This is a genomic window from Geomonas subterranea, from assembly GCF_019063845.1.
Taxonomy (GTDB): domain Bacteria; phylum Desulfobacterota; class Desulfuromonadia; order Geobacterales; family Geobacteraceae; genus Geomonas; species Geomonas subterranea.
On record NZ_CP077683.1, the window covers coordinates 4,762,501 to 4,810,000 of the forward strand.

Sequence of the window (47,500 nt, forward strand, 5' to 3'; positions counted from 1 at the left end):
GTAAATTCATAGCTCTATGTGGCGAACGAGGGGAACTGAAACATCTAAGTACCCTCAGGAAAAGAAAACAATAGTGATTCCGTCAGTAGCGGCGAGCGAAAGCGGAACAGCCCAAACCGGCACCATTTCGATGGTACCGGGGTTGTGGGGCCCCGACGTGGGATTGATGATTGGTAGGAGAACGGTCTGGAAAGGCCGGCCATAGTGGGTGATAGCCCCTTATCCGAAACCATGAGTCACCCTAGGGTGTCCCCGAGTACTGCGAGGCACGTGAAACCTCGTGGGAATCCGGGAGGACCATCTCCCAAGGCTAAATACTACTCTCTGACCGATAGTGAACCAGTACCGTGAGGGAAAGGTGAAAAGTACTCCAATGAGGAGGGTGAAATAGAACCTGAAACCGTATGCCTACAAGCAGTGGGAGCACTATGGAGCAATCCAGTGTGACCGCGTGCCTTTTGCATAATGAGTCAGCGAGTTACCCTTTGCAGCGAGGTTAAGTTCATGGAACGGAGCCGCAGCGAAAGCGAGTCTTAATAGGGCGAATTAGTTGCAGGGGGTAGACCCGAAACCGGGTGATCTATCCATGTCCAGGGTGAAAGGAAGGTAACACTTCGTGGAGGCCCGAACCCACTGGCGTTGAAAAGCCAGGGGATGAGGTGTGGATAGGAGTGAAAGGCTAATCAAACTCGGAGATAGCTGGTTCTCCCCGAAATATATTTAGGTATAGCCTCACAAAGTAAGTAGCGGGGGTAGAGCACTGGATGGGCTAGGGGCCTCACCAGGTTACCAAACCTAACCAAACTCCGAATACCGCTAACTGTTATTGTGGGAGTCAGACTGCGGGTGATAAGATCCGTAGTCAAAAGGGAAAGAGCCCAGACCGCCAGCTAAGGTCCCAAAATCTATGCTAAGTGGAAAACGATGTGGAAATGCCCAGACAACCAGGAGGTTGGCTTAGAAGCAGCCACCCTTTAAAGAAAGCGTAATAGCTCACTGGTCGAGTGGGTCTGCGCGGAAAATGTAACGGGGCTAAGCATAGTACCGAAGCTGCGGATTTGATCCTTAAGGATCAAGTGGTAGGGGAGCATTGTGTAAGCCTGCGAAGGTCGACCGTGAGGACGGCTGGAGGTATCACAAGAGATTATGCTGACATGAGTAGCGAAAAACAAGGTGAGAAACCTTGTCACCGAAAACCCAAGGTTTCCTACGTAAAGGTAATCTGCGTAGGGTTAGTCGGTCCCTAAGGCGAGGCCGAAAGGCGTAGTTGATGGGAAACGGGTTAATATTCCCGTACCACCTGTTGTTGCGATGGGGGACGGAGTAGGGTAGACGATCCTGGCGCTGGTTGTCCAGGTTTAAGGTCGTAGGCGGGAAGAGGAGGCAAATCCCTTCTTCCATTCAACGCTGAGAACTGATGACGAGGGGGTATCCCCGTAAAGTCGTTGATCCCATGCTTCCAAGAAAAGCCTCTAAGCTTCAGACAGCAGGTGACCGTACCGTAAACCGACTCAGGTGGGTGAGGATAAATGTCCTAAGGTGCTTGAGAGAACACTGGTTAAGGAACTCGGCAAAATGATACCGTAACTTCGGGAGAAGGTATGCCCTTTTTGGTGAAGGCGATTCGCTCGCACAGCTGAAGAGGGTCGCAGAGAAATGGCGGTAGCGACTGTTTACTAAAAACATAGGACTCTGCAAAGTCGCAAGACGACGTATAGGGTCTGACGCCTGCCCGGTGCCGGAAGGTTAAGGGGATTTGTTAGCCGCAAGGTGAAGCTTTGAACCGAAGCCCCGGTAAACGGCGGCCGTAACTATAACGGTCCTAAGGTAGCGAAATTCCTTGTCGGGTAAGTTCCGACCTGCACGAATGGCGTAACGATTTCCGCGCTGTCTCAACCAGTGGCTCAGCGAAATTGAATTCTCGGTGAAGATGCCGAGTACCCGCAGAAAGACGGAAAGACCCCGTGCACCTTTACTACAGTTTGACAGTGACATTCGAATAAGCTTGTGTAGGATAGGTGGGAGACTTTGAAGCTGGGACGCTAGTCTCGGTGGAGTCAACCTTGAAATACCACCCTGGTTTGTTTGGATGTCTAACCCAGGTCCGTCATCCGGATCGGGGACACTGTCTGATGGGTAGTTTGACTGGGGCGGTCGCCTCCCAAAGAGTAACGGAGGCGCGCGAAGGTTCCCTCAGGCTGATTGGAAACCAGCCGTAGAGTGTAAAGGCATAAGGGAGCTTGACTGCGAGACCAACAAGTCGAGCAGGTACGAAAGTAGGTCTTAGTGATCCGGCGGTTCTGTATGGAAGGGCCGTCGCTCAACGGATAAAAGGTACGCCGGGGATAACAGGCTGATCTCCCCCAAGAGTTCACATCGACGGGGAGGTTTGGCACCTCGATGTCGGCTCATCGCATCCTGGGGCTGAAGTAGGTCCCAAGGGTTTGGCTGTTCGCCAATTAAAGCGGTACGCGAGCTGGGTTTAAAACGTCGTGAGACAGTTTGGTCCCTATCTTCTGTGGGCGTAGGATACTTGAGAAGAGTTGACCTTAGTACGAGAGGACCGGGTTGAACGTACCTCTGGTGTTCCAGTTGTTCCGCCAGGAGCAGTCGCTGGGTAGCTATGTACGGAAAGGATAACCGCTGAAAGCATCTAAGCGGGAAGCCTCCTTCAAGATTAGGTATCCCTGGGAGCAATCCCCTAAAGGCCCGTTGTAGACCACAACGTTGATAGGCCGGGTGTGTAAGCGCAGTAATGCGTTCAGCTTACCGGTACTAATCGGCCGTGAGGCTTGACCATAAAAAATTCTTAGAGAGGGGGTGGTCCTCCACCCCCCGATCATAAACTGCCGATGCTGCAACCTACATTCATGATGATGCAATTGAAGAGAAATAGACTGTAGGGGTGAATAATCATTCGCCCTTACCACGAGTTTCTCTGTGGCTATGCCGAGAGGGTCACACCCGTTCCCATCCCGAACACGGAAGTTAAGCCTCTCAGGGCCGATGGTACTGCACTGGTAACGGTGTGGGAGAGTAGGTCGCCGCAGGGAATTTAATAGAGAAAGCCCCGCCAGGTTCGTCCAGGCGGGGCTTTTTCGCGTTTGCCGTTGGCCGGTCCCCGCTATCCCCCAACCTTACCCCCTTCAACCCATCCTTCACGCCTCCGCACTTGGAACCTTATTTCAGCATTGCGGGTTCCAACCATTATGTTGCAAAAGCCCACTCACTGGTTAGAATTGGCGAGTGCTAATCTATGGCTTTTATGGAGGTGCATCTTGAAACTATCGCCACTGGCCCCAAGCGCTGTAGCCCTGATATTGTCTGGTTGTGTCACCCAAGGTTTCGTAAGCAGGCAAGTCGATCCCATTGCATGCAGGGTCGATGTCCTGGAAAGAAAGAGTGCGTCATTCGATGATCGAGCGGTCTCTATTGAGAACCGGTTGGCGACATTGGAAAGTCAAGTCTCGCAGGCCCAGCTTGCCAACAAAGCGATGCTCGATGAGGCTACCGCGAAGGCCGCTGACAGTGCCCAAAGAGCCGAAGCATCTGCCACTTCTGCCGCACAGGCGGCTGAAAGAGCAGAAAAGATGTTCGAGCTAGGTCAGAAGAAATAACAATAACCAATCCCATGGCCTGCCACTTGCCCCTCGTACACTGCGTAGCAGTATCGGCGCTTGTCCTGCCAGCACTTCTCGTACCGACAGCACAGCCTGCTGTTGCCATGCCACCAGTCTACGCTGAAGGCTTCATTGGGGAAATGCGTCAGCACAAGGTTCGCCCACGGGAATCCCTCATCGAAATCGCCAGGACGTACGACCTTGGGTACATCGAAATACGTGACGCCAATCCGGGAGTTGACCCGGTCCTACCCACGCCAGGAACTGTTGTTACCATACCTTCGGCCTGGATTCCCCCGGCAGTTTTAGAGCGTCCTGCCATTGTGGTGAACTTGGCTGAGATGCGCTTGTACTTTTTCACTACCAAAGATGACTCCGGTGTCCTTTCCTTTCCGATAGGCATTGGCGATGTAGGTACCGACACTCCGGTCGGAAAGTTTGTTGTGGCGGAAAAACTCATTAACCCCAGTTGGCATGTTCCGGAGTCGATAAGACGACAGAACCCGCAACTTCCCCGAATTATTGCTCCTGGAGTCCGAAATCCTTTGGGGAGGCATGCGCTGCGCCTTTCACGCGCAGACATTCTCATCCATGGAACAAACCGTCCCTGGGGGATAGGCAGACGATCAAGCCACGGTTGCCTGCGCCTTTACACGCGCGACATGGCCATCCTTTTCGGACAAGCGAAGAAAGGCACGCAGGTCTGGATCGTCAGCGAGCCTGTTAAGGTGGGAGTCAAGGGCCGGAGGGTGTTTATTGAACTTCATTGCGGCGGGAGGGAAACGCCTGGTTTGGGAGAGATCCTGCATGCTTTGTCGGACCGGGGGCTACTGCAATGGATTGATTTGGGGAAACTGGTCCGTGCCTATTACGAAAACAAGGGGTATCCCATCGACATAAGCTGGGCTGACCGAATAGTGAGGGGGCTCGCCGAGCCCCCGGGAAGGTGGCTCGCTACTTCTTAGGTTTCAAGGGACTCTCTTTGTAGAAAATGCCGAGTACTGTCTGTTCATCCGCGGTGAGCTTTACCCCTTTGAGTTCCATGCTGTGTTGGATCTTCTGCATGTCCTTACCGGCCGCTATTGCACTTTCAATGCGCTGGGCGGTGTGACATGCAACGCATTTTTTGTCGATGACCATGTGTGCTTCCTTGAACACCCCTCCAGTGACACTGCCGAGGTTGGTCCCTGATTTGGGATAAGACAGGGTGGTTTCCTGCGCGGCATGCAGTGTGGTGAATGAAAGAGCGATTACGGCCACTGCCACGACGATTGTGTCTCTCATTGGTTCTCCTTTGACTCGTGGTGCGAATATGAGTTGTACATTAAGATATAACAGAAAATTATGCCATTGCTCTGACTCAAGACAAATTCAATGCCAGTACATCGAACGTCGCAGCAATTTTTAATATCCCCTAGTGCGACGGTCTTCAATGCTGGTTTGAGGGGACTGGAAAACCGCGTGGCGTTACAAGGGCGTTGGTGTATCACAATAAAGACGTGGTAAAATCTGTGTGTCCCAATGCATCTATGTGTGCGGCGAGGTAACTTAAGGAGATATAAGGATGTTAAAGCTAAAACGCATACTTTTGGTTGAGGACAACGCCAACGATGCTGAACTGACCCTGGAGGCACTGGCAGAGCATAATTTGGTCAATGGGGTCGATGTGGTCAGAGACGGAGCCGAAGCACTAGACTTCCTTTATCGGCGCGGAAAGTATGCTGGGGAAACGCCGCTGAACCTGGCAGTTATACTATTGGACTTGAAATTGCCTAAGGTTGACGGCCTGGAGGTGCTCAGCATCCTTAAAGGGGATGAGAGGCTGAAATCCATACCGGTGGTGGTACTGACCTCGTCGCGGGAGGAAAGGGACGTGGTGGAGAGCTACCGGCTGGGGGTCAATGCCTACGTCGTCAAGCCGGTGAATTTTTCCGAGTTCATCACGGCAGTCAAGGAACTGGGCGCTTTCTGGGCCATTATCAACGAACCCCCGCCGCTGTCTCAAAGGGGCTCTGAACAATGAAGCAACAGCGTCTGCGCATATTACACCTCGAAGATGATCCAATGGATGCAGAACTGGTTCTGCTGACGCTCACCTCCGAGGGGATCGATTGCGAGGTTCAGGTCGTGTCGAGGCGGGATGAGTTCAGCGCCGCTTTGGAACGCGGTGGCATGGACGTGATCCTGGCCGATTTCGCGCTTCCCGCTTTCGATGGCATGACGGCATTGGCGATGGTGCGCCAAAAGCTCCCCGATCTGCCTTTTGTCTTCGTTTCAGGGAAGCTGGGCGAAGAGGCGGCCATCGAGTCGCTGAAAAGCGGTGCCACCGATTACGTTTTGAAAAGCCGCCTGTCGCGGCTGGTTCCTGCGGTGCAGCGTGCGCTCACCGAGGCCCAGGACCGGGCCAAGCAGCGACAGACCGAGCGGGACCTGGAGGTCGCGCACGCCGAGATCGAGAAACGGGCGGAAGACTATCGCAACCTGTTCAACAGTATTCGTGATGTCATTGTGGTTGCCGATCACAACCGTACGATCCTGCACGTCAACCAGCCCGCGCTACATGACATCTTCGGCTACGATTCGCCTGAAGTCATCGGCAAGAGCAGCAGAGTCCTCTATGCCAAGGATACGGATTACGACAGCACCGGCAGGGAGGTGTTTGACGCAAAGACCTCGGTGAAGGGAAAGCTGGTGGAACTGCGTTTCCGCAGAAAAAGCGGCGAGGTTTTCATCGGTGAGCTGTACGCGATGAAACGCCTGGATCGCTTTGGCAACGTAACAGGCAACATCTCCATCTTCAGGGACATCAGCGAACGCAAGAAGGCGGAGGCGGACCTACGTGAGAGCGAACTGCGTCGGATGCAGCTGCAGCTTGAACTGGTATATGCAGCTGAGATACAGGCAAAACTCCTGCCACGCGTATATCCGCGCATCGCCGGCTTCGAGGTTGCCGCCCGCTGCCTCCCAGCGAAGCAGGTAGGGGGCGACTTCTACGATTGGCAGCAGGTGTCGCCTACGCTCTTCAATCTGACCCTTGGTGACGTGATGGGGAAGGGGATGGCCGCTGCCATGTTGATGGCTACAGTCAGGGCGGCGCTTCATGCGGTCACTCTCTACAATCCGCCGGCTCAAGCTGTGCACCTGGCCGAGAGGTCGCTGAACGAGGATCTGGAAAACTCTGAAAGCTTCGTGACCCTCTTTCATGCCCAACTGGACTCCATGGCCAGGACGGTTTCATTCGTGGACTGCGGTCATGGTTATATTTTCGTCAGGCGAGAAAATGGCCGCGTGGAAACCCTGAACCCGCGTGGGCTCCCCCTGGGGGTACAGGGGGACGAGGTGTACCAAGAAGGAAAGGTGCGGCTCGGGAAGGGCGATGTGATGGTTTTGTACAGCGACGGCCTGGTCGATGCGAAGCCGGAACTGGAGCTCACCCATGAGGCGTTGGCCAAGCAACTGGCAGGAAAGACGAGTGCACAGGAAATGGCTGATGCCCTGATTGCGCTGACCGGTAAACCCGATCCCCAACCCGACGACATCACCGTCCTGGTACTGCGCGCTCTGTGAGGCTTATAGAACCGACTGCTCATCGCTACTCGCCGATGATTTTCACCAGGACTCGCTTTCTGCGCATGCCGTCGAATTCCCCGTAGAAGATCTGCTCCCAAGGTCCTAGATCCAGCTTCCCCCCGGTCACCGCGACGACGACCTCGCGCCCCATGATGGTCCTCTTCAGGTGGGCGTCGCCGTTGTCCTCTCCATGGTTGTGGCGGTACCGGCTGTGCGGTTTCTCGGGTGCGAGTCCTTCGAGCCACTCTTCAAAGTCCTGGTGTAGCCCGGATTCGTCATCGTTTATGAAAACGCTGGCGGTGATGTGCATTGCGTTACACAACAAGAGCCCTTCCCGAATGCCGCTCTCTGCCAGGACGGCCGCGAGATCACGGGTGATGTTGACAAAGCCACGCCTACTCTTGATCTGGAACCACAGTTCCTTCCGGTGATGCTTCATCCTCTCTCCTTGCTGGTGTTGTCGGTTCACTAACACTCCTTGCGGCGTGACGCGGTGAGGAGGCGGCGAAGGCTGCATCAAGCAGGGCGGGGGCTGCCCCCCACCTGTTCCTGGAGTGCATGATGACTAGCAGCACCCTCCTGTCCTCACGCTCGGCCAGAGCAACGAGGCACTGACCCGCATTGGGGGTGGTGCCTGTCTTCACTCCGATGGCACCGGGATATCTCCCGATCAGCCTGTTTTTGTTTCTCAGATAAAAGCTGCGCCTGCCGTCGAGCGTCGAGATGCGCATGTCACGCCGTGCCACGATCTTGGCGAATTGCGGCAGTCGCATCGCCCTCTCGGCGAGCCGCGCCAGGTCGTGTGTATTGGAGTAGAGACCACTGCTGTCATGGCCGCAGGCATTGGCGAAATGGGTGTTTTCAAGCCCAAGAGCCCGGGCGCGCGCGTTCATCTGTACCACGAAATCGTGCTGATTGCCACAGGCGTGATCCGCGAGGGCGCGGCAAGCGTCATTGGCCGATGCGATCAGGGTCGCGGCCAGCAGGTCGCGCACCCGGAATTTCTCACCACGGTGCAGCCCGATTCTGCTGCCGGTTTCCCGCGCCGCCCCGCGGCTCACCACGACCACCTCGTCCAGGTCGCACCGTTCCATGACCACAAGCGCGGTCATCATCTTCGTCAGGCTGGCCGGCGCCCGGCGGATGCCTGCGTTTTGTTGGCGGAACACCTCACCGTTGATCTTGACCAGATAGGAGGTGGCCGGATGGTAGGAACGGGCGGCTACAGGTTGAGGAGCGGCTAAGCAGGAGATAGCTGCAGCGGTGCAAAGACAGGTTCTGAAATGTGAGAAATTTTTCATGCAGCATGTTATAGCATTGTTTCTCCCTCCCGCAATGTGGGCAGTGGTTATAGCGTCGACCTGTAACGGCGAATCTTGGATTTACAAACGGCCGTCCCATAAGGTATCTTGCTCACTTCGATTACCGCACCGTGAGGACCACATTGGCAACCAGAATACGAATACTCCCCGAGAATCTGACCAACAAGATCGCCGCTGGCGAAGTCGTGGAACGGCCGGCGTCCGTGGCCAAGGAATTGGTTGAGAACGCACTAGACGCAGGCTCGAAAGAGGTTGTGGTCGAGATCGAGTCCGGCGGGCGCAGGCTGATCAAGGTCACCGATTCCGGTTGTGGCATGTCACGTGAGGACGCGCTGTTGGCGCTCGAGCGCCACGCCACCAGCAAGATCGCCAGCGACGAGGACCTCTTCGCCCTCTCCACCCTCGGCTTTCGCGGGGAGGCCCTCCCTTCGGTGGCCTCCGTCTCCCGCCTGACCATCTCCACCCGCACCAGCGACAGTCTGGAGGGTACCGAGATCTATGTGGAGGGGGGGCGCATCAAGGAGGTCAGGGAGTGCGGCATGGCGGCCGGTACGGTGATCGCGGTCCGCAACCTCTTCTTCAACACCCCGGCGCGGCTCAAGTTCATGAAGAGCGCGGAGACCGAGGGGGGGCATGTGGGGGAGTTGCTGACCCGGTTGGCGATCTCCCGCCCGGACGTCCGCTTCACCTATAAAAACGACGGCAAGACCGTGTTTCGTGCGCTCGACGCCGACCTGAAAGAGCGGGTGGCGACCCTGCTGGGGCGGTCCATTGCCTCCTTCCTCTACCCGGTGTCCCATGAGGAGGCGGGGGGCGTGCGTGTGACGGGGTTGGTTGCGGCTCCAGAGTGCAGTCGTAGCGCCGCCAGTCACCTCTACACCTACATAAACGGCCGTTTCATCAAGGACAAGGTGGTGCAGCACGCCATCCTCCAGGCCTACCGCAATTTCCTCGAGCGCGGACGGTATCCCGTGGTTGCCGTGTTCATCGATATCGCCCCGGGCGAAGTCGACGTGAACGTGCATCCGACCAAGCACGAGGTGAGGTTCCGGGAACAGGGGAAGGTGCACGACGTCATCCAGTACGCCGTGGAAAGCGTGCTGAAGCAGACCCCCTGGCTGAAGCAGGCTGCTTTTGAGGCTACTTCCCGCCCGGCTCAGACGACCGTCGCAGTCAATGCCGCCCCCTTTATATTGCAGAGGCAGACGGAGTCTTCTCCCGTAGCGGCAGCGCCTGCTGAAGTCGAGCCAGCCGTCAACACCGCTGCTGCGCCCGCACATGACGGCGACTTCGCTACCCCCCCCGTGCAGCCTGCGGCACCCTCGGTCAGCGAGGCGAAGGTCGCCGAGATCCGGGAGCTGCTGGTCGGATATCAGCCCAAGCCCCAGCCCCCGCTGCGACCTCAGTATCACTTCGAGCCTCCGGTAAAGAAGGAGGAGGGGCTTGCCGGTAGCGCACGGAAGTTATCGCTGGATGAAGCGCCCCTCGCCCCGGACCCTGCCGCGGAAGGTGCCGGCTACTTCTCCTCGCTGGCGGTGATAGGCCAGTTCAACGCGTCCTATATCCTCTGCCAGCGGGGGACGGATCTGGTGTTGATCGACCAGCACGCGGCGCACGAGCGGGTCGCTTTTGAGAAACTAAAAGCCGAGTTTGCCGGTAAAGAGGTGGACAGCCAGGGCCTCCTCTTCGCCGAGACGCTGGAACTCTCGTTCAGGGAGTCGGCGGTTCTCAGGGAAAACCTTGAGGAACTGCGGCGGCTCGGTTTCTCCTTCGAGGAATTCGGCGGCAACACCTGGCTTTTGAACGGTGTTCCTCAGATTCTCTCCGGCACCGACTACATGCGCACCATCCGGGACATCTTGGAGGAACTCTCCAGCTTAAGCCGCAGCCGGACCTTCACCGACATCCAGGAGGATCTGCTGGCGCGAATCGCCTGCCACAGCGTGGTGCGCGGCCGGCGCACCCTGACCGCCCAGGAGATCTCGGCGCTGTTCAGGCAGATGGACGAGACGGATTTCTCCAGCAACTGTCCGCACGGCAGGCCGGTGATGCAAACCCTCACCCTCTCCGAAGTGGAGAAGATGTTCAAGCGGGTGTAGTGCCCGGTGCGGCGCCGATCCTGCCGCAGTGGTAGATGAGAACTCATGACGCAAAAAAAGACAAAGCTTCTGGTGATCGGCGGGCCCACCGGGTCCGGCAAGAGTGAGCTGGCCCTAAGGTTGGCAGAGGAGGTCGGTGCCGAGATCGTCAACGCGGACTCGATGCAGATCTATCGCGGCCTCGACATCGGCACCGCGAAACCCGCGCCGGAGGAAATGGCCCGGGTACCGCACCACCTGATCGACATCGTGGCGCCGGACCAGGACTTTACCGCTTCCGACTTCAGGCGGGAGGCCTCGGCCGCCATCGAGGACATCGACCGCCGCGGGAAAAAAGCTATCGTGGTCGGCGGCACAGGGCTGTACCTGCGCGCCCTGTTGGAGGGGCTACTCGACTCCCCGACCGGCGACCCGGAACTGCGCCGCCAGTTCGACGATGTCTCCGGAGAGGAACTGCTTCGACGTCTGGCCGAGGTCGATCCCGAGACCGCGGCCAGGCTGCACCCTAACGACCGTGTGCGCCTGGTGCGCGCCCTCGAAGTCTACACCCAGACCGGTCGCCCCATCTCTGCCTTCCGCGCCGCGCATGGCTTTTCGGGCGACCATTACCGTGCTCTGAAGCTTGCGATCACCGTGGAACGGACCGAGTTGTACCGGCGTATCGATGCCCGGGTGGAAAGGATGCTGGAAAAGGGGCTGGTGGAAGAGGTGCGCGAACTCCTGGCGCAGGGCTACAGCCGCGAGTTGAAGTCAATGCGCTCCATAGGGTACAAGGAAATGACCTCTTATCTGGCTGATGAAATGACGCTGGATGAGGCAGTTACGCTGATCAAGCGTGACAGCCGCCGTTATGCCAAGCGACAGATGACATGGTTCGGCAGGGAAAATGATATTTATTGGCTTGAATATCCCGCAGCATTTGCTAGTATCCTTGGTCATGTGATTGAATTTTTTGGGTAAAGGAGCGGAATCATGCCTAAAACGCCTTTTAACATCCAGGACCAGTACCTCAACCAGTCTCGCAAGGAGCGCGTAAAGGTCTTGGTGCAGCTCATGTCCGGTGAAAAACTGGAAGGGCATATCAAGTCGTTCGATAACTTCTCCGTACTCATGGAAGTGCACGGCGATATCCTCATCTATAAGCACGCGATCTGCAGCATCACTTCGGTGGATGGCGTCTTCCGACTGCACCAGTAGCATCACCAGTTGTGCAAAAAGCAGGCGTCCGGATTAGCTCTTGCGGTCCGGGCTGCCTTGCCGCCACAGTAACTCCTCCCAGCCGGCTCCAAAGGGCCGGCTTGTTTTTTTATCTGTTGCCAAATTCCTCCTTCTCCACCTATCATTAAACTCTGCGCGCCGCCGCTCTCACGCCAGTCGCCTCGCGGGTCACCGCGACGGCTGTTCCCGCAGCCGGAAAATCTCACCTCCGCTGCGGGGGCGCGCCCCAGGAGGGATTTCATGTCAGGACTGACTATCGATAAGGTGCTCCCCGGAAGCATAGCCGAGGAACTGGAACTCGCGCCGGGGGATCGGCTGCTGTCGGTGAACGGGCACCCGTTGCGGGACGTCATCGATTACAACTATTTTACCGCCGACGACGAACTGGAGCTGGAAGTCGAAAAGGGCGACGGAGAGCTCTGGGAACTCGAGGTGGAGCGCGAAGAGGGGGAGCCCCTGGGCATCTCCTTCCAGGCACCGGCACCGGCGCGCTGCGGCAACAACTGCGTCTTTTGTTTCGTGCATCAGCTGCCCCGAGGGCTGCGCGGGCCTCTTTACGTGAAAGACGAGGATTACCGCCTCTCTTTTCTCTACGGCAACTACGTGACCATGGCCAACATTGGCCGGGCTGAGCTGGACCGCATCAAGGAGCAGCGGCTCTCCCCGCTCTACATCTCGGTGCACGCCACCGACGCAGCGCTGCGCGAGAAGCTCTTGGGTAAAAGCGGCATCCTCCCCATCCTGGACGTCATCAGGGAATTAGCCGAGGCGCGCATCACCATGCACACCCAGGTCGTGCTCTGCCCGGGGTGGAATGACGGAGAAGCTTTCGCCAGGACTGTGCACGAACTGGCAGCGATGCACCCTTGGGTGGCGTCTCTGGCGGTAGTGCCGGTGGGGTTGACAGAGCACAGGCAGAACCTTCCGGCGCTGGCCCCGGTCACCAAGGAGTTCGCTGCCGACTTCATCGGCAAATGGTATCCGGAGTCCCTGCGGCTTGAAGAGCGCCTTGGCGAGCCTTTCCTTTTTCTGGCGGACGAATTCTACATCAAGGGGGACGTGCCGTTTCCCGCGCTGGACAACTACGGCGACCTGCCGCAGTTGGAGAACGGCGTGGGGATGATCCCGCTGTTTCTATCGGAGGCGGAACAGGTGCTCCAGGAGGCCGAGGCACTGAAGCCGGCGAAACTGACGGTGGTCACCGGCGAATCCCCCTACCGTTACCTCTCAGACTTTCTGGAGCGGCTCTCGGGGGCGACCGGGGTGGCCATGCAGCCGGTGGCGGTGCGCAACAGGCTTTTCGGTCCTACCATCACGGTTACCGGGCTGGTCTGCGGCGCCGATGTCGTGGCATCCCTACAGGGGATGGAGCTGGGGGACGTGGTGTTTGTGCCTGACGTGATGCTGAAGGAGGGGGAAGGGGTGTTCCTGGATGACCTGACCCTGGACGATGTAGAGCGGCAGCTTGGGGTGGAGATCCAGGTCGTCGAGTCGACTCCCTACGGGATCTACGACGCCTTGGTGCAGAGGCTGGGCTAAAGAGGGAAGGCAAAAGAAAAGAGCCGGAGAGGATGCCCCTCCGGCTCTTTTCTTTTATGGCTCTTTCTTTTAGCGGCTCATGGCGTCGATGACGTCGAAGTCGAAGACGCTCTCGGCCGTGGACTTGATGAGATCGATCTTCTCGGTGTCGTCCGCCGTGATCTTCGATACATGCTCGGTGAGGGTGATGAAGGTCTCCGCGGTGTTCTGCGACGTGCGCAGGTACGGGATGTTGCTGTCATCAAGGATCCGTTGGGTGATCGCCGAAACCGGGGCCGACCCAGGGATCACGATGCCCGCCAGCTTGCGCCGGTAGGCCGGGATGTTGTAGAGGGCGGACGCGGTGACGATCAGCTCGTCCCTGGAACTCGTGGTGATCAGCAGCGTGGAGTCCTGCAGGGTGTCGATGACGCGCTGCGATGAAGCGGCCCCCAACTGGATGTGGTTGATGATGCGGTTCTTGCCGTCCTGGTCTCCCTGCAGCGGCAGCTTCAAAAGCTTGGAGAGGTCGAGCAGGGTGGGGTTCGCCAGGGTGGGCGAGTAGTCGAAGGCGCCGGCCACATTCTGCTGGCGGCTCTCGAAGAACGTCCTCAGGTAGCCCAGTGTCTCCTCGCGCTTGTTGGCCAGAAGCTTGTTCACGAGGACCAGCTTCACCTCCGCACCCTGCTGCTGGAACAGGGAGAGGTTCAACTGCACCGAATCGATGACGCAGCCGATGCCGCCGCTTGCGACCATGATGACCGGGGCGTCGAGGGTGCGGGCGATCTGGGCGTTGTTGATGCCGACCACCGAGCCGACCCCGCCGTGGCCGGACCCCTCGATGATCAGGAAATCGTTCTTCGCTTCAAGCTCGCTACAGGCGTTCTTGATGGCCTCGAGAGGAGCTTCCGGAGCGATCTCCCCGGAGAGGTACCTTTTCGTGTACCCCTTCCCCACGACGACCGGCGACATGAGCTTGCGGTCCGCCTCCATGCCGTAAATGGATGCGATCAGTGCCGCGTCCATGTCCATTTCCACGCCGTCCAGCATGAAGACTTTTGGGCCGATCGGCTTTATGAAGCCCACGCGGGCGTATCTTTTCTTGGCCAGGTGGAGCAGCGACAGACTGATGGTGGTCTTGCCGCAGTGCTGTCCCGTGGCAGCTATGAAGATTTTCTTGCACATACCGTAACCTGAGTTTAGACATAACCTCTTAATACTCGGATTATACTGGTTTCAAAAAAATGGAGCAACATGGTATACGGTACGCAGTTCCCGGCGTAGTAGGACGGTTGGCGCGGCGGACTTTTTACTGGCACACAGGAGGCCGGCTGCAACACTCCCAGATCCCGTTATCCTCTTGACGCTTCCGCCATATTCTGCAATAATCCGCCGGTCCAAACGGCTGTTTGTTTACATCAAATCTTTCTAAGCTTCACCATCACCGACCATAGCGTAGAAAAGGAGCGTAAACGTGAAAAAGATCTGGGTTGTCCTGTCGTCTCTGCTCGTGCTTGCCTGTGCCGTCTCTGCCTTTGCCGGCGACGGTTCCTTCAAGAGGGTCAAAAGCCAGGGTGCTCTGACCATCGGTCTCGATGATGCCTTTCCCCCGATGGGCTACCGCAACGACAAGGGACAGTTGGTCGGTTTCGACATCGATGCAGCTGAAGAAGTCGGCAAGCGTCTCGGCATCAAGATCAACTGGCAGCCGACCGCATGGGACGGCGTCATCCACGCTCTCGACTCCAAGAAGTTCGACTGCATCTGGAACGGCATGACCATCACCGAAGAGCGCAAGAAGGAAGTCGCCTTCACCAAGCCGTACAAGATGGACGGCCAGGTCGCCGTGGTCCGTTTCGCCGACAAGAAGCACAAGAAGCTTGCCGACCTGAAAGGGGCCAAGGTAGGCGTTCAGAAGGGTTCCTCCGCCGTCGAGGCCGTCAAGAAGCTTCCGGCAGCTCCCGCCGAGGTGCGTGAATATGAGGACAACCCGAAGGCGCTGCTGGATCTCGAATCTGACCGCCTCGACACCGTCATTATCGACGACGCCACAGGCCGCGACTTCATCGCGAAGCGTCCCGGCAAGTTCCGCATCCTCCCGGGCAACATCACGAAGGAGCCGTTCGGCGTCGCCTTCCGCAAGGAGGACGTCGAGCTGCGCGAGGCCGTTCAGAAAACCCTCGACAAGATGGTCAAGGACGGCACCATGGCCAAGATCTCCAAGAAGTGGTTCGGCGAGGACATCACCAATCCGAAGAAGTGGAAATAGTTAACGCTTCTCCCTCCCCGTTCGCGGGGAGGGGGACTGCCACAGTTAAATCAGGTGTGCCGATGAAATTTTTTACCGGCAGGGTCGTCAAAAGATCGATCCTGCTTTTTTCATGCTTGCTGTTACTCGTCGCTTCAGTCTCCTTCGCCAAGGATTACGATCAGCTCTTCACCGATGCCAACGACGCCATGGCACAGGGGGATCTCCCCGCCGCGATCGCCCTGCTGAAGAAGGTCGAGTTCGAGAAGGGGGACGAAAGTGGCGCCTTCGTCAGGAGCAGGATGCAGATCGCGAGGCTGCAGTTTGCCCTGAAGGACATGGAGCAGGCGAGTTCCGCCGCGAAGGAAGTCCTTGCTGTCTACCCCGACAACAGCGAGGCGCTGAACTTCCTCGCATCGGTCAAGCAGGAACAGACGCCCCGCTACAAGGTCTTCATCGAGGACTGCCTCCGTTTCCTGCCGCAGTTGCTTAAAGGGGCGGTGATGACCATCACCCTGGTGGTCTGCATCATCCTGATCTCGCCGGTGGGAGGGCTTTTGATCGCGCTGGGGCGCATCAGCACCTTCAAGCCGGTCTCCGGTCTCTGCTGGTTCTTCATCTGGCTCTTCCGCGGAACCCCGCTTCTTCTGCAGCTCTTCTTCATCTACTACGGCCTCCCGTCCATGGGGATCACCTTCAAACCCTTCACCGCCGCCATCCTCGGCCTCGGGCTCAACTACTCCGCCTACCTGGGCGAGATCATCCGCGGCGGCATTCAGAGCATCGAGCACGGCCAGATGGAGGCGGCCAAAGCCATCGGCATGAGCTACTGGCAGGCGATGCGCCGGGTGATCATCCCGCAGACCTACAAGCGTCTCATGCCCCCCATCGGCAACGAGTTCATCGCGCTCATCAAGGACACGGCGCTTGTGTCCACCATCGCCATGGTCGAACTGATGCGCTCCGCTGACCAGATGTTCAACGCCTACTTCAACGTGACGGCGCTCATCCTGGCGGCGCTCATCTACCTGCTGTTCACCACCATCTTCACCTTCGTCTTCGAAAAGATCGAGGTCCGGGCCGGCATCTATGAAAACCGCTAACCAACCGTTGTTAAGCCTCAAGGGGATCACCAAGCACTTCGGATCGCTCACCGCCGTGAACGGCGTCGACCTCGACGTCTGCCCCGGCGAGATCGTGGTCATCATCGGCCCGTCGGGCTCGGGCAAGTCGACGCTTTTGCGCTCCATCAACTTCCTCGAGGAGATAGAGGAGGGGACCATCATCTTCGAGGGGAACGAAATCGGCTACGTGACCAGCAAGCATGGGAGGCGGCACCTCGACGTCCCGCACAAGATCTGCGCGCTGCGCTCCGAGATCGGGATGGTGTTCCAGCATTTCAACCTGTTCCCGCACATGACCGTCCTCGGCAACGTGATGGAAGGGCCGCTGACCGTGCAGAAGAAGAGCCCCGAGGAGGCGCGTGAGATCGCATTGGACATGCTGGCCAAAGTCGGTCTCTCCGACAAGCGCGACGTCTACCCCGCCACCCTTTCCGGGGGGCAGAAACAGCGGGTGGCCATCGCCCGGGCACTTGCCATGCGACCCAAGCTGATGCTCTTCGACGAGCCCACCTCAGCGCTCGACCCCGAGCTGATCGGGGAGGTATTCGACACCATCCGCGACCTCGGCAAGGAGGGGATGACCATGATCATCGTCACCCACCAGATGGGGTTCGCGAAGGAAATGGCGGACCGGGTGATCTTCATGGAAAAGGGCGCCTTCGTTGCGCAGGGGACCCCGGAGGACTTCTTCGCCAACCAGATGGAGCACGACCGCATCAAATCCTTCCTGAACCGCATCCTTTAACACATGCGGCGGCAGTCCTCTGCCGCCGTTGCCCGATTGATTCTGCCGCTTCGCCCTTCCGCGCCTGTCTGCCCGCCACACCCGTTCGACAACCCATCTCCCCGTGCTACAATGTTCCCTTGTCGCCTTGGTCTTTATTAGCCCATCGCGGCGGCTATTCACATGGGAAAAGGGGGAGAGCCATGATCAGAGCGGAAGAGGTCATCGGGACCATTCGGGCGGCACTCGAGCGGGAGCCGCGGGTGAATCTGCACGGCCATCCCGTCGAGCTGAGCTTTGCCGACGGCGTCGTCACCATCGCGGGCGAAGTCGGCGGGATTGCCGCGAAGAAACTTGCCCTCGGGATAGCAGCCAGGCCGTTGCCGGTCACCGGCCTCGTGGACCGGTTGCGCGTCGAGCCGTCTGAGCAGATGGAGGACGGCGCCATCCGTGACCATGTTTGCAACGCACTCGCCAGCGAGCCCGCTTTCATGCAGTACGCGGTGCAGGCCATCGTGAAGCAGGAGCTTGAAGAGGTGCGCGGAACCGCCCAGCGTGGGCTGGAGCGGGTCGTCGAGGTCGAGGTCAACGACGGCGTCGTCATCCTGAACGGCAGGGCGGAGAGCATCTCGCACAAACGGCTGGCGGGCGTCCTGGCCTGGTGGGTGCCGGGGAGCAAGGACGTGGTCAACGGCATCGAGGTGTGGTCCGACCCCGATGAGAACGACGATGAAATGGTGGACCTGATCAGGATCGTCCTGGAGAAGGATCCCCTGGTGAATGCGTCGCAGATCTCGATCCATAGCACCAATGGGTTGGTCACGCTGGAGGGTGCGGTACCGACGCCGGACAACAAACTGGCCGCCGAGTCGGACGCCTGGTATGTGCTGGGGGTGACCGAGGTGGTCAACAAGCTGGTGGTGACCGGGTGAAGGAGCGCCCGAGACACCCCTTCATCCCGCCGCCGCGGCAGGATACCGTGCGGCGGGAACTGACTGTGTTGCTGCGGGAGGAGAACCTGACGGTGAGGGAACTCTCGGGGTTGGTGGGAATTCCGGAAAAGGAGGTGCTGGAGCACCTCGAGCATCTAAGGACCGCGCTCCATGGCAGGCTGGACATGACCCCGCCCCGCTGCCTGGAGTGCGGTTTTTCATTTCAGAAGCGGGAGCGCCTGAAAAAGCCCGGGCGCTGCCCGGTCTGTCACAGCGGGCGCATCATCGACCCTTCCTTCACCATCGGCTGATCCTACACGTCCAGCACCACCGTCGCCCGCCACCCCTGCGCCACCCGTTCCACCCCGTAGCGCAGCATGGTCACGGCCTTCACGTCGGTGCCCACCTCGTGGCGGCCCGGATCGATCTCTTCTCCCGACAGCGTCGCCCGTATGGTGACGCCGACGTCGCCGGGGGAGATGGAGACGGCGCCGGGGAGCAGGATCAGCCGGCGGGCGTCCTTGTAGAAAATCAGCTCGTTCAGGAAGTCAAAGAGAAGCATCTCCTCGTTTTCCTGCTCCAGCGTAAGCTCAATCGACTGAACGTGGCGGACCTGCTCCAGGTTCTCGACCATGACATGCATGGTGGCCCGTGCCGCTTCCCGGAACAGCTCATCCAGGGTCGGCGCCCAGGCGTCGAACGCCACATCGGCATGGGCGATATCACCGCGGTACTGGTACGGCATGGCGATCCTCCCTCACCCCTTGATGTTCCCGATCGGCACCAGACGCGCCACCCGCTTGCTCAACCCGGCCAGCTCGGTCGCCTCCACCACCTCGTCGATGTTCTTGTAGGCGGCACCCGCCTCCTCTGCCAGCCCGCCGAAAGAGTCGGTGCGCACGTAGATCCCGCGCTGCTCCATCTCGCGCTGCAGCTTGTCGCCCCGGAATTTCTTTTTCGCCTCGTGGCGGCTCATGGTCCTGCCGCTGCCGTGCGCCGTGGTGTACCAGGCATCGGCGCCGGTCGCCATGCCGGCCAGCAGGTAGGAGCCGGTCTCCATGCTCCCACCGATGATCACGGGCTGTCCCGTCTTTTGGTAACACTCCGGAAGTCCCGGGAGCCCCGGGCCGAAGGCGCGGGTCGAACCTTTGCGGTGGACCAGCAGTTCCTTGCTGCTGCCGTTGACAAGGTGCTTTTCGAGCTTGGCGGTATTGTGGGCCACGTCGTACACCATGCGCAGGCCGAGATCGTCCGGCGAGGCGTGGAACACGTCGGAGAATACCTCGCGGATCCGGTGCAGGATGACCTGGCGGTTGGCAAAAGCCATGTTGACGGCGCACTTCATGGCGCTGAAATAGGCCTGCCCCTCGGGGGAATGGAAGGGGGCGCAGGCGAGCTCGCGGTCCACGATCTTGATGCCGTACTTGCGTTCCATGACCGAGAGGAAGAGCTTCAGGTAGTCCGTGGCCACCTGGTGGCCGAACCCCCTGCTGCCGCAGTGGAACATGATCACCACCTGGTTGGGAACCGTGGTGAGGCCGAATGAGCCGGCGAGTTCCGGGTCCATGATGTTTTGCGGCTGCACCACCTGGATCTCGCAGTAATGGTTGCCGCTCCCGAGCGTGCCCAACTGGTTGTACCCGCGTTCCACCGCCTTGTCGCTGATATGTGTGGCGTCCGCCCCCGGAAAGCACCCTCCTTCCTCGGTCATCTCCAGGTCTTGCTGGTTGGCGAAGCCGTTTTTGAGGCACCAGCGCGAGCCCTGCTGCACCACGGAACGGAAATCGTCCCCCTTCATCTTGATAAAGCCGTGGCACCCGACGCCGGTGGGGATGCGGGCGAAAAGCCGGTCGACGAGCTGGTGCAGTTTGGGCTGGACCTGCTCGGCGGTCAGGCTGGTGAGCACGAGCCGCATCCCGCAGTTGATGTCGAAGCCGATGCCCCCCGGGGAGATAACGCCGGAACGGGGATCCATGGCGGCTACCCCCCCGATGGGGAACCCGTATCCCCAGTGGCCGTCCGGCATGCAGTAGGCGTAGCGCTGGATACCGGGAAGCGTGGCGACGTTGCTCACCTGCTCGAAAACGCCGGCGTCCATTTCTTTGACGAGCTTCTCGCTGGCGACGATTCTGGCGGGAACCAGCATCCCTTCCTTGTAGCTTACCGGCAGTTCCCATATCGTGTCGCTGATCCGCTTCAGGGCAGCTGGTACGTTCATAGGACCTCCGTTTTTGGTCAGATGGCGCTGCACCCGGAGATGTTACCACAACCGGAGTTGCTTTGGCGGGGGATGGCCGTGCGGAGTCACGCCGGCCTCTGGACGATGGCTTTCTGTGCCGGCACCGGTGGTGTCGGGGGGGGGGCAGGCGGTGGTGGCCGTGTGGCAGGGCCGGCGTCAGACCGGGGTGTGCCTTACGCTGCAAGGGGCGGGTAGAACCGCATCCACCTCTTTCACCCAGTGCTCCGATCTGTCAAACCCGAGAATGCATCCGGTCGACAGCAGGTGATCCAGGAAATAGTCGTTGATCACGTCGTAGCTAAAGTCGTCGTAGCAAACCAGCACTCCCATTGTTGTCTCCTCGCGTTGCTGCCGTGAACTATGAAGATGCAACATCTATCGGATTTTTTGACGCGGGAATTAAATAAAGATTTACCTGCCACGCGGATCGCTGTTTCCGCAGGTCACCCTGATTCAGCGCGTACAGCACCGCACTGTCACAAACATGGGTTGGCAGCGGCTCAAGTAGTTGACAAGGGTACGGGGTCCCCTGTATGCTCCATGAGTGCTAAAGCGCGCGACAATTACGTTGAAGAGGTACTTAAATGGATAACGATCACAGGGAAGAGATGGAAACCGAAGAGGAGAGCTTTGCCGATCTGTTCGAGCGGAGCCAGAAGGATGCCGGCCGCCTGGAGCCGGGTGCCAAGGTCGAGGCGACGGTACTGCAGATCGCCAAGGACTGGATCTTTCTGGATACCGGCCGTAAAGGCGAAGGGGTCCTCGATATCAAGGAACTCCTTGACGCCGAGGGCAACGTGAGCGTCAAGGTCGGTGACAAGGTCGCCGCCTGGTTCGTCTCTTCGCGCAACAACGAGATGCGTTTCACCACCAATGTAGGGGGCGGCGGCAGCCACTCCGCCGGCAACGCGCAGCTCGAGGAGGCTTACGCCGCCGGTATCCCGGTTCAGGGCGTGGTCGAAAAGGAAGTGAAGGGTGGTTTCGAGGTGAAGGTCGCCGGTTCCCGCGCCTTCTGCCCGTTCTCCCAGATCGCCCTGAGAAGGGTTGAGGACACCGCGGCCCTGTTGGGCAAGCAGATGTCCTTCAAGATCACCGAGTACTCCGAGAGGGGGCGCAACATCGTTATCTCCCACCGGGCGCTGCTCGAGGAGGAACAGCAGCAGCAGAAGGACGCGCTGAAGGAAACCCTCAAGGTGGGCGACCGCGTGACCGGGACGGTGACGTCGCTGCGCGACTTCGGCGCCTTCGTGTCCATCGGCGCCGTCGAGGGGCTCCTGCCGGTTTCCGAGGTGGCCTGGGCGCGCGTGAATCACGTCAGCGAGGTCCTTTCCGCCGGTCAGGAAGTTGAGGTGGTGGTGAAGGCGATCGACTGGGAGAAGAACCGCATCTCCTTCTCCTTGAAGGATACCCTGGCAGATCCCTGGGAAGAGGCCGCGAGCGCCTTCCCTGAAGGGTCCTACCAGAACGGCAAGGTGGCAAGGCTCACCCCGTTTGGCGCCTTTGTGACCCTGGCCAGCGGCGTGGACGGCCTGATCCACATCTCCAAGCTGGGGGCTGGCAAGAGGATTCAGCATCCGAAGGAGGTCCTCTCCGAAGGGCAGGAGGTTGAGGTCAAGGTCGAGTCGGTGGACCGTGAGGCGAAGAAAATTTCCCTCGCACTCGCTTCGGTCAGCCGTGCAGCCGAGGAGCAGGCGCAGAGCATGGACGCGTACAAGAAGACCGTCTCCGAGGCTCCGAAAGGGATGGGCACACTCGGCGACCTGCTCAAGGCGAAGCTGAAGGGGTAGCCGTTGGAGGATCTTTTCCCCGACCCCGCCCAACTGCTGAAGCTGGCCCGCACCCGGATGCCCTATGGGAAATATGCGGGATCACTGCTGGTGGACCTGCCCGAGCCGTACCTGGTCTGGATGCGGCAGAAGGGTTTCCCCGAAGGTGAGCTGGGGGCCATGCTCGAGTGTATGTACGAAGTGAAGGCCAATGGCCTGGAGTACCTGTTCGATCCGCTGCGCCGCGGCTGAACGCTCTCCATCCAAAAAAAAAGCCCCTCTTGCCGTAAGGCAAGGGGGGCTTTCGATTTCCGGCCCGGCAGGGTCAGCGGCTCCACTCCACCCGGACCATGTGTTGGTCGTGGCTCCACTTGTAGTGCAACTCTCCGCGCTGCGACTTGTATAGCTCCCGCCCGATTTTCTGGGCCAGCTTGTCCTCGGTCGTAGTGACGACGATGCCGCCATTCTCCTCCTTGATCTCCATGATCCGTCCCAGTGGGTTTTTCTCCCTGTGCTTCGTCTCCTGCTGTCTCACCATGTTCAGGATCTCTTCCCTGTGTAGGGACAGGTACGGGCCCGAGAGGGTGACGACGCCGGCGGGGTCTTCGCCCACGATGCGCTGACAGGCAGGGCAGAGGATCTCGCCGCTTGACGCGCCAGACGGGCCGCTTTCGATCTGCCAGCGCTTGTTGCGGTAGACGATGCCGCACCCCTTGCAGACGGTTCCTTCCGAAAGCCCTCGCTTGGGCATGTAAGGCTCGAGGCTTCGGGCCGCCATTTGCCCTTTCTCTTCCATGGTTATTCTCGATCCGCGTGGCATGGCTACCTCCGTTCATTGGATTCGTAGGGATTAGCCCCGGCTAAGTATAGCACCGCAGGTCCGCCCTGCATGGAGGGGCTCGAGTCGAAGGTCGCAAGGATGCGGAACAGGAACATGGAGGAGGCAAGGGAGAATGGGGCGGAATGGATGAAAGGGGCGGAAGGGGAGGGTGGGGACGGCTTGAGAGGGAAGCTGTAAGGAAACCGGGCGCAGAGCAGATCGAGCAGATCGCCGCAGCGGCCGCCCAAGCCGACAAGGCATGTCGACGCCACGCCTGTCCTGCACGTGAAAAAGGCCCGAATGCTGACGCACCGGGCCTTTCCTGGAAAATGTAACTGGCGCTTAAATCATGAGATCCTTTACCCCTATCCGACGGTGGAAGCTTTTTCCAACGGACGTAGAGACATGCTCCGGCGGGACCATGTCACCCGTATCTCGCGGTTTCTTCCCCTTTTTGAAGCGGTTGTTACGCGCATGACGGATGAGATTATTATAGGCCAATCGGCTTGATCTCCTTAAGCGCCAGCTACTAGCTCCAGAGTGCCGTAAAGATTTATGTGAGACCACGCTCTTTTGTAAAGCATTTCCCCGGAAAACGCTTTAGGCAGTTCTATAGAAGTATCTGGACCTGCACACCACGTCTGAAACCTGGGAAATTTTAAGTGTGGAATAATCAGGGTACCTCACGCCACCTTTACCTGTACCCCAGAGCTGTTTTCAAAGAACAACTCTCTGCTACGATTTAAGTGTACGCCCGCGCCGCATAAGAGTCAACAGGTTGAATGGGCGATGTTTTAGTTGGCTGTATTGGAATCGTTTAAGAGTGTCGTGCGGGCGCTGCTACTGTGCTGACTGCCTTGGAAGTGGATATTTAGCGCTGCGGCGCCTGAGCTGATCCTTGTAGTGGGGAGGGGCCGTGGTAGCATTGAGGCTTTCGGAGGAGCCATGAACACAGATGGAGAATGGGAACTAGCCGCGAGGAAGGAGCGGATGCTGAACCAGCACCTTATGGGGCGGGGGATCCGGGACCTGGCGGTGTTGAGGGCGATGGGCGAGGTGCCCAGGGAATCCTTTCTCCCTGCCGGGATGGAGTTCCTGGCCTACGAGGACGGTCCGCTCCCGATCCAGGAAGGGCAGACCATCTCCCAGCCCTACATCGTCGCCTATATGATCGAGGCGCTTGAATTGCAGGGGACGGAAAAGGTGCTGGAGATCGGCACCGGCTCCGGGTACGCGGCAGCGGTCTTGAGCCTCTGCGCGGCAGAAATCTTCACGGTGGAGCGGATCCCGGCGCTGGCGCATCAGGCCACGGAGCGGTTGCGCGACCTGGGCTTCCGCAACGTTACGGTGCATCTTGGCGACGGCACCCTTGGGTGGCGGGAACACGCCCCGTACGATGCCATCGTGGTCACCGCCGGGGCGCCCGGCGTACCGGAAGAGCTTGAGCGGCAATTGGCGCCGGGAGGGAGACTGGTGATTCCGGTTGGGCCGACGCCGCATCTGCAGGACCTGGTGCGGGTGCGGCGTGACTGGCGCGGGGAGTTGCGTCGCGAGACCCTGTGCGCCGTCCGTTTTGTGCCGCTGATCGGCGCGCAGGGGTGGGAGGACTAGGAAAGGGCCAGGGTCTCGGCGGCCGGGACTTCGTTGAGCGTCGCGAGGAAGGTCTCGTCGCTTACAGCGCCGCAGCGCGTGGCAAGCCGCAGCAATTGATCCGGTAACGGCGCCGGGATATCGATCTCTTCCCCCGTTGCCGGGTGTACCAGGGTGGTCCGGAAAGAGTGCAGCGCGTGGCCGGTGAAGCCGGAGAGATTCCTGCCGCCGTAGCGTTTGTCACCCAGGATCGGATGCCCGATCATCCTGAAGTGCTGCCTGATCTGGTGCATCCGGCCGGTGAGCGGATAGACGGCCAGCAGCGATACGCCGCCCCCCTGGAAGATCCTCACGTAGCTGGTCTGCGATTCCTTGCCGTCGAGTGCGGCATCGATGGTTCCCTGCTTCTGCAGTTTCCCCTCCACCATGGCGAGGTAGAGCTTGCCGAGCCCTTCCTCCTGCACCATCTTCCCGAACATACCCGCTGCAACCGCGCTCTTGGCCAGGATGATGGCCCCCGAAGTTCCCTTGTCCAACCGGTTCACCGGACGCACCCTGCCGACGCCGTCGCGCTTTTTAAGAAGTGTCTCGGCCAGGTCGACCAGGGTGATCTCTTCGGGGTCCTCGGTGCGGTGCACGGCGAGGCCCGCAGGCTTGTTCAGGCAGATGATCCAGCTGTCCTCGAACAGGATGTCGAGCTCCGGGGTGAGCCGGGCGAGGAACGCCGCGGTCTTGGCGCTTTCCTTTAGCGTCACCTGGTCGGCGTAACGCAGCAGGTCCTCTGGTTCGGCGGGAGCGCCGTTCACCTTGATATGTCCCGAGTTGATCAGCTTTTTGAGGTAGGAGAACTGCGCGCTGGGTAGGAGGTTGCGCATGAAACTGTCCACGCGCCGCAGGTGGTCTTGTGCCGTTATCTGGTAGGTTAACATGGGTCGGAGTATACCTTCATGAGGAAGAAGGCGCAAGGGAATCCGCCGGCAAGTACCGGCCCCCTCCGGGAGAGGGTGACCGAAGGCCGGGTGAGGGATCTCGCAACGGCCATGAATGTCATTTCTTTGCGCTACCCTCACCCCTGCCCCTCTCCCAAAGGGCGAGGGGAATGACAAAAAAGGGCGCACCCGGTTAAGGTGCGCCCCTGGTACATGAGCGGGCGAATGCTTATTTGCCCCTACTTTTTCACGTTGTAGAAGACTTCGTGCCCCCTGAACAGCGCCACTTCGTCCAGCTCGTCCTCGATCCTCAGGAGCTGGTTGTACTTCGCGACGCGGTCGGTGCGGCAGAGCGAACCGGTCTTGATCTGGCCGGCGTTGACCGCCACGGCGAGGTCGGCGAGGGTTACGTCCTCGGTCTCGCCGGAGCGGTGCGAGATGACGCAGGTGTAACCCGCGCGCTTGGCCATCTCGATGGCGTCGAGGGTCTCGGTCAGGGTGCCGATCTGGTTCAGCTTGATCAGGATGGAGTTGGCGATCCCCTTCTTGATCCCTTCCTTGAGGATGGAGGGGTTGGTCACGAACAGGTCGTCGCCCACGATCTGGATACGCTTGCCCAGACGGTCGGTGAGCTTCTTCCAGCCATCCCAGTCGTTCTCGGCCATGCCGTCCTCGATGGAGATGATCGGGTACTTGTTGACCAGGTTCTCATAGAAGTCGACCATCTGGTCGGCGGTCTTCTTCGAATCGGCCTCGTTCTCCAGGGTGTAGACCCCGTTCTCGAACAGTTCGGAGGAAGCGACGTCGAGCGCGAGGAGCACTTCCTCGCCCGGCTTGTAGCCCGCCTTCACGATCGCCTCCATGATCACCTCGAGGGCCTCCTCGTTGGATTTCAGGTTCGGAGCGAAGCCACCCTCGTCGCCGACGGCGGTGTTGTACCCCTTGGCCTTGAGGACCGATTTCAGCGCGTGGAAGATCTCGGCGCCCATCCTGAGGGCCTCCTTGAAGCTCTTGGCGCCGGCCGGCATGATCATGAATTCCTGGATGTCGACGTTGTTGTCGGCGTGGGCGCCGCCGTTGATGATGTTCATCATGGGCAGCGGCAGCTCCTTCGCGTTGGAACCCCCGATGTACTGGTACAGCGGCAGGCCCACCTCGTCGGCCGCGGCCTTGGCCACGGCGAGGGAGACGCCGAGGATGGCGTTGGCGCCCAGGCGGCTCTTGAAGTCGGTGCCGTCGAGCTCCAGCATCTTCTTGTCGATGCCGACCTGGTCGGTGGCGTCCATGCCGGTGATCTCGTCGGCGATGATGTCGTTCACGTTGGCGACGGCCTTCTCGACGCCCTTGCCGAGATAGCGCCCCTTGTCGCCGTCACGCAGTTCCAGCGCCTCGCGCTCGCCGGTCGATGCGCCGGAGGGAACCGCGGCTCTACCCATAGCACCGGAATCCAGGAACACTTCGACCTCAAGTGTCGGATTCCCCCTGGAATCAAGTATTTCTCTGGCGTAAACGTCGGTTATCTGGCTCATCTCTACCCCCCTGGATTGAAATTTTAATTATGAACGGGCAGCACCGCCCGTCTTAATGGAGCCTTCGTTATATAACATATCTGCCCCCAAAGGGAAGCAGGTTTTGTAAATTTTTGCTAACATGGCGAAGCGACAGCGGTTCCCAACGTATTTGGTTTAGATTGACAGTAATGAAATAAACGGGATATATTGTCCCCTTGCTGCTATTCTCGCAGTCTCTGTCCTTACGACACGGGAACCATTGAAGATAATGCCCACCGAAAGCGGCGACAAACAGACAATTCAGAAGAGTTCGCTGATCAGGCTCTGCGACAGCTGGATGGAAGCGGTTGCGCAGGGGTTCACCTGCGACCGCCATGAGAAGCGCAGCCGCTTCATCATACTCTTCCTCACCGCGTTATTCCTCACCCTGCTCATCATCCCGAGCCCGCAGTTCCTCTCGGTGCACTACCGCGAGGGGGACATCGCCACCTCCGACATCCGCGCGTCGCAGGACTACCTGATCGAGGATCTGCTGCTGACCGAGAAGAAGCGGGCCGAGGCGGAGGGGGCGGCGCCGTTCGTCTACACCCTCGCCTCTAACGGCAACATCGAACTGGTGCGCCGCTTCGACGACGCGCTTGACGTGGTGGACGATGCCAGCCTGCACGGAGAGGCCAAGCGCAAGGCGATCGTCGCCGTCCTCGGGGTCGACATCTCCGCCCAGGAGTTCGCCGCCCTTACCCGCGTGAAACAGCAGCGGGCCTTCCTCTCCGACCTGGGGCGGCAGCTGGCCCCCCTGTACCGGCAGCGCATCGTCGCCGATCGCGGCCACTTCGCCGCGGACCTGCGCCACGGCATCGTGGTGGTGGACGAGGCCACCAGGCAGGACGTCGCCGCAGGTGACTACAGCGCCAGTATCGATCTCCCCACCGCCCGTCGCATCTTCTCGCGGACCAGCCTCACCCAGGGAGGGGCACCCCACGACCTGGAGCTCCTCAAGGGGGTGGCGCTGCGCATGATCACCCCCAACCTCTCGTTCGACCGTAACGGTACCGACGCGAAGAAGAGTGAAGCGCGCGCCGCGGTGCGCCCGGTGCTCTTCAAGATGAAGCGGGGCGAGATGATCGTCCGCGTGGGTGAGCGCGTCAGTTCCGAGCAGGCGATGAAACTGGAGAGGATGTTCACCGCCAGGAACAGCACCCCTGTCCTGACCGGCCTCGGGATCTTCGGCCTGATCCTTGTGCTCTGCTACGCCCCGTACCGGTTCGGCCGCAAGAACATCAGGAAGTTCAACCCGACCAACAAGGACATCCTGCTGCTGTCCCTCCTGACGGTGGCCAACTTCGCCGTACTAAAGCTGGTATCGACCGTCTCCACCGCCATGGGGGGGCTCTTCCCTTCCATCGATACGGCGAGTTACTTCTACCTCTTCCCGTTCGCGGCCTCCGCCATCATCGTGCGGATCATCCTGAACTCCGAGGTCGCCCTGGTCTACTGCGCCATCACGGCGCCGCTCACCGGGATCATGCTGAACAACTCGCTCCAGGTGGTGGTCTATGCCCTCTTGGGTGGCATCGTCGGCGCCCACGGCGTGCGCCAGTGCAAGGAGCGCGGCACCATTTACAGCGCGGGTTTCAAGGTGAGCGCGGTGAACATGGCGCTGGCCGTCTGCTTCCACGTCTACAACGACAGCCCGCTCTCCCTGCAGCCGCTCTACTGCATCATATTCGCCTTCCTGGGCGGCCTCATCAACGCGGTCTACGTTTCCGGCACCATCCCGCTCATCGAGGCGCTCTTCCAGTACACGACCGACGTCAAGCTCCTGGAGCTCGCCAACCTCAACTCGCCGCTTTTGCGCGAACTGATGATACGCGCTCCCGGCACCTACCATCACAGCGTCCTCGTGGGGAACATGGTCGAGGCGGGGGCCGAGGCGATCAACGCCAACCCGCTTCTCGCCCGCGTCGCCGCTTACTACCACGACGTCGGGAAGCTGAAGAAGCCGCAGTACTTCATCGAGAACATCCGTGACGGCGAGAACCGCCACGACAAGCTCTCCCCCAGCATGAGCGCGCTGATCCTGATCTCGCACATGAAAGACGGGGTCGAGCTCGCCAAGGAACACCGCATCGGGCAGTCGATCATCGAGATCATCCGGCAGTCCCATGGCACCTCGCTGATCAACTACTTCTACCTGAAGGCGAAGGGGCTGGAGACGCCGGGCACCCCGCCGGTAGAGGAGCGTGACTTCCGCTACCCCGGGCCCAAGCCGCAGACCCGCGAGGCGGGGCTCGTGCTCCTGGCCGACTGCGTGGAGGCCGCCTCGCGCACCCTCACCGACCCCACGCCGGCGCGGATACAGGGGCTGGTGCAGAAGATCATCAACAACATCTTCATCGACGGCCAGCTGGACGAGTGCGAGCTGACCCTCAAGAACCTGCACGAGATAGCCAAGAGCTTCAACCAGATACTGGCGGGGATCTATCACCAGCGCATCGATTACCCCGAGCCCGCCTACAAGGAGAAGACGATTGCCAAGAAGCCAGAGGATATCGATAGCGAACCGCCAAAGGCGGATGCCGGTCGCGAAGACGCAGCTGCGAAAGGTGGCGCAGAGGATCTTAGACGCCTTGGGATGTCCTGAGGCGGAACTCTCGGTCAGCATCGTCGGGGACCGGGCCATCCGGGTCCTGAACCGGGAGTACCTCGGGCGCGACAAGGCGACCAACGTGATTTCCTTCGCCATGCAGGAGGGTGAGTTCGGCGCCATCAACCCTGACGTTCTCGGCGACGTGGTCATCTCCGTCGACACCGCGGCGCGCGAGGCCGAGGAGTCAGGTCAGACCTTCCTGGAGCGCCTCTATTTCCTGCTTCTGCACGGCATCCTCCACATCACCGGCTACGACCATGAGAGAAGCGGCGAGGCCGAGGCCGCCCGCATGGAGGCCAAGGAGCGGGAGATCTTTTCCCTGCTGGTCGAGGAAGGGCTTGTCTAGCCGGGGCAGGGGCTTGACATGAAGCCGACCCGCTTCATCGACTCCGTGAACTGCGCCATAGAGGGGATCCTCCACACCACGCGCACGCAAAAGCACATGCGCTACCACTTCCTGGCCGCGCTCGCCGTGCTGTTCGCCGCGCTGCTCTTGCGGGTCTCCTCGGTCGAGTTCATGCTGCTGGCGCTTGCCATCAGCTTCGTCCTCTTCGCCGAACTCCTCAACACCGCCATAGAGGTGGTGGTGGACATGATTTCGCCGGGGTACCACCCGATGGCGAAACTCGCCAAGGATGTGGCGGCGGGCGCCGTGCTGGTCGCCGCCTTCGGCACCGCCATCATGGGGTACCTCGTGCTCTCCAAGTACGTCCTCCCCTGGCAGAGGCTGGGGCTGGAGATGCTGGGGACCGAGTCGGAACTGGGAATGGTGGTCTCGGCAGTCCTGGTGCTGATCGTGGTGGTGATCCTCAAGGCGCGCGGGGGGACGGGAAAGCCGCTCGAAGGGGGCGGCGCCAGCGGCCACTCGGCGGTCGCCTTCTCCATCGCCACCTCCGTGGCGCTGCACACCCATGACCCGCTCATCGCGCTTTTCTGCTTCATCCTGGCCACCATGGTGAGCCATTCGCGCCTGCTGCTCAGGATCCACCGCCCCCGGGAGGTCGTGGTCGGGGCGGTAGTGGGGGTGGGAATCACCCTGGCGGTGCACCTGCTGTTCCGCGCCTTCTGGCAGGGCGGGCTATGAAAGACAACGCGACATTAAGGAGACACATCCTTGGAAGAGGGTAACGGACGCAAGGGCCAGGGACTCATCGAATCCCTGACCCGGCTCTTGTACGGAAAAAAGAAGGTCACCGGGGCGGAGATCCAGGAGATCATGGACGCCGGCGAGGAAGAAGGGGTCATCAACCAGGAGGAGAACGCGATGATCCGTTCCATCCTGACCCTGGGTGACTCCATGGTGCGCGAGATCATGCTGCCGCGCATGGAGATGGCCTGCGTTTCCATCGACAACGAGGTGCGCGAGGTGCTGAAATCGATCATCGCCTCCGGGCACTCGCGGCTCCCGGTCTACGAGGGGACCATCGACAACATCATCGGCCTCATCTACGCCAAGGACCTGCTGAGGTACTGGGGGGAGCCCGACGAGGCCATCGAACTCAGGAAGCTGATCCGCCCCCCCTTCTTCATCCCGGAGACCAAGAATCTAGAGGAACTGCTGCACGACTTCAAGAAGCGGCGGGTCCACATGGCGGTGGTCATCGACGAGTACGGCGGCACGGCGGGACTGGTCACCATCGAGGACCTGCTCGAGGAGATCGTTGGGGACATCCAGGACGAGTACGACCTTGAGACCGAGCGCCTCTCGGTGCAAGGGGACGGCTCCATCGTCGCCGACGGCAGGCTCCCCATCCAGGAGCTGGAAGAGCACTTCGACGTGGAGATCGAGAAGGAGAACTTCGAGACGGTGGGGGGACTCCTGTTTCATATCACCGGCCGGATCCCGGCCGCAGGCGACGTGATCGAGAATGACCCGCTGGTCCTCACCGTCCTGGAGGCGGACGAGAGACGGATCGCCAAGGTGCATATCGCCAGGAAGCAGGAGCAGGCCGGGGAGTCCGAGGAGTCGTGAGCGCGAGAACCGCCATCGCCGGCGAGGCGACCGCGGGGCGCCACCTGCTGGCACTGCTGTCGGGCGTTTTGCTGGCACTCTCGTTTCCGCTGCCGGGGATATCCGTCCTGGCCTGGATCGCCTTCGTGCCGCTCTTTCTGGCCGCCGACCGCGTTTCGCCGCAGCTCGGTTTCCGGCTCGGCTTCACGGCCGGGTGCGTCGCCTATGCCGGAATTCTCTACTGGCTCAACGTGGTGATGATGAACTACGGGAAGCTGCACTGGACGGTGAGCGTTACGCTCTATCTCGTCCTGGTCGGCTACCTCGCGCTTTATCCGGGCGTCGTGCTCTGGCTGGTGCGGCGCTGCGAAGAGAGCCGGATACCGCTGCTTTGTTCGTTTCCCCTTTTGTGGGTGAGCGGGGAGGCGATCCGCTCCTACGTCCTGACCGGCTTTCCCTGGGCGAGCCTCGGGTATTCACAGTACCGCACCCTCCCTCTTATCCAGATCAGCGACCTGACCGGGGTGTACGGTGTGAGCTTCCTGATCGCCCTCGCCAACGTCGTGTTCTACCGGATCTGGGTTTCGACGCGCCACCGCAAGCCCTACCCGGTGCGGGCACTTTTGCTCCTGGTGCTGCTCATGGCCGCCACCATGGTCTACGGCGTCTCCGCCCTGACCCGCAGCGAGAGGGGGGAGGCGCGCCGGGTGTTGCTGGTGCAGGGGAACATCCCCCAGGACGTGAAGTGGGACCCGGCCTTCCAGGACGCGACGCTTAAGACCTACGAGCGGCTGACCCGTGAAGGGTGCCAGGAGCCGGGGACCCTGGTGGTCTGGCCCGAGAGCGCCCTGCCGTTTTTCCTGCAGCGCGAGCCGGCCTATGCGGCACGGGTGAGTGCGCTGGCCGCCGAGCTGAAGAGCCCGCTCGTCGTGGGAAGCCCCGCTTACCAGGAGGAAGGGGGGAGGGTGCGCTACCTGAACAGCGCGTACCTGATCTCCGAGCAGGGGGGCGTCGTCGGGAGAAGCGACAAACTGCACCTGGTTCCCTTCGGCGAGTACGTGCCGCTGGCGCCGCTGCTCCCCTTCGTGAACAAGCTGGTCGCCGGGATCGGGGACTTCTCCCCGGGGAAGGAAGCGGTGGTGCTGCCGGCCTCCACGGGGAAACTCGGGGTCCTGGTCTGCTTCGAGGGGATCTTCCCGGAAGTGGCCAGCGCCTATGTCCAAAAGGGAGCCCAGGTGCTGGTGAACATCACCAACGACGCCTGGTTCGGGCGGAGTTCCGCCCCCTACCAGCACCTCTCCATGACCGTGTTCCGGGCCGTGGAGAACAGGGTCCCCCTGGTGCGCGCCGCCAATACCGGGATCTCCTCGGTGATAGACAGCAAGGGGCACATCCGCGGCATGACCCCGCTGTTCGAGGAGGCGACCCTGAAAGGGGAGATCCGCCCCGGCACCGGGCGGACCTTCTACAACCGCTTCGGCGACCTCTTCGCCCTGATCTGCCTCTCCGGCAGCATCGGCATGGGGATCGCCTGCTATCGCGGGCGCCGTAACTGATTTTTTCGCCACTAACGATGATCGCCGTTGCAGGCGATGCGACCATAAGGAGTCTCCAGATGTTCAGAGAAGAAATAGCCAAGATAGAGGACCTTGCCGGGCGAATCCACAAACTCCGGGGGTCTCTTTGACGTAGATGACAAGAAGGAGCGGATGCACGAGCTCGAGGAGCTGACCTCCCGCGCCGATTTCTGGAACGACGCCGAAAAGGCCCAGAAGGTGCTCAAGGACAGGATGGCGATGGAGAAGGACGTCACCACCTGGGAGAGCCTCGATCGCCAGGCCCGCGACATCCAGGAGCTGATCGAACTGGGGAGCGAGGAGCAGGACGAGGCGACCCTGGCCGAGGTTCACGCCATGAACGAGCAGCTGGAGAACGGGGTGAGTCAGGCGGAGTTCCGCAGGATGCTCTCCGGTCCCCACGACGCCTCCGGCGCCTTCGTTTCCATCAACTCCGGAGCCGGCGGCACCGAGTCCCAGGACTGGGCCGAGATGCTCTTGCGCATGTACCTCCGCTACTGCGAGAAGAAAGGGTGGAAGACCGAGATCACCGACTACCAGGAGGGTGACGGCGCCGGGATCAAGGGGGTGACCTTCGCGGTCACCGGCGAGTTCGCCTACGGCTACCTGAAGGCCGAGGCGGGGATCCACCGGCTGGTGCGCATCTCCCCCTTTGACAGCAGCGCCCGGCGTCACACCTCGTTCGCCTCCGTGTTCATCTTCCCGGTCATCGAGGAGGACGACATCGAGATCAAGATACCGGAGAGCGATTTGAGGATCGACACCTACCGCTCCTCGGGGGCCGGCGGCCAGCACGTCAACACCACCGATTCGGCCATCAGGATCACCCATCTTCCCACCGGCACCGTGGTGGCCTGCCAGAGCGAGCGCAGCCAGCACATGAACAAGGCCACGGCGATGAAGGTGCTCCGCTCCAAGCTCTACGAGATGGAGCTTCGGGAGCGCGAGGCGAAGGCGGCCGATATCGCCGGCGAGAAGAAGGAGATCGGCTGGGGAAGCCAGATCCGCTCCTACGTCCTGCATCCTTACAAGATGGTCAAGGACCTGCGCACCGGCGTCGAAAGCGGCAACCCCGACAACGTCCTGGACGGCGCCCTCGACGACTTCGTGGTTCCGTACCTCATGGGAGTGCGTCGGGAAACCAAGGACATCTAGGAGGCTCCGACTCCTCCTTTCACGAGGGAGGCTGTCCCCCTCCCCAGCCCTCCCCCTCCGGGGGCGGGAGTAACGAGCGGTTCTCTCCCCCTCCCTTGACGGGAGGGGCAGGGGGGTGGGTGAACTTGCCATTAGCACTGATGTGGCACCTACCCCCACCCCCTACCCCCCTCCCGCAAGGGGCGGGGGACGCTTTTCCCACCCCTTGCGGGGTGCATGAAACAAGGATAGACAATGCACAAAGCAGCAAGACTGTTGATTATATATCTCCTTCTCCTCGCGCCCGCCGCCACCGGCTGCGCCGCGCAGCGCGCCGGGCTTTCCAGCGTGGGCTTCGCCATCCAGGTGGGCGCCTTCTCGGACGTGAAAAACGCGGAGCGGCTGACCAGGAAGCTCCAGGAGCAGGGGATAGAGGCCTTCTACTTCAAGCGGGAGAACGGCATCTACGCCGTCCGCTTCGGGGATTTCCCCCGCCGGGAGGAGGCCCGCAAGGTGGCCCAGAAGCTGGTGAAGGAGCATACCATCGGCTCCTACTTCATCGCGCCGCCGCAGCCCGACCGCACCGTCCTGGTACGGGAGACCGTGATCGAGAAGACACCCGCTCCCTCCATCACCAAACCGGCCAAGCCCGTGCCTCCGGGCAAGAAGAAAGAGGAGCCGGTTAAGCGCGACCGCGGTGACATGGGCAACATCGCCGCCCGCACGGCCGAGCGCTTCGTCGGCATCCCGTACCGTTGGGGCGGGGACACCGTGGTCGACGGCATGGACTGCAGCGGTTTCGTGCGCGCGGTCTACAACCTGTGCGGCATCAACATCCCGCGCACCTCGCGCGAGCAGTACCGGGTGGGGGATGCCGTCGGGCGCGAGGAACTAAAAGACGGTGACCTGGTCTTCTTCGGCGCCTCCGCCGACGAGATCAACCACGTCGGCATCTTCGTCGGCAACGGCCGTTTCGTCCATGCCCCGCGCCGCGGCGACGACATCAAGGTGAGCTCCATGGACGACACGTATTTCCAGAAGCGGTTTGTCGGAGCAAAGCGCTATTTTTAACGCCCGCGCCCCTGGCGCCGATAAGGTTCAGGCGAAACAGGAAGCTGGAACCCGGAGCCAGTGACGTCAAACGCAGATCGGAGACGGGACCGCGGGAGAGTTACAGAGCGCAGAACGTAGAACCTAGAACCTAGAACTTGATTTTTAGACGTTGAACCCTTGACGTTGAACGTTGAACCAAATGGAGACAGGAGCAGTTATGGCATTTATCAAACCGTTCAAGGCGGTACGCCCCAAAAAGGAGCTGGCCGAGAAGGTCGCCGCTCTTCCCTATGACGTGATGAACACGGATGAGGCCATCCAGATGGCCGCCGGCAACCCGGTGAGTTTCCTGCATATCTCCCGTCCCGAGATCGATTTACCCAGGGACGTCGATGTGCATTCGGACCCGGTGTACGTCAAGGGGCGCGAGAACCTGGAGCGATTCCTGGCGGAGGGGACCCTGCAGCAGGACGAGAGTGAGCGCTACTACGTGTACCGCCAGAAGATGGGAAGCATCACCCAGACCGGCCTCGTGGTCTGCGCCGGCGTGGACGACTACCAGACCGGCACCATCAAGAAGCACGAGCTGACCAGGGCCGACAAGGAAGAGGACCGCGTCAGGCACATCGACGCGCTCAACGCGAACGACGAGCCGGTCTTCTATACCTACCGAAACGACCCGGCCCTCACCGCGACCATCGACAAGGTCACCCAGGCCGACCCCATCTACGACTTCACCACCGACGACGGCGTATCCCATGCCCTGTGGGACATCGCGGACCCGAAGCTGATCGACTCGCTCACCAAAAGCTTCGCCGCCATTCCGACCCTCTACGTAGCCGACGGACATCACCGCAGCGCCGCCGCCAGCCGGGTGCGCGACCTGAGAAGGGACGCCAACCCTGAGCACACCGGTACCGAGGAGTACAACTACTTCCTCACCGTGATCTTCCCGGACAACGAGATGACCATCATGCCCTACAACAGGGTGGTCAAGGACTTAAACGGCCGCGGCGTCGCCGAGTTCATGGCCCGCGTGGGCGAGCGCTTCGAGGTGACCCCGGTTTCCAGCGCGCTCAGCCCGGGTGAGCGTCACCATTTCGGCATGTACCTGGGGGGCAAATGGTACGAACTCACCCCCCGCGAAGATTCCTTCCCTGAGAACGACCCGGTCGCGTCCATGGACGTCTCCATCCTGCAGGACAACCTGCTCAGCCCGGTCCTCGGAGTGCGCAACCCGCGCACCGACCAGCGCATCCACTTCGTGGGTGGTATCCGCGGCGTCGAGGAACTGGAGCGGGTGGTCAATTCCGGCGAGTACATGGTCGCCTTCTCGCTGTTCCCGACGTCGATCGAGGAACTGATGTCGCTGGCCGACGAGGACAAGATCATGCCGCCCAAGTCGACCTGGTTCGAGCCCAAACTTAGAAGTGGCCTCTTCATCCATATGCTGGATTAAAAATCATCGAAACCTGACGGAGGAAAGTTGATGCGCAACGTAGAGAAGTTCCTCGTGCTGCTGCTGCTCATGGCGGCGGTGGCCATTCCCGCCTGCTCCCAGAAGGATCCCGCCAAGCAGCCGGCGACCGAGAAAACCGCAGCCAAGGCCGCAGCTGGTGCGGTGACCACCCCATCCGGCCTTTCCTATACCGACCTCGTGGTCGGGACCGGTGCGTCCCCGACTTCCGGCAAGGGAGTCAAGGTGCACTACACCGGGACCCTGGAAAACGGCACCAAGTTCGACAGCTCGCTCGATCGCGGCCAGCCCTTCATCTTCAGGATCGGGGCCGGCGAAGTGATCCCCGGCTGGGACGAGGGGGTAATGTCCATGAAGGTCGGTGGGAAGAGGAAGCTGGTCGTTCCGCCGCAGTTGGGCTACGGCGCCAACGGCGCTGCCGGTGTGATCCCCCCCAACGCGACCCTTATCTTCGAGGTTGAGCTCCTCGACGTGGAGAAGTAATCATACCGGCTGCTTGCAATGGCACCGGGGCACTGTAAAGTTTTCCTTTGCGCTTTTTGAGCCCCTACTGCCGCCGTTGCGAGGTGCCCCATGCGCCTGTTGCTGTTTGCCCTTTTTCTGCTCCCGGTGCTGGCCTGTAAGCAGGCCAGCGCCGGGCAAAAGAGCGTCACCCTGTTTCAGGACGGGGCGCGGGTGGAGCAGGAACTCCCCGCCTCCGGCGGCTATCTTGAGCTCCCGTTGCCGGACGGCTTTACACCGGGATCGCTCCGGGTGAAGGCGCCGGGGGGGACCGTGCTGAGAGTAGAGCTGGTTCCGGCTGAGCAGGACCGGCGCCGTTCCGGTGAACTGGCGCGCCTCAGGGAACGCCGGGGCGAGTTGCAGGACCGCATGGCGGCCCTGACGCGGCGCGAGGAGATCTTCTCAGCCGCCGCCAAGTCGCAAAGCGGCAAGGCGCCCAGGAAGACCAAGGCCAATCCCGACCCGGTGGTGACGCTGCAGCAGGGAACCGAGTTCGCACTGAACCAGATGGAGGCGGTTTACCGCAGCAAGCGCAAATGCCGGCTCGCCCTCGATGCCGTTGAGCGCGAGTTGACTGCCGCCTCCAAGGGGGTGGCATCGGCGCGCATCTGGGTCACCGGCGGCAAGGCGCGCGTCTCCTACGTGGTAGGTAACGTGAGCTGGTCCCCAAGTTACGACCTCCGCTTCTCCGGGGATGGGGTCTCCGAGCTGCTGCTGCATGCGAAACTGCCGCAGCGTGAGAAAGGTGTGCAGTACCAGGTCGGGCGCGGGACGACCGCAAAGCCGGGAGCGGTAGAGACGGTGCGGGGCGAATTCCCGGTCCTCGCCCGTTACCCGCTCGCCACTGTCGCTGCGGCCGGCACGGATCCTCCGGAACGGTTCGCCTTCGCCCCGGTCGAGGCCGGTCTCCCAGCCGGCGAAGCCGCGCTGTACTGGAAGGGAGAATATCTCGGTAGCGCCCCGTTCTCCGGCGGGGGTAGCACCGGGTTCTCACTGGGGCGCTAGCGAAGGTCCTTGCCTTTGTATGATTAAGATGTTATAAGGAATCGGCTTTTTGCCATGTGATTTTTTATTCCCACCCAAAGGAGGAGATATGACTGCAACATCTTCTGATTTCGTCAAAGCGCTTGAGGTAGGTCGTCCCCCCAACGTAGCGAAACTCTTCCCCAATTCCAAAGCATTGCTGGTCAGCGGCAAGGTCATCGACCGCGCCATGAACGCGAAGGGGCATGCACTGGCGCTGGCCGCCAACGGCCGCAACCACTTCGTCATCCGCGGCGTACTCGCCGCTGCCCAGAAGGCCAACGCCGCCGTCATCATCGAGATCGCCAAGAGCGAAGGGGGGCAGAAGGCATACTGCCCGGTCAACTACTGGAACATGGCCCGCCAGGTGGATGCCGTCGCCAACGAACTCGGCATCACCATCCCCGTCGCCATCCACGCCGACCACTACGGCATCAAGGGGGACGCGGACGTAAAATCGGCCAAGGTCGAAATCCCGAGCATGTTCGATGCCGGCATCACCTCCATCGCCATCGACGCGTCACACCTCCCCGACGAGGAGAACCTCCTCGCCAACATCGAGCTGAACAGCATCATCCCGGCCTGGGCCGGCCTCGAGACCGAGGTGGGCGAGATCAAGGGGAAGGAGGGGCTCTCCACCGTACCCGAGGCGCTCTTTTTGATCCGCGGCCTCAACGCTCACGGCATCTTCCCTGACTGGATCGCTCTCAACAACGGCACCACCCACGGCATCGAGGCTTCCGACGCCGGCATCCAGGTGGAGCTGACCGCGCAGATCCACGAGGCGATCAAGCAGTACGGCGTCAACGGGGCCCAGCACGGCACTTCCGGCAACAGCTACGACAGGCTGCGCGAGATCTCCCGGAAAACCCGCACCACCAAGGCCAACGTGGCTACCGCACTGCAGTTCGTCTCCTGGGGGCTCGAGGTCAACGACTACGGCAACGCCAAACTCGACGAGAGCGGCAACTTCATCAAGGTGAAGGGCGAGGGGATGACCGAGGAACTCTGGGCCGAGATGGTGGCCTTCGCCGAATCCAAAGGATGGAAGAAAGGGGACTACAAGAACCTCAACCTCCCGTTCGAGAACAAGCTCTTGGCCCAGCCCAGGGACGTGCGCGAGCGGATGTGCAAGAGGGTGGAGGATTTCGCCTACAACCTGATCGCGAATGTCTTCAACGCCTCCGACACCGCGCCGCTTGCCATCGACGCCATCCTCAAGGCCGGCTCCTACGACCTCGGCCCGAAAGGGAAGCGCATCGAAAACCCGGCGGAGTGGACCAAGGAGCAGCTTCCCAAGCAGGCCCAGGGCCTATCCAGGGACAAGGGTCCGGAAGGGAACTTCGAAGACTAGCGCCACCAACAAGCTTAAGGGAACACAAGGGGGGCCTCGTGCCCCCTTTGTAGCTGGCTGTCTGGAAGGGGGGACATGATGAACGAACGGCGTAATTTTTCACGGGTCGATTTCAGGGTCTCCGCGCTGTTGCAGGCGGAGGGAGTGGCGGTTAAGGGAGATGTGACGGACGTCAGTCTGCACGGCCTCTACATGGAGACGCAGGAGCGGATTCCGGTCGGCACGCCGGTCGAGGTGACCATCTACCTCTCCGCGGCTCCCGATCCGGTCGTCATCAACGTGAAGGGGACGGTGGCGCGCCTGGTCGAGGGAGGCATCGGCTGCGCCTTCGACAAGATGGACGTAGAGTCCTTCGCCCACCTGCGCAGCATCATCTCCTACCAGGGTGGCGACGAGTCCAAGGTGATGGCTGAGTTCTCGGAGTACGTGGTCAAGAAGATGCACGATGAGTGATGAGGCACTGCCGGACCTGGCGCCGCTGCGCGACTGGTTCACCTCCTACTGCGGCTCCTTCCGGACCCCGGACCTGGAGCAGCAGCGCAACTTCGACCTGAAGGAGGAGCATACCCGCAACGTCTGCCGGGATGCTTCGCTCATCGCGCACGGGATGGGGCCTCGCTTCGAGATGCTGGCCCAAATCGCAGCGTTGTGCCACGACCTCGGCCGCTTCCCGCAATTCAGGGATTACCACACCTTCAAGGACAGCGAATCGCTGAACCACGCCCACCTCTCCGCCCAAGTCATGAAGCAGCATCGCCTGCTCGATTTTCTTCCCGGCGCGGATCGCGCCTGCATCGAGACCGCGGTGCGGATGCACAACGCCTTCCAGGTTCCGCAAGGGCTCCCGGCCGTCACCACCGATCTGCTCAAACTGCTGCGCGACGCCGACAAGCTCGACATCTGGCGCGTATTTATTGAGTACTTCAATGCCCCGGAGGACCAGCGCGCCTCAGGCGCGGGCCTTGGCTTTCCCGATCTCCCCGGCTGTTCCACCGAACCTCTGGCCGCCGTGGCTGCCGGGCAGATGGTGCAGCTCTCCACCCTGAAGAGTCTCAACGATTTCAAGCTGCTGCAGGTCTCGTGGATCTATGACATCAACTTTCCCGCCACCCTGCGGCTGATACGGCAACGGTCGGTTCTGGAACGGTTCGAAGTGATGCTCCCCCGGGACCCGGAGGTTCTCGAGGTCCTGGCGCAGGTGGGGCGGTACCTTGATGACAGGCTGCACCAAACCGGGAACTGATCCCGGAGCAAAAGGAAATACCAGTGGAACTGCATTACGCGAAGCTGTGGTTCAGCTTCACCCTGCGTTACGATCTCGCCGACCCTTACGCCTTCTACGCCACGCGGGCGGAATTCGAGTCCGCCTTCCGCTCGGCCCTCTCCTGCAAAAGGGGGGACTGCACCGGCTGTCGCCGGGGAGTGTGCGCCTTTCCGGAGATCTTCGGCCAGCAGATAGCTGATGATCCGGAAGCGGTCCGGCGCCACCAGAAGCCGCCCCTTCCTTTCATCTTCGATTTTCCCGTGCTCCCTCCACCCCCCAACCGCGGCCGGCTCTGCGAACTCGCCCTCACCCTGGTCGGCAACTCGATGCAGCACCTCCCGGCCTACCTGGCTGCGGTACGGGTCCTGGTGGAGAACAAGGGGGGGGCGCTGACCGGTGTGACCGCCCAATCTCCTGGGGGAGAGCGCGCCGCCTACGCCGGCGAGGGCTCTTTCCCCCTGCCGCTATTGGGTTCCCTTGACCCGTCTATGACGGGGCCGCTGCCGATTGAAACCGTCGCCATACGTCTTTTGACCCCCCTCAAGCTGGTGCAGGAGGGACGTCTGCTCAAGAACTTCACCTTCGCCAACTTCGCCCGCACCCTCATGCGCAGGGTCTCCTCGCTCGCCTACCACTATGAAGGCGCCGAACCCGGCCTCGATTACCGCTGGCTCTCCAGCCACAGCGAATCGGTGCGCACCGTTGGGTCGGACTGCCGCTTCGTGTCTTGGAACGGCCGCCCGGCAGGCATCCTCGGCAGCGCCCGCTTTGCCGGGGATCTCGAACCTTTCCACCTGTTGCTGCAGCTCGGTGCCGCAACCCATCTCGGCAAAGGCGCCTCATTCGGCTTTGGCTGCTACCGGGTGGAAGGTTAGGGAGGACGGCCCGTCATTAATAATTAGAATCTTGTAATGCTCTCCATCTTGGTTAGAATACCGAAGTGTCTTTTTCAGCCAGAGTTGGAGGAGCAAGGTCATGGCGCAGACCTTTTGGAAGCCGTTGCTGATCACCGCCTTGTTTGTTTTGCTGCTCGATCTCTTCTACGGGACGATGGTGAAGCAGACGGCGGAGCGTGGGGCGGAGATAACCTACAGCCGGTTCCGCGCCGAACTTGCCGCCAACAACATAGTGAAACTCACCCTCCGGGGCAAAAACGCCAAGGGGCAGTTCCGCAGCGCAATCAAGGTGCCGGCGGCCTCGGTCGAACAAAAAGGTCAGAACGTCGACGTCACCAACTTCAGCACCACACTGCCATCCATCGAAGATCCAACCTTGTTGCCGGAGTTGAGCGCCCGCAGCGTCGACCTGAACGTCGTTTCCACCGAAGGCTCCACGATGGGGTCCATTTTCGTCTACCTGCTGCCATGGATGATCATCATAGGGGTCTGGCTTTTCGTGATGAGAGGGATGCGCAAGCAGGGACCCAGCGGCATGATGGGAGGCTTCGCGCGCTCCGGTGCCAAGGCCTACACCTCGGAGCGGATAGATGTCACCTTTGCGGACGTGGCCGGCATGGAAGAGGCGAAGCAGGAATTGCGCGAGGTGGTCGAGTACCTGAAAGAGCCGAGGAAGTTTCAGCAGATCGGCGGCAAGGTCCCGAAGGGGGTGTTGCTGGTGGGCCCTCCGGGGACCGGCAAGACCCTCTTGGCCCGGGCGGTGGCGGGCGAGTCCGGGGTTCCGTTTTTCTCCATTTCCGCCTCGGCGTTCATTGAGATGTTCGTCGGCGTCGGCGCAAGCCGGGTCCGCGACCTTTTCGCCAGTGCCCGCAAGATGCTGCCCAGCATCATTTTCATAGACGAGCTGGACGCGGTGGGAAGAAGCCGCGGGGCCGGTTTCGGCGGCGGCCATGATGAGCGGGAGCAGACGCTGAACCAGCTGCTTTCCGAGATGGACGGCTTCGATCCGCATACGGAAGTCGTCGTGATCGCGGCGACGAACCGGCCCGACGTGCTCGATCCGGCCCTGCTGCGCCCCGGCCGCTTCGATCGCAACGTCGTCATCGAGCGCCCTGACTGGCGGGATCGGGAAAAGATCCTCAAGGTGCACACGAGGAGGATTCCCCTGGGGGCGGAAGTGGAGCTGTCCGTCATCGCCAAGGGAACCCCAGGGATGACCGGCGCCGATCTGGAGGGGCTGGTGAACGAGGCCGCCATTTTGGCCGCGCGGGACAACAAGCTCGTGGTGGGATTGGAGGAATTGGAGCGGGCGAAGGACAAAATCCTCATGGGAGGAGAGCGCCGCATGGTGATCTCCGACGAGGAGAAGCGGATCACGGCCTATCACGAGGCCGGCCACGCCCTGGTGGCCAGATTGCTGCCCAGTACCGACCCGGTGCACAAGGTGACCATCCTTCCCAGGGGACGCGCACTGGGCGTGACCCAGCAGTTGCCCGAGGACGATCGTTACCACTATCCGCGAGCCTACCTGGTGAACCGCCTGTGCGTGGCGTTGGGGGGGAGGGTCGCGGAGCGAATAGTCTTCAACGATGTCTCTTCAGGTGCCCAAAGCGATTTGAAGCACGTCACGGAGCTGGCCGAGAAGATGGTCTGCCAGTGGGGGATGAGTGAGAAGATAGGTCCCATGACCTTTTCGCGTGGAGAGGAACATCCCTTTCTTGGGATGAAGCTTGCGGAGGAAAAGACCTTTTCGGAAGAGATGGCGTGGCTGATAGATCAGGAGATAGCCACTTTGATTCGTTCCGCGGAGGGGAAGGCAATGGAGCTGGTAAGCGGCAACCGCACCAAGCTCGATGCTTTGGCCAGTGCGCTTCTGGAAGAAGAGACCCTAAACGGCGAGCGCGTAGACGCCATTCTGGCCGCCGCCTGACCGTTCAGTCGCTACCCATCAGAGAAGTCCAACGTCAGACGGACCAACGAGTCAGAGTAGTCGGCCACTCCTTGGCTGCTTTCTAGTAGATAATGATGTACCCTTTCTTGCTGGCGATCCCGGTTATCTCAAGAGTGTCCTTAATTCTGAAGGTCTCCCCATCCAGGGTGAAAATGTACCCATCCCCATCAGGTACCGCGAGCTCGATCAGCGATTCGAAAGAAGCAGTCTTTATGGTTTCCATGCGGCGCACTATACCATTTGGCGCCCAAACCGTAAAGTCTTTGCATCATTGCATTGCAACTGATTTATGTCATAGTAATGTCTGCTCATTTCCTGGCGCCATCTCTGTGGCGCCTATTTCAATGCAATCGAGGTCTACATGGTGAGAAAGAGAAAGAGTGGGATACTGTTGCATCCCAGCTCTTTGCCTGGCCCGGGAGGGATCGGCTCCTTCGGTGAAGAAGCAAAGAGATTCGTAGATTTCCTGCAAAAGTCCGGACAGTCCCTGTGGCAGATCCTTCCCCTTGGTCCCACCGCCTACGGCAATTCGCCCTATTCCTGTTACTCGGCCTTCGCCGGAAATCCATTGCTGATCAACCTGGAGATACTTCAGGACGAGGGCGACCTGTTGCCGGAAGAGGAGAGGCCTGAGCTTGAATCAGAGCGTGTGGATTTCGGGGCCGTGGAGATATACAAGATGGGCAGGCTCAAGGAAGCCGCTTCCCGTTTCTTCATGGAGACTTCCCAAAAGCGCAAGGAGGAATTTTGGCACTTTTGCGACAGCACTTTCTGGCTGCATGACTATGCGCTTTTTATGGCGCTGAAGGAGCAGTTCAAGGAGGTGAGTTGGAAGGATTGGCCGGATGCCCTGGCGAACAGGGACGCGGAGGCCCTTTCCTCCTGGAGCGAAAAGCTCGGCACGGCCATCGGCGAACAGAAGTACATGCAATGGCAGTTCTCCCGTCAGTGGAAGCAACTGAAAACCTACGCCAACGTCCTTGGCATCTCCATCGTTGGCGACCTTCCCATATTCGTCGCCTACGACTCCGCCGACGTCTGGGCGAACCCGCATCTCTTCCACCTGGACGAGAAAGGCGTCCCCATCGTCGTCGCCGGCGTACCTCCCGACTACTTCAGCAAGACGGGGCAGTTGTGGGGCAACCCGCTTTACAACTGGGACAAGATAGCCGAGCAGGGTTACGGGTGGTGGATAGCCCGGCTGCGCAACGATCTCTCACTCTATGACATGGTCCGCATCGACCACTTCCGGGGCTTCGAGGCCTTTTGGGAGGTGCCGATGTGGGAGAAGACGGCCATAAACGGCCGTTGGGTCAAGGGGCCGGGCGAAGCGCTCTTTCACGCTCTGCGCAACGCTCTCGGGAGCCTGCCGATCATCGCCGAAGACCTTGGTGTCATCACACCCGAAGTGGAATCGCTGAGAGATCAGTTCGGGCTGCCGGGGATGAAAATCCTCCAGTTCGCTTTCGGGTCGGGTCCCGACAACCCGTACCTGCCGCACAACCATGTCCGGTCGTGCGTGGTCTACACGGGAACACACGATAACGACACCACTGCAGGGTGGTTCCATTCCCTCAAGGCGAAAGAGCAGAAGAACGTGCTGTCGTATTTCGACCGGGACGGAAACGACATCGTTTGGCAGATGGTGAAATGTACACTTGCCTCGGTGGCTGATTACGCCATCATCCCCATGCAGGATCTTTTGGAGTTGCCCAGCAGCGGCAGGATGAATATCCCCGGCGTGGCGGGAGGCAACTGGAGCTGGCGCTGCCCGGCCGATGCGTTCTCCGGACGGCTGGCCGCGAAACTCGCACGCGCTACCGAGATTTACGGAAGACTGCCGGACTAAATCGGTAGAGTTTTTAATGGCAAATTTGTTGACACGCTGGCTGCAGTTTTTGTATAGAGGATGCATCGCGTATTCTTTATAAAAAAGCTTCGGAAAAAGGACAGGAGAGAACTATGTCAGAAAAAACGTTAGGTTTTGACACCCTTGCACTTCATGCCGGCCAGACTGTAGATCCGACCACCCTGTCCCGTGCCGTACCCATCTACCAGACCTCCTCCTATGTCTTCAAGAGTTCGGAACACGCAGCCAATCTGTTCGGGCTGAAAGAGTTCGGCAACATCTACACCCGTTTGATGAACCCCACCACCGACGTGCTCGAGAAGAGGGTGGCCGAGCTGGATGGCGGTGTCGCCGCCCTTGCCGTCGCCTCCGGACAGGCCGCCACCACCTATGCGGTTTTGAACATCGCCAGCGCCGGCCAGAACATCATCTCGACAAGCTACCTGTACGGCGGCACCTATAACCTGTTCCACTACACCCTCCCGAAGCTGGGCATCACGGTGAAGTTTGTCGATTCCTCCGACCCGGAGAACATCCGCAAGGCCATCGACGAGAACACCCGCCTGGTGTACAGCGAGGCGATTGGCAATCCCAAGAACAACGTCGACGATTTCGAGGCCATCGCGAAAGTTGCCCATGATGCCGGTATCCCGTACATCGTTGACAACACCGCGGCGACCCCCTTCGTGTTCCAGCCGCTCAAGCACGGCGCCGACATCGTCGTCTATTCCCTGACCAAGTTTCTCGGCGGGCACGGCACCAGCATCGGTGGTTGCGTCGTCGACGGCGGCACCTTCCCCTGGAACAACGGCAAGTTCCCTGAATTCACCGAACCCGATCCGTCCTATCATGGTCTCAAGTTCTGGGATGCCCTGGGCAATATCTCATACATCATCAAGATGAGGGTGGAACTGCTGCGTGATATGGGAGCCTGCATCTCGCCGTTCAACGCCTTCCAGATCCTGCAGGGAATCGAGACCCTGCATGTGAGGATGCAGCGTCACGTGGAGAACGCACAGAAGGTTGCCGAGTGGTTGGAGCAGAACCCGCTGGTAAGCTGGGTGAACTACCCGGGGCTGCCAAGCCACAAGGACCACGCCAACGCCAAAAAGTACCTTAATGGCGCCGGTGCCATCATCGGCTTTGGCATCAAGGGTGGTCTGGAGGCGGGAAGGAAGTTCATCGACAACGTGAAGCTGTTGTCGCACCTGGCCAATATCGGTGACGCCAAAAGTCTGGTAATCCATCCGGCGTCAACTACCCACCAGCAGTTGAGTGCCGCGGAGCAGTTGGAGAGCGGCGTAAGCCCCGACTTCATCAGGCTCTCCGTCGGCATAGAAGACGTGAAGGATATCATAGCCGACATAGAGCAAGCGCTTAACGCCGCGCAAGCCTAGCTAAGCGGCAGTGTACTAAAAGCAGAAGGGCGATGCGCAAGCATCGCCTTTTTGCTTTCAGGTTTTGGCTCTCTGGTGGGTTCCTTGTTGCCATCCTGTCCACCAGTGTCCGCCAAACGCGCTCCTTCAGTCATCACAGAGGGTTCTGGCGCGTTAAGAAAAACAAACAACAAACCCGTTGACGCAGGCAAAG

44 protein-coding genes and 2 rRNA genes (1 of these 46 cut by a window edge) are annotated in these 47,500 nt (G+C 60.4%); 35 read left to right on the top strand and 11 right to left on the bottom strand.

The features are described from left to right. From KP001_RS20860 to KP001_RS20875, 4 genes are all read left to right on the top strand, one after another. Window positions 1-2,800 (top strand): 23S ribosomal RNA (locus tag KP001_RS20860); it begins 158 nt to the left of the window's first position. A gap of 136 nt (window positions 2,801-2,936) precedes the next feature. Next, window positions 2,937-3,053, top strand: a 5S ribosomal RNA gene (gene rrf, locus KP001_RS20865). A gap of 225 nt (window positions 3,054-3,278) precedes the next feature. Then, the gene (locus tag KP001_RS20870) at window positions 3,279-3,617 is read left to right on the top strand and encodes a hypothetical protein (RefSeq protein WP_217287404.1); all 339 of its coding nucleotides are present in this window, start codon (window positions 3,279-3,281) and stop codon (window positions 3,615-3,617) included. A 107-nt stretch (window positions 3,618-3,724) separates the two neighbouring features. Next, entirely contained in the window at window positions 3,725-4,585 is an 861-nt protein-coding gene (locus KP001_RS20875) for a L,D-transpeptidase family protein (RefSeq protein ID WP_239027841.1), read from the top strand. On the opposite strand, the gene KP001_RS20880 is transcribed toward KP001_RS20875, so the two are convergent. Next, window positions 4,575-4,904 carry a cytochrome C gene (locus KP001_RS20880; RefSeq protein WP_217287406.1) on the bottom strand — a complete coding sequence of 110 codons (330 nt, stop codon included), beginning with the start codon at window positions 4,902-4,904 and terminating at the stop codon, window positions 4,575-4,577. The genes KP001_RS20875 and KP001_RS20880 overlap by 11 nt on opposite strands. A 280-nt stretch (window positions 4,905-5,184) precedes the next feature. Between KP001_RS20880 and KP001_RS20885 the strand changes: the two genes are divergently transcribed. Then, complete coding sequence (locus KP001_RS20885) at window positions 5,185-5,643, top strand: response regulator (RefSeq protein ID WP_217287407.1); 459 nt, start codon at window positions 5,185-5,187, stop codon at window positions 5,641-5,643. After that, window positions 5,640-7,187: a SpoIIE family protein phosphatase gene (locus KP001_RS20890; RefSeq protein ID WP_217287408.1), complete on the top strand. Its 1,548-nt coding sequence runs from the start codon at window positions 5,640-5,642 to the stop codon at window positions 7,185-7,187. Before KP001_RS20885 ends, KP001_RS20890 begins: the two co-directional genes overlap by 4 nt. A gap of 25 nt (window positions 7,188-7,212) precedes the next feature. On the opposite strand, the gene KP001_RS20895 is transcribed toward KP001_RS20890, so the two are convergent. Both KP001_RS20895 and KP001_RS20900 read right to left on the bottom strand, forming a co-directional pair. Beyond that, complete coding sequence (locus KP001_RS20895; protein WP_217287409.1) at window positions 7,213-7,629, bottom strand: secondary thiamine-phosphate synthase enzyme YjbQ; 417 nt, start codon at window positions 7,627-7,629, stop codon at window positions 7,213-7,215. Continuing rightward, window positions 7,586-8,491, bottom strand: coding sequence for a D-alanyl-D-alanine carboxypeptidase family protein (locus tag KP001_RS20900; RefSeq protein ID WP_217287410.1), 906 nt, complete (start codon window positions 8,489-8,491; stop codon window positions 7,586-7,588). Before KP001_RS20900 ends, KP001_RS20895 begins: the two co-directional genes overlap by 44 nt. A gap of 143 nt (window positions 8,492-8,634) precedes the next feature. On the opposite strand from KP001_RS20900, the gene mutL reads away from it, so the two are divergent. The 4 genes from mutL to KP001_RS20920 all read left to right on the top strand — a co-directional run bounded on the left by mutL (window position 8,635) and on the right by KP001_RS20920 (window position 13,368). Beyond that, on the top strand, window positions 8,635-10,611 hold the full coding sequence (mutL, locus tag KP001_RS20905) for a DNA mismatch repair endonuclease MutL (RefSeq protein WP_217287411.1): 1,977 nt from the start codon (window positions 8,635-8,637) through the stop codon (window positions 10,609-10,611). 45 nt (window positions 10,612-10,656) lie between these two features. Then, window positions 10,657-11,571 (top strand): tRNA (adenosine(37)-N6)-dimethylallyltransferase MiaA, encoded by a 915-nt coding sequence (miaA, locus tag KP001_RS20910; protein ID WP_217287412.1) that lies wholly within the window; start codon window positions 10,657-10,659, stop codon window positions 11,569-11,571. Window positions 11,572-11,583: 12 nt separating this feature from the next. Continuing rightward, a complete protein-coding gene (hfq, locus tag KP001_RS20915) occupies window positions 11,584-11,808 on the top strand; it encodes an RNA chaperone Hfq (RefSeq protein ID WP_012529414.1) in 225 nt (74 codons plus the stop codon). Between the two features lie 261 nt (window positions 11,809-12,069). After that, the gene (locus KP001_RS20920) at window positions 12,070-13,368 is read left to right on the top strand and encodes a DUF512 domain-containing protein (RefSeq protein ID WP_217287413.1); all 1,299 of its coding nucleotides are present in this window, start codon (window positions 12,070-12,072) and stop codon (window positions 13,366-13,368) included. Window positions 13,369-13,437: 69 nt separating this feature from the next. Here KP001_RS20920 and KP001_RS20925 read toward each other — a convergent pair whose 3' ends face one another. After that, window positions 13,438-14,532: an AAA family ATPase gene (locus KP001_RS20925; protein WP_217287414.1), complete on the bottom strand. Its 1,095-nt coding sequence runs from the start codon at window positions 14,530-14,532 to the stop codon at window positions 13,438-13,440. A gap of 289 nt (window positions 14,533-14,821) precedes the next feature. Here KP001_RS20925 and KP001_RS20930 point away from each other — a divergent pair, with 289 nt between their 5' ends. The 5 genes from KP001_RS20930 (at window position 14,822) to KP001_RS20950 (ending at window position 18,686) form a co-directional block, all read left to right on the top strand. Beyond that, window positions 14,822-15,616 carry an amino acid ABC transporter substrate-binding protein gene (locus KP001_RS20930; protein ID WP_217287415.1) on the top strand — a complete coding sequence of 265 codons (795 nt, stop codon included), beginning with the start codon at window positions 14,822-14,824 and terminating at the stop codon, window positions 15,614-15,616. A 62-nt stretch (window positions 15,617-15,678) separates the two neighbouring features. Beyond that, window positions 15,679-16,698, top strand: a complete 1,020-nt coding sequence (locus KP001_RS20935) for an ABC transporter permease subunit (protein WP_217287416.1) — start codon at window positions 15,679-15,681, stop codon at window positions 16,696-16,698. After that, window positions 16,685-17,464 (top strand): amino acid ABC transporter ATP-binding protein, encoded by a 780-nt coding sequence (locus tag KP001_RS20940; RefSeq protein WP_217287417.1) that lies wholly within the window; start codon window positions 16,685-16,687, stop codon window positions 17,462-17,464. The genes KP001_RS20935 and KP001_RS20940 overlap by 14 nt, the downstream gene beginning before the upstream one ends. 182 nt (window positions 17,465-17,646) lie before the next feature. Beyond that, on the top strand, window positions 17,647-18,375 hold the full coding sequence (locus tag KP001_RS20945; protein WP_217287418.1) for a BON domain-containing protein: 729 nt from the start codon (window positions 17,647-17,649) through the stop codon (window positions 18,373-18,375). Continuing rightward, the gene (locus tag KP001_RS20950) at window positions 18,372-18,686 is read left to right on the top strand and encodes an ArsR family transcriptional regulator (RefSeq protein WP_217287419.1); all 315 of its coding nucleotides are present in this window, start codon (window positions 18,372-18,374) and stop codon (window positions 18,684-18,686) included. The genes KP001_RS20945 and KP001_RS20950 overlap by 4 nt, the downstream gene beginning before the upstream one ends. A gap of 2 nt (window positions 18,687-18,688) precedes the next feature. Here KP001_RS20950 and KP001_RS20955 read toward each other — a convergent pair whose 3' ends face one another. From KP001_RS20955 to KP001_RS20965, 3 genes are all read right to left on the bottom strand, one after another. Next, window positions 18,689-19,120, bottom strand: a complete 432-nt coding sequence (locus KP001_RS20955; RefSeq protein ID WP_217287420.1) for an archease — start codon at window positions 19,118-19,120, stop codon at window positions 18,689-18,691. Window positions 19,121-19,132: 12 nt separating this feature from the next. After that, entirely contained in the window at window positions 19,133-20,593 is a 1,461-nt protein-coding gene (locus KP001_RS20960) for an RtcB family protein (protein WP_217287421.1), read from the bottom strand. A gap of 177 nt (window positions 20,594-20,770) precedes the next feature. Beyond that, window positions 20,771-20,944 carry a GSU3473 family protein gene (locus KP001_RS20965; protein ID WP_217287422.1) on the bottom strand — a complete coding sequence of 58 codons (174 nt, stop codon included), beginning with the start codon at window positions 20,942-20,944 and terminating at the stop codon, window positions 20,771-20,773. A gap of 254 nt (window positions 20,945-21,198) precedes the next feature. Here KP001_RS20965 and rpsA point away from each other — a divergent pair, with 254 nt between their 5' ends. Together rpsA and KP001_RS20975 are read left to right on the top strand one after the other, a co-directional pair. Next, complete coding sequence (rpsA, locus tag KP001_RS20970; RefSeq protein ID WP_217287423.1) at window positions 21,199-22,401, top strand: 30S ribosomal protein S1; 1,203 nt, start codon at window positions 21,199-21,201, stop codon at window positions 22,399-22,401. Window positions 22,402-22,404: 3 nt separating this feature from the next. After that, on the top strand, window positions 22,405-22,632 hold the full coding sequence (locus KP001_RS20975) for a DUF3820 family protein (protein ID WP_217287424.1): 228 nt from the start codon (window positions 22,405-22,407) through the stop codon (window positions 22,630-22,632). Window positions 22,633-22,705: 73 nt separating this feature from the next. Here the strand turns inward: KP001_RS20975 and KP001_RS20980 are convergent, their stop codons facing one another. Next, on the bottom strand, window positions 22,706-23,200 hold the full coding sequence (locus KP001_RS20980) for a BCAM0308 family protein (protein ID WP_217287425.1): 495 nt from the start codon (window positions 23,198-23,200) through the stop codon (window positions 22,706-22,708). A 945-nt stretch (window positions 23,201-24,145) separates the two neighbouring features. On the opposite strand from KP001_RS20980, the gene KP001_RS20985 reads away from it, so the two are divergent. Then, window positions 24,146-24,811: a protein-L-isoaspartate(D-aspartate) O-methyltransferase gene (locus KP001_RS20985; RefSeq protein WP_217287426.1), complete on the top strand. Its 666-nt coding sequence runs from the start codon at window positions 24,146-24,148 to the stop codon at window positions 24,809-24,811. Here KP001_RS20985 and KP001_RS20990 read toward each other — a convergent pair. Together KP001_RS20990 and eno are read right to left on the bottom strand one after the other, a co-directional pair. Beyond that, window positions 24,808-25,665 (bottom strand): RluA family pseudouridine synthase, encoded by an 858-nt coding sequence (locus tag KP001_RS20990; RefSeq protein WP_239027843.1) that lies wholly within the window; start codon window positions 25,663-25,665, stop codon window positions 24,808-24,810. The genes KP001_RS20985 and KP001_RS20990 overlap by 4 nt on opposite strands. 293 nt (window positions 25,666-25,958) lie before the next feature. Further along, complete coding sequence (gene eno / locus KP001_RS20995; protein WP_217287428.1) at window positions 25,959-27,248, bottom strand: phosphopyruvate hydratase; 1,290 nt, start codon at window positions 27,246-27,248, stop codon at window positions 25,959-25,961. A 250-nt stretch (window positions 27,249-27,498) separates the two neighbouring features. Between eno and KP001_RS21000 the strand changes: the two genes are divergently transcribed. The 15 genes from KP001_RS21000 (at window position 27,499) to ftsH (ending at window position 44,040) form a co-directional block, all read left to right on the top strand. Then, window positions 27,499-29,874, top strand: a complete 2,376-nt coding sequence (locus tag KP001_RS21000) for an HD family phosphohydrolase (protein ID WP_217289670.1) — start codon at window positions 27,499-27,501, stop codon at window positions 29,872-29,874. Continuing rightward, window positions 29,807-30,226 (top strand): rRNA maturation RNase YbeY, encoded by a 420-nt coding sequence (gene ybeY, locus KP001_RS21005; RefSeq protein ID WP_217287429.1) that lies wholly within the window; start codon window positions 29,807-29,809, stop codon window positions 30,224-30,226. Before KP001_RS21000 ends, ybeY begins: the two co-directional genes overlap by 68 nt. Window positions 30,227-30,244: 18 nt before the next feature. Continuing rightward, window positions 30,245-30,964 (top strand): diacylglycerol kinase, encoded by a 720-nt coding sequence (locus tag KP001_RS21010; protein WP_217287430.1) that lies wholly within the window; start codon window positions 30,245-30,247, stop codon window positions 30,962-30,964. A 30-nt stretch (window positions 30,965-30,994) separates the two neighbouring features. After that, window positions 30,995-31,852: a hemolysin family protein gene (locus KP001_RS21015; protein WP_217287431.1), complete on the top strand. Its 858-nt coding sequence runs from the start codon at window positions 30,995-30,997 to the stop codon at window positions 31,850-31,852. Continuing rightward, window positions 31,849-33,387, top strand: a complete 1,539-nt coding sequence (gene lnt / locus KP001_RS21020; protein WP_217287432.1) for an apolipoprotein N-acyltransferase — start codon at window positions 31,849-31,851, stop codon at window positions 33,385-33,387. Before KP001_RS21015 ends, lnt begins: the two co-directional genes overlap by 4 nt. Before the next feature lie 59 nt (window positions 33,388-33,446). Beyond that, a protein-coding gene (prfB, locus tag KP001_RS21025) for a peptide chain release factor 2 (RefSeq protein WP_217287433.1) occupies window positions 33,447-34,563 on the top strand; the annotation gives its coding sequence in 2 pieces (ribosomal slippage) (window positions 33,447-33,515 and window positions 33,517-34,563; 1,116 coding nt in all). Window positions 34,564-34,797: 234 nt separating this feature from the next. Further along, window positions 34,798-35,613, top strand: a complete 816-nt coding sequence (locus KP001_RS21030; protein WP_217287434.1) for an NlpC/P60 family protein — start codon at window positions 34,798-34,800, stop codon at window positions 35,611-35,613. A 199-nt stretch (window positions 35,614-35,812) separates the two neighbouring features. Further along, window positions 35,813-37,054 (top strand): DUF1015 domain-containing protein, encoded by a 1,242-nt coding sequence (locus tag KP001_RS21035; RefSeq protein WP_217287435.1) that lies wholly within the window; start codon window positions 35,813-35,815, stop codon window positions 37,052-37,054. Window positions 37,055-37,084: 30 nt separating this feature from the next. Beyond that, window positions 37,085-37,555, top strand: coding sequence for an FKBP-type peptidyl-prolyl cis-trans isomerase (locus tag KP001_RS21040; protein WP_217287436.1), 471 nt, complete (start codon window positions 37,085-37,087; stop codon window positions 37,553-37,555). 90 nt (window positions 37,556-37,645) lie between these two features. Next, a complete protein-coding gene (locus KP001_RS21045) occupies window positions 37,646-38,578 on the top strand; it encodes a DUF4140 domain-containing protein (protein ID WP_217287437.1) in 933 nt (310 codons plus the stop codon). A gap of 88 nt (window positions 38,579-38,666) precedes the next feature. Continuing rightward, on the top strand, window positions 38,667-39,950 hold the full coding sequence (locus KP001_RS21050) for a class II fructose-bisphosphate aldolase (RefSeq protein WP_217287438.1): 1,284 nt from the start codon (window positions 38,667-38,669) through the stop codon (window positions 39,948-39,950). 78 nt (window positions 39,951-40,028) lie between these two features. Further along, window positions 40,029-40,403: a PilZ domain-containing protein gene (locus tag KP001_RS21055; RefSeq protein ID WP_217287439.1), complete on the top strand. Its 375-nt coding sequence runs from the start codon at window positions 40,029-40,031 to the stop codon at window positions 40,401-40,403. Beyond that, window positions 40,396-41,193 carry an HD domain-containing protein gene (locus KP001_RS21060; protein WP_217287440.1) on the top strand — a complete coding sequence of 266 codons (798 nt, stop codon included), beginning with the start codon at window positions 40,396-40,398 and terminating at the stop codon, window positions 41,191-41,193. Before KP001_RS21055 ends, KP001_RS21060 begins: the two co-directional genes overlap by 8 nt. Window positions 41,194-41,216: 23 nt before the next feature. Next, window positions 41,217-42,089 carry a CRISPR system precrRNA processing endoribonuclease RAMP protein Cas6 gene (cas6, locus tag KP001_RS21065; RefSeq protein WP_217287441.1) on the top strand — a complete coding sequence of 291 codons (873 nt, stop codon included), beginning with the start codon at window positions 41,217-41,219 and terminating at the stop codon, window positions 42,087-42,089. A 100-nt stretch (window positions 42,090-42,189) separates the two neighbouring features. After that, complete coding sequence (gene ftsH / locus KP001_RS21070) at window positions 42,190-44,040, top strand: ATP-dependent zinc metalloprotease FtsH (protein ID WP_217287442.1); 1,851 nt, start codon at window positions 42,190-42,192, stop codon at window positions 44,038-44,040. A gap of 82 nt (window positions 44,041-44,122) precedes the next feature. Here the strand turns inward: ftsH and KP001_RS21075 are convergent, their stop codons facing one another. After that, window positions 44,123-44,284 carry a hypothetical protein gene (locus KP001_RS21075; protein ID WP_183348458.1) on the bottom strand — a complete coding sequence of 54 codons (162 nt, stop codon included), beginning with the start codon at window positions 44,282-44,284 and terminating at the stop codon, window positions 44,123-44,125. Window positions 44,285-44,422: 138 nt separating this feature from the next. Here KP001_RS21075 and malQ point away from each other — a divergent pair, with 138 nt between their 5' ends. Continuing rightward, window positions 44,423-45,910, top strand: a complete 1,488-nt coding sequence (gene malQ, locus KP001_RS21080; RefSeq protein WP_217287443.1) for a 4-alpha-glucanotransferase — start codon at window positions 44,423-44,425, stop codon at window positions 45,908-45,910. A 113-nt stretch (window positions 45,911-46,023) separates the two neighbouring features. Next, window positions 46,024-47,307 (top strand): O-acetylhomoserine aminocarboxypropyltransferase/cysteine synthase family protein, encoded by a 1,284-nt coding sequence (locus tag KP001_RS21085; RefSeq protein ID WP_217287444.1) that lies wholly within the window; start codon window positions 46,024-46,026, stop codon window positions 47,305-47,307. Window positions 47,308-47,500: the final 193 nt, after the last annotated feature.

Coding starts and splice junctions, on each gene's coding strand:
- KP001_RS20935 (WP_217287416.1), top strand. CDS start 15,679: ATGAAATTTTTTACCGGCAGGGTCGTCAAAAGATCGATCCTGCTTTTT.
- KP001_RS20880 (WP_217287406.1), bottom strand. CDS start 4,904: ATGAGAGACACAATCGTCGTGGCAGTGGCCGTAATCGCTCTTTCATTC.
- KP001_RS21040 (WP_217287436.1), top strand. CDS start 37,085: ATGCGCAACGTAGAGAAGTTCCTCGTGCTGCTGCTGCTCATGGCGGCG.
- KP001_RS20875 (WP_239027841.1), top strand. CDS start 3,725: ATGCCACCAGTCTACGCTGAAGGCTTCATTGGGGAAATGCGTCAGCAC.
- KP001_RS21030 (WP_217287434.1), top strand. CDS start 34,798: ATGCACAAAGCAGCAAGACTGTTGATTATATATCTCCTTCTCCTCGCG.
- KP001_RS21050 (WP_217287438.1), top strand. CDS start 38,667: ATGACTGCAACATCTTCTGATTTCGTCAAAGCGCTTGAGGTAGGTCGT.
- KP001_RS20895 (WP_217287409.1), bottom strand. CDS start 7,629: ATGAAGCATCACCGGAAGGAACTGTGGTTCCAGATCAAGAGTAGGCGT.
- KP001_RS21060 (WP_217287440.1), top strand. CDS start 40,396: ATGAGTGATGAGGCACTGCCGGACCTGGCGCCGCTGCGCGACTGGTTC.
- KP001_RS20985 (WP_217287426.1), top strand. CDS start 24,146: ATGAACACAGATGGAGAATGGGAACTAGCCGCGAGGAAGGAGCGGATG.
- KP001_RS20960 (WP_217287421.1), bottom strand. CDS start 20,593: ATGAACGTACCAGCTGCCCTGAAGCGGATCAGCGACACGATATGGGAA.
- malQ (WP_217287443.1), top strand. CDS start 44,423: ATGGTGAGAAAGAGAAAGAGTGGGATACTGTTGCATCCCAGCTCTTTG.
- KP001_RS20925 (WP_217287414.1), bottom strand. CDS start 14,532: ATGTGCAAGAAAATCTTCATAGCTGCCACGGGACAGCACTGCGGCAAG.
- eno (WP_217287428.1), bottom strand. CDS start 27,248: ATGAGCCAGATAACCGACGTTTACGCCAGAGAAATACTTGATTCCAGG.
- KP001_RS20920 (WP_217287413.1), top strand. CDS start 12,070: ATGTCAGGACTGACTATCGATAAGGTGCTCCCCGGAAGCATAGCCGAG.
- ybeY (WP_217287429.1), top strand. CDS start 29,807: ATGCCGGTCGCGAAGACGCAGCTGCGAAAGGTGGCGCAGAGGATCTTA.
- KP001_RS21010 (WP_217287430.1), top strand. CDS start 30,245: ATGAAGCCGACCCGCTTCATCGACTCCGTGAACTGCGCCATAGAGGGG.
- hfq (WP_012529414.1), top strand. CDS start 11,584: ATGCCTAAAACGCCTTTTAACATCCAGGACCAGTACCTCAACCAGTCT.
- KP001_RS20945 (WP_217287418.1), top strand. CDS start 17,647: ATGATCAGAGCGGAAGAGGTCATCGGGACCATTCGGGCGGCACTCGAG.
- KP001_RS20885 (WP_217287407.1), top strand. CDS start 5,185: ATGTTAAAGCTAAAACGCATACTTTTGGTTGAGGACAACGCCAACGAT.
- KP001_RS21035 (WP_217287435.1), top strand. CDS start 35,813: ATGGCATTTATCAAACCGTTCAAGGCGGTACGCCCCAAAAAGGAGCTG.
- KP001_RS21045 (WP_217287437.1), top strand. CDS start 37,646: ATGCGCCTGTTGCTGTTTGCCCTTTTTCTGCTCCCGGTGCTGGCCTGT.
- miaA (WP_217287412.1), top strand. CDS start 10,657: ATGACGCAAAAAAAGACAAAGCTTCTGGTGATCGGCGGGCCCACCGGG.
- KP001_RS20890 (WP_217287408.1), top strand. CDS start 5,640: ATGAAGCAACAGCGTCTGCGCATATTACACCTCGAAGATGATCCAATG.
- ftsH (WP_217287442.1), top strand. CDS start 42,190: ATGGCGCAGACCTTTTGGAAGCCGTTGCTGATCACCGCCTTGTTTGTT.
- KP001_RS20955 (WP_217287420.1), bottom strand. CDS start 19,120: ATGCCGTACCAGTACCGCGGTGATATCGCCCATGCCGATGTGGCGTTC.
- KP001_RS20940 (WP_217287417.1), top strand. CDS start 16,685: ATGAAAACCGCTAACCAACCGTTGTTAAGCCTCAAGGGGATCACCAAG.
- KP001_RS20965 (WP_217287422.1), bottom strand. CDS start 20,944: ATGGGAGTGCTGGTTTGCTACGACGACTTTAGCTACGACGTGATCAAC.
- KP001_RS21075 (WP_183348458.1), bottom strand. CDS start 44,284: ATGGAAACCATAAAGACTGCTTCTTTCGAATCGCTGATCGAGCTCGCG.
- KP001_RS20980 (WP_217287425.1), bottom strand. CDS start 23,200: ATGCCACGCGGATCGAGAATAACCATGGAAGAGAAAGGGCAAATGGCG.
- KP001_RS20990 (WP_239027843.1), bottom strand. CDS start 25,665: ATGCGCAACCTCCTACCCAGCGCGCAGTTCTCCTACCTCAAAAAGCTG.
- KP001_RS21000 (WP_217289670.1), top strand. CDS start 27,499: ATGCCCACCGAAAGCGGCGACAAACAGACAATTCAGAAGAGTTCGCTG.
- KP001_RS20900 (WP_217287410.1), bottom strand. CDS start 8,491: ATGAAAAATTTCTCACATTTCAGAACCTGTCTTTGCACCGCTGCAGCT.
- KP001_RS21085 (WP_217287444.1), top strand. CDS start 46,024: ATGTCAGAAAAAACGTTAGGTTTTGACACCCTTGCACTTCATGCCGGC.
- KP001_RS21055 (WP_217287439.1), top strand. CDS start 40,029: ATGAACGAACGGCGTAATTTTTCACGGGTCGATTTCAGGGTCTCCGCG.
- rpsA (WP_217287423.1), top strand. CDS start 21,199: ATGGATAACGATCACAGGGAAGAGATGGAAACCGAAGAGGAGAGCTTT.